This window comes from Brevundimonas aveniformis DSM 17977, from assembly GCF_000428765.1.
Lineage (GTDB): Bacteria > Pseudomonadota > Alphaproteobacteria > Caulobacterales > Caulobacteraceae > Brevundimonas > Brevundimonas aveniformis.
This window is the reverse complement of record NZ_KE386797.1, coordinates 47449-101627: the sequence shown is the minus strand read 5'-3', so window position 1 is coordinate 101627 and position 54179 is coordinate 47449. Positions and strand designations below refer to the sequence as shown.

Sequence of the window (54179 nt, the reverse complement as noted above, 5' to 3'; positions counted from 1 at the left end):
GGACGCGGTGTCAAGGGCCAGAAGTCCCGGACCGGCGTGTCTCTGCTGGGCTTTGAAGGCGGTCAGATGCCGCTACACATGCGCATGCCCAAGCGCGGCTTCAACAATCCTGGTGCCCTGAAGCTGGCCGAGGTGAACCTGTGGCGCCTGGCCAAGGCCATCGAAGGCAAGAAGCTCGACGCCAAGAAGGTCATCGACGCCGATGCCCTGATTGCCGCTGGTGTGATCCGTCGCGCCAAGGATGGCGTGCGCCTGCTGGGTCACGGCGAGATCAAGGGCAAGCTGAACCTCAAGGTCTGGTCGGCCTCCGCCTCGGCCGTGAAGGCCATCGAGGCCGCCGGTGGTTCGGTCGAACAGGCCCGTCCGGCCAAGACCGAAGAAGCCTAAGGCGTCACCCCGGGCGCGCGTGAGCGCGATCCGGGGCCTAAGCCCAGATGGTGTTTAGGTCCCGGCTCTCCGCTCCGCTTCGGCCGGGATGACGAATCCGGTCGGCGGGCCTCGCATCTCGCCGTCCAACCACCTATCTGACGACGACAAGTCGCGGGGTATCGGAATGGCTTCGGCCGCAGAACAGCTAGCTGCAAATCTGAACGTGGGCACTTTCGCCAAGGCGAAGGACCTGCACGCACGCCTTTGGTTCACCCTGGCGGCCATGATCGTCTATCGCCTGGGCACCTACATCCCGATCCCGGGCCTGAACGTCGATGCGTTCGCTCAGGCGTTCCAGAACCAGTCCCAGGGCATCCTGGGCATGGTCAATATGTTCTCCGGCGGCGCCGTGGAACGGATGGCCATCTTCGCGCTGAACGTGATGCCGTACATTTCGGCCTCGATCATCGTGCAGTTGCTCGGGGCGGTTTATCCGCCGTGGGAAAAGCTGCGCAAGGAAGGTGGCGAGGCCGGTCGCAAGCAGCTGAACCAGTACACCCGTTATCTGACGGTGGCCTTGGCCATTGCCCAGTCGTTCGGTATCGCCATGAGCCTGCAGGGCGTGGCCAATGATCCCGGCGTCTTCTTTGTTCTGACGACGGTGACCACCCTGACGGGCGGCACCATGTTCCTGATGTGGCTGGGTGAGCAGGTGACGGCGCGCGGTGTCGGCAACGGCATCTCGCTGATCATCTTCGCCGGTATTGTGGCGGTCCTGCCGCAGTCGCTGGCCCAGCTGTTCGAACTGACCCGTCAGGGCCAGATTTCGGCCTTCCTGCTGTTTGCCATCCTGGCGCTGTCAGTGGTGCTGGTCGTGGCTATCGTTTTCATGGAACGGGCCCAGCGCCGCCTTCTGATCCAGTATCCGAAGCGCCAACAGGGCAACCGCATGGTGGGCGGCGAGAGCTCGTTCCTGCCGCTGAAGGTCAATACCGCCGGGGTCATCCCGCCGATCTTCGCCTCGTCGCTGCTGCTGCTGCCGACGACGGTGTCGACCATGCTGGCCCAGAATCCCGAAGCGGTCCCGTCCTGGCTCCAGTGGCTGAATACCGTCATGCCGCACCTCCAGCACGGCCAACCCGTGTTCATGGCGCTGTACGGCTTCCTGATTGTCTTTTTCTGCTTCTTCTACACCTCGATCGTGTTCAACCCCGAAGACACCGCCGAGAACCTGCGCAAGTACGGTGGCTTCCTGCCGGGCATCCGTCCGGGCAAGCGCACGGCGGAGTATCTGGACTATGTCCTGACGCGTTTGACCACGATCGGGGCGGCCTATATCGCCATCGTCTGTCTGGTGCCGGAGGTCGGGATCTCCCAACTCGGTCGGCTGACGATTGTTACGGCGCTGGGCGGCACGTCCATCCTCATCATGGTGTCTGTGACCATGGATACGGTGGCCCAGATCCAGTCGCATCTGCTGAGCCATCAGTATGAGGGGCTGATCAAGAAAGCCAAGTTGCGCGGACGGGGCGGACGACGCTAAGTCGGGACGAGGGAGGACACCTTGGCCTTGAACCTGATTCTGTTTGGACCGCCCGCCGCCGGCAAAGGCACCCAGGCCAAGCGTCTGGTCGCTGAGCGCGGCATGATCCAGTTGTCGACGGGTGATATGCTGCGGGCCGCCATCGCCGAGGGGGCCGAGATCGGTCAACGCTGCAAGGCGATTATGGACGCCGGGCATCTCGTGCCGGACAATATCGTCATCGCCCTGATCGAGCTGAAGCTGGATGAGGCCGAGGATGCCGGCGGGGCCATCTTCGACGGCTTCCCGCGGACCCTGGCCCAGGCCGAGGCCCTGGACGAGATGCTGGAGCGCCGCGGTGCCCGCATCGATCACGTCATCCGGCTCAAGGTCGATGAGGATCGCCTGATCGAGCGCGTGACCAAGCGGTTCGAAGACCAGGGCCGTCCTGACGACAATCCCGAGACGTTTGTGACGCGCCTGGCGGCCTACAATGCCCAGACCGCGCCCCTGCTGCCGTACTACGGCGACCAGGGCAAGCTGGCCGAAATCGACGGCATGGGCTCTGTCGAAGCCGTGGCTGCGGAAATCGACGCCGTTCTCGGCTAAGGCTGCCTTCGCGCTCCTGACACAACAAACTGCCGGACGTCTTGATCGAAAGGCCGTCGGGTGCGTTCATCCCAAAGCGGGGCCTGTTTGGCTGCCCTGTTCCTGGATGGAGGTGCGCGCTTCGATGTCGGCCCAGGACGTGTTCCACAAGCCCGCTGTTCGCAAGGCCGGTCTGGTGCTGGTCGTTGTCCTGGCCCATGCCCTGCTGTTCGCCGGCCTGATCCTGGTTCAGCCGCGCTATGTACCCAGCATACCCGCCCCCCCGATACTTGTTGAGCTGATCCGGCCCGAACGCGAGCCTCCGCCTGAGCCGCCGCGGCCCGTGTCTCCGCAGGCCGGCGGGGGAGCCCCCGCCACCCCGTCTCGTGTTCGCCCGGCCGAACCGCCGCCGAGACCGGTGGAGCCTGAGATCTACGCCCCGCCGGAGCCGGCTCCCGAGCCCGTTCAGACGATCGGAGCCTCTCCCCTCAACACCGCCGGAGAGGGTCGAGGGCAGGGCGGACAGGGGACCGGGACCGGATCGGGTGTCGGGGCCGGTTCAGGACCAGGCTCGGGGGCCGGGCGTGCGGTCTTGCTGTCTGGCCCGTCTCTGGATCAAATCCGTAGAGCCCAGCCCCGAACCGGCCTGGCGGTCCGGCGTGTGGGGCGTGCCGAGATGAGGTGCCGCATCCGCCTGGACGGACGAATGGAGGGGTGCTCGGTCACGCGTGAGATGCCGCCGGGCAGCCGCCTGGGGCAGGCGGCCCTGTCCCTGGCCCCGCATTATCGTTGGCGCCCCCCCACGGACGGCCAGGGCCGCCCGGTGGACAATTCGGACATCATCATCGGGGTCGACTTCCCACCTTAGGAGCGCCCCCGGCTTGAACTTGACGCGCGCGTCACCATTTAGTCGACCGGGCCGGTGAGAATTCCCTTGAGAGAATCCCTTGCCAACCCGTTGACGCGCACGGAATCCCCTGTATAACGGCGCGCTTCCGCGAAAGACGCGATCAGCGCCAGGCTTGAGATATTGGGCCGGGTCGCCGTTCGCGTCTGTTGTGCGTACTGGAGAATCAATACCTTGGCCCGTATCGCTGGCGTCAACATTCCGACCAACAAGCGCGTCGAAATCGCGCTGCAGTACATTCATGGCATCGGCCCGCAGTCTGCGAAGACGATCATGGAGCAGGTCGGCATCGACTCTGCCCGTCGCGTCAATCAGCTGACCGACGCAGAAGTTCTGCAAATCCGTGAAACGATCGACCGTGAGTTCACCGTTGAAGGCGACCTGCGCCGCGAGACGTCGATGAACATCAAGCGTCTGATGGACCTGGCCTGCTATCGCGGCCTGCGTCACCGTAAGGGCCTGCCGGTCCGCGGCCAGCGCACCCACACCAACGCTCGCACCCGCAAGGGTCCTGCCAAGCCGATCGCCGGCAAGAAGAAGTAAGATCTAGATGGCCAAGGCTCCTGAGCGCCTCAAGAAGCGCGAACGCAAGAACATCACCTCGGGCGTGGCGCACGTGAATGCCTCGTTCAACAACACCATGATCACGATCACGGACGCGCAGGGCAATGCGATTTCGTGGTCGTCGGCCGGTGCCATGGGCTTCAAGGGTTCGCGCAAGTCGACCCCGTATGCCGCCCAGATGGCCGCTGAAGATGCCGGCAAGAAGGCCATGGAGCACGGCGTTCGCACGCTGGAAGTCAACGTCGCGGGCCCCGGTTCGGGTCGCGAGTCGGCTCTGCGCGCCCTTCAGGCCGTCGGTATGACCATCACCACCATTCGCGACGTCACGCCCATGCCGCACAACGGCTGCCGGCCGCCCAAGCGTCGCCGCGTCTAAGACGCAACTTTTATTCCTGACACGCCGACCGGCGGAACCTGACCCCTGGTTCTGACGGTCGGCGAAACCCGTTCGAGGGACGATAATGATCGAAAGAAACTGGCTAGAGCTCACCCGTCCCGACAAGCCCCAGATCGAAACCGGCAAGGACGCCTCGACCAAGGCGAAACTGACGGTTGAGCCGCTGGAGCGGGGCTTCGGCGTGACGCTCGGCAATGCCCTGCGCCGCGTGCTGCTCTCCTCGCTTCAGGGCGCTGCGGTGACCTCGGTTCACATTGACGGCGTCGTCCACGAGTTTTCCTCGATGGAAGGCGTGCGCGAAGACGTTGTCGACATTGTGCTCAACATCAAGCAGCTGGCCCTGCGTATGCACGCCGAAGGCCCCAAGCGCATGATGCTGCGGGCCGAAGGCCCGGGTCCGGTGACGGCTTCGCAGATCGACGCTCCGGCGGACATCGAAATCCTGAACGGCGACCATGTCATCTGCACCCTCGATGAAGGTGCCAAGATCCGCATGGAGTTCACGGTCCAGAACGGCAAGGGCTATGTCCCCGCCGAGTTCAACCGTCCCGAAGACGCGCCGATCGGCCTGATCGCCGTCGACGCCCTGTACTCGCCGGTCAAGAAGGTGGCCTACAAGGTCGAGCCGACCCGTCAGGGCCAGTCGCTGGACTATGACAAGCTGACCCTCGAAGTCGAAACCAATGGGGCCGTGACCCCGGTGGACGCCGTGGCCTATGCCGCGCGTATCCTCCAGGACCAGCTGCAGCTGTTCATCACCTTCGAAGAGCCCAAGGCCCCCGTCGAGGCGACCGATACGGGCCCGGACCTGGGCTTCAACCCGGCCCTGCTCAAGAAGGTCGACGAGCTGGAACTGTCGGTCCGTTCGGCCAACTGCCTGAAGAACGACAACATCGTCTACATCGGCGACCTGATCCAGAAGACCGAGGGCGAAATGCTTCGTACCCCGAACTTCGGCCGCAAGTCGCTGAACGAGATCAAGGAAGTGCTCGCTTCGATGGGCCTGTCGTTGGGCATGGATGTCCCGGCCTGGCCGCCGGAGAATATCGAAGAGCTGGCCAAGAAGATGGACGACCAGATCTAGGTCGGCCAAAGAACTTTCGGCGAGGGCCGGACCTGAAAGGGTCCGGCCTTTTCCAAATTATGAGAGCCGGTTTTCCGGTGATCATTCGCCGGGAAGGCTCCCAAAGCCCTGTCCTGGTGATTTCGGCTCCCGTCAGGAGGCCGACCTCGGAACGGGCCGCCGCCATTCGGGCGACGCGCTTTTGTTTCCGGGTTGTTTTGGGGGGACGGCAAGGCTGCGTGCCGCCGTTCCTTGAAGGAGTTTGACCATGCGTCACGGCAACGCCCACCGTAAACTGGGCCGCACCTCGGCTCACCGCACCGCCATGTTCGCCAACATGGCCGCCTCGCTGATCAAGCACGAGCAGATCACCACCACCCTGCCCAAGGCCAAGGAACTGCGCCCCTTCGTCGAGAAGATGGTGACCCTGGCCAAGAAGGGTGGGCTGGCGAACCGCCGCCTGGCCATCAGCCGCGTGCGTGACGTCGAGCAGGTCGGCAAGCTGTTTGAAGTGCTCGGCCCGCGCTACGCCGACCGCAACGGCGGCTATATCCGCATCATGAAGGCCGGCTTCCGTCATGGCGACAATGCGCCGATGGCCGTCATCGAATTTGTTGACCGCGACACCGCCGAAAAGGGCAAGGACTCCGGTCCGGTCCAGGCTGCGATGTTCGCCGGCGACGAAGACTAACCTCTCACTGAGGTCCGGGTTGAGAAGGGGCGGTTCGCGCAAGCGGGCCGCCCTTTTCTTTTGGGCCTATTCCTTCGACAGATCCTGCCGCTTGAAGACGAGCAGGGCACCGCCAAAGCCCAGGGCGAGCCACAGGACGATGCCGGCCATGCCGCTCAGGCCTCCGGCAGCATCCAGGGTCTGACCCGGCAGCGTGTCCATTCCGGCCAGATAGAGGCGCGCATGCTCGAAGGCGTGTCCGGGGATCAGCAGGATTTTCCACCAGTCGGCGGCGGCATCCATCACCGGATAGCGGTTCTGGGCAATGACCAGGCCGATCATGGCGCCGATCGGGATCATGATGGCCGCAATCATCGAGCGGGTCGCGGTCGCCGCCAGGGCCGCCAGTCCACCGGCGAACAGGAGCTGGATCCACGAGACAAAGGTGACGGCCAGCATCTGGCGCACGAACGCGCCAGCTCCCAGACCGAAGGTCATCGTATTGCCGTCCATCAAGGCCCCGATCCAGGCGACGGCGGCATCGAGAAGGCCCACGAGAATCACCGTGACCAGCGCCCAGCCCGCAAAGGTCACGGCCTTCGCCAGAAACAGGTTGATCCGTGATGCCCGCGGGGTCAGCAGCCGCCAGGTTTCCCAGCGATAATCTCCCGCAAACAGCACAGCAGCGCCGATCAGCGACAGGAAGATGGTCATCACGCCGCCGGCCTCGGCGAAGGCACTGACCAACTGGTTGGACATATCGACCGGCATGGCGCGAAGCTCGGGCGGCAACTGATTGTGCATGAACACCCGACCGATGATCTCGGCGCACAGCGCCAGGATCGGCACGAACAGGAAGCCCCAGAAGAAGGTGGCCCGGTTGCGGGTCAGCCGCAGGTTCTCGGCTGCGATGGCGTCAGCGAGCATCCTGACCTCCGGTTTCCTGCATGAACACGGCCTCAAGGTCGGCACCGACCCAGCGGGCTTCGAAAATGTCTACACCTTCGCCGGCCAGGCGGCGGATCAGGGCGGGGGCCTCCGAGCGGGTCAGGGTCACCAGGATGGCGTCGGCCTGGGCCTCGGCGGCTGCTCCGATCAGGGCGGCGATCCGAGCTGGATCGGTGACGTGCAATCTTAGACGCTCGCCACCGGCCCCGCCGATCAGGTCGGACACACTGCCTTCAGCCGCGAGGGTGCCCCGATTGAGAATGGCGACGCGGTCACAGATTTTCTGAACCTCCGCCAGCTGGTGACTGGCCAGCACGACACTGACGCCGTCATTGTCGGCCAAGGATCGGATCAGGGCGCGCATCTCGTTGATGCCGTTCGGATCCATGCCGCTGGTCGGTTCATCTAGAATGACCATCGACGGGCGACCCAACAGGGCGGCGGCAACGCCGAGCCTCTGGTGCATCCCGACCGAGAAACCCCGGACCTTGCGACCTGCGGCCTCGGTCAGGCCGACCCGCGCGAGCAGACCGTCGATCTCCGCCGCATCCCCCTTCAGGCCGGAGGCGAGGCTCAGCCATTCCAGAACGCCCCGCGCCGTCAGAAACGGCGGGAAGCGCGGCGTCTCGATCATCGAGCCGATCCGGCGTGGGACACCGGGCGGTTCGTTCATCACCGTGGCCCCGCCGTCGGTCGGTCGGATCAGACCCAGCCAGATGCGGAACAGGGTCGACTTGCCCGCCCCATTGGGGCCGAGGACGCCGTAGACACCGCCTTCGGGCACCTCGAGCGTCAAGCCATCAAGGGCCTTTACCGACCCATAGGCCTTGGTCAGGTTCGCAGCTGTCAGGATTGCGTTCATCGGGCGAGGTTGGACCGGAGCGGGGCCGTCGGCAAGCGGGTGACGGATTAATCCTTGGACAGGTCATGCGCGTCGGGTGGCTACGATCTGTCATAGCCGTGCGCTAGGGTAGGGAATGCGGTTTCTGTTGCTGATCCTTGTCGCGCTCGCCGGCCTAGCCACGCCGGCCCTGGCCCGTCCGGTCATCCTGATTGGCATCGACGGCTTTCGCGCGGACTTTCTGGATCGCGGGCTGACACCGACGCTGAGTCGGCTAGCGGCGGAGGGCACCGTGGCCGAGGGTGGGATGCGGCCCTCGTTTCCCAGCGTCACCTATCCGAACTTCTACACCCTGGCGACGGGCCGACACCCCGACCATCACGGCCTCGTCTACAACCGGATGCGCGACCCGGACCTGCCGGGTCGGACCTTTTCCCTGGGTGACCGGCATGAGGTGATGGACCCGGTCTGGTGGAACGACGCCGAACCCATCTGGGTCAGCGCCGAGCGCCAGGGCCTGAGCACGGCGGTGCTGTTCTGGCCGGGGTCTGAGGCAGCCATCCATGGGGTGCGACCGCGCGACTGGCTGCCGTTCGAACAATCGGTGTCGAGCCGGGCGCGGGTGAATATCGCGTTGGGCTGGTTCACGACGCCGCAAGCCGATTGGCCGGATTTCGCCGCCGTCTATTTCGACATCGTCGATACTCAGGGCCATCTGTTCGGGCCGAACTCGCCCGAGCTCGACGCGGCGCTCGTCGAGGTCGATCAGGCGGTCGGGGTGCTCGTCGCTGGGCTGGCTGCGCGCGGCATCGAGGCCGATCTGGTCATCGTCGCCGATCACGGCATGGCCGCGACCTCGGGCGAGCGGGTGGTCTGGCTCGATGACTGGATCGCCGCCGAGGCGGTCGACAGCTACACCTATGGGCCGCTGGCTTTCGTCGATCCGCTGCCGGGGCATGAGGCTGAGCTGGAGGCGGCGCTGGCGCATGATCCAGAGCATCTGGACTGCTGGCGGCGCGAGGACCTTCCGGCTCATTTCGCTTATGGGACCCACCGACGTATCAGCCGGGTGGTCTGCCTGGCCGAGCTGGGCTGGACGCTCGGGGTGCGCGGCCAGCTTGATCCTGCGCGGGTTCGGCCCGGCACGCACGGCTTTGACCCGGATGCGCCTGAGATGCAGGCCGTCTTCATCGCCCATGGCCCGTCGATCCGGCCCGGCGTTCGTCTGACAGAGATGGACAGCGTCGATGTTCAGCCGTTGCTGGGCCGGCTGCTCGGTATCGAGGCGCCGCATGGCGATGGGCGGATTGATGACCTGCGACCCGCGCTGGTCCCTGCGGATTGACAGCCGGCACCGCCGGGCGCTTCCTCGGTCACCGATCGGGGGGATCCATGTCCAGACGTCTTTATCCAGCGCTTGCCGCTGTCCTGCTGCTGGCCGGATGCGCCACCACGCCCGGAGGGCCAGACCCACGCACCGCCGCCTGGTGGCGCACGACCGGCGACCTGTCCGGCGACGACATGGAGGGCCGCGACACGGGTTCGCCCGGCTACGACCGCGCGGCCGTGTATGTCGCCGACCGGTTCGCCGCCGCCGGTTTGAGGCCGGCGGGTGATGGCGGTAGCTGGACCCAGCGGATCGCCTTCGAGGACGTCGAGGTGGTCGACGCCGGCACGTCGCTGGCGATGGTCTGGGACGACGGCACCCGCCGGCCCTTGCGGTTTCTGCACGAGGCGTCGGTGACGCCCAGCTGGGGCATGACCGAGCAGCTCGATGCGCCTGTCGTCTTTCGTGGCTATTGCGCGCCATCGGACATGACGGGGGTGCAAGGCGCGGTCGTCGCCTGTTTCGGCACGCGCCGGGCCGGCCAGACGACGGGGGACCAGCGGCTGGAAGCCGCCACGGCTGCGGGGGCGGTCGCCATCATCGCGGTGGACGATCCGGCCTTCGTCGAGCCGGTGCGCTGGCCGCTGGCCTATGCGCGCACCGTGGTGATCGCTGACGGGACGCCGCGCCCGCAGTCCATTCCGATCCTCAGGCTGTCGGCACCGGCTTTCAACGATCTCGCGGCGGCGTCGGGTCAGGACGGTGCGGCCATCCTGGCGCGGGGCGCACGGGGCGAGACGATGACGGCCTTCGACCTGCCTGGGCGGCTTCAGGCGCAGTTCGCCATGCGCCGGCGCAGCTACACCTCCGACAATGTGCTGGCGGTGCTGCCGGGGACCGACCCCGAGCTGGCGGACGAGCCGATCCTGCTGATCGCCCATCTGGATGGCTACGGCTACGGCACGCCGGTGAACGGGGATGGTCTGTATAACGGCGCGCTGGACGACGCCGCCTATGTGGCGACCCTGATCACCCTGGCCGATGCGAGGGCCGGGCAGGGTTATCGGCGGCCGGTGGTCTTCGCCGCCGTGACGGGGGAAGAGAAGGGCCTTTGGGGCTCACGCTGGCTGGCCGAGCATCCGACCGAGGCGATGGGCTGGCCGGTGGCGGTGCTGAACCTGGATCAGCTTCGGCCGCTCTATCCGTTGACGGTGCTGACGACGCTGGCCCTGAACGACACCAGCCTGGGCCAGACCGCGCGCGACATCGCCGGGCCGATGGGGATCGCCGTGCGGCCAGATCTGGAGCCGGAGCGGAATCTGCTGCGCCGGACCGACCACTGGCCGTTCATGCAGAGGGGCGTGCCGTCGATCAGCTTCCTGTTCGGCTTCGATCCCGCGACGCCGGCTGAGGCGACCTACCGCGACTGGTACGCCAACCGTTACCACGCGCCGCAGGACGACATGGACACACCCGTCGATTTCCAGGCACAGGCGGATTTCCACACCTTCTGGTTCGCCCTGGTCCAGGCTGTGGCCGACGCCGATGCGCCGCCCCATTGGAACCCCGATAGTCCCAACCGGCCCGCGCCCTAGAACCGCGCCCTGAGGTTCTGCTGAACGCTGCGGGCGTCATAGACATCGGCGTGGCTGGGCGGACCACCGCGGCCCATAACGATCTCGAGGGTGCTGGACGTATGGGATGGTCCCTGGAAGTTGAAGCCGATGCCGACACCCACGCCTGACGACGAATAACGCCCGTAGGGACCGTCATAGCGACCGCCGCCATAGCCCACATTCAGACTGGGACGAACGCCGCCGCCGGAATCCGGCAGGCCATCGACGTAGCGTTGGGTCACTTCGAACCAGTCGTAACCCTGTTCCACCGTCAGATCGGCGGCGCGCAGCAAGGCCAGGTCCATGACTGGGCCGGGGGCTCCGATGCCGTCATAGGTGACACGCCATCTCTGGCTGTCGATCCGGTATTCCGAATAGCCTTGTGATCCTTGCGGCGTTCGCGGCCCGTAAGGTGCCAAGGTCGTGCACCCGGTCAGCACGACAGCGATGGCGGCAATCAGGGTGGGGGTCTTCATGGCGGCACTCCTCTGGCTGACTATAGCGTATCGGGGCGGGTGTGTGTTCCGCTGCCTCCTCCCCGTGAAATGGCGAGGAGACAGACTACAGGTTCAATCGCTTGCGCACCGTTGCCATGTCTTCCGGCAATGAGGCCTCCACGACGTTCCGCCCACCCTCAGGGTGCGGGAAATCCAGCCGTGCGGCATGCAGCATCAGCCGCGGAACCGCCGCGCCACCGGTGGTCAGGGCGCCGCCGTAGCGGACATCGCCCAGGATAGGGCGGCCGATGGCGGCCAGGTGGACGCGCAACTGGTGCATACGTCCGGTTTCGGGGGACAGCTCGACCAGGGCCGCCTCGTCATTGGCCGCCAGGGTGCGATAGCGGCTGTGGGAGGCTTGCGCGTCCCGGTGGTCTTCGTCGCAGACGCGCATATAGGCCTCGCGCCCAATGTCCTCGCGGCGCAGGGCCAGGCGGATGTCACCGCCGGCTGGCTCGGGCGCACCGCCACCGACCAGGGCGAGATAGGTCTTCTTGATCCGTCGCCCCTGGATCGCCTTTCCGAGGAACCCCAGCGCCGGCTTGGTCTGGCCCGCCAGGATGACGCCCGAGGTGTCGCGGTCGAGCCGATGCACCAGTTCCGGCCGCTTGCCGTTCGAGCGGGCAAACGCCCACAGCAGATCATCCAGCGTATGCGCCTGGATCCGTCCGCCCTGGCTGGACAGGCCCGCTGGCTTGTCGAGCGCCAGGACATGGCCGTCCTCAAACAGCACGCGCGATCGCACGAAGGCGATTTCGTCGTCGCTCAAATGAACAGGGGCGCGGGTCTTCACCCGCGCCCCTTTAGCGGTGTTTGGCTGGATCGTCAGCCGTTCAGCGCAGCACGCCGCGCGCCGCCATGCGGCCGGCGTACCACCAAAGGAAGGCGGCGATGGCGACGATGACCCAGGGCATATATTTCATCATCTCCATCCCTTCGGCCATCGGCATGGGATTGAGCAGTCCATAGACCAGGCTGACGGCCGCCCCGACCAGCGAAACGGCGAACAGATAGACCGCCCAACGCTTGCGTAGCAGCAGAGCCAGAGATCCCAGCACCGCACCCCAGACGCCCGCGATCCATGGGGCGTACATCCACATCGGCATGGCGTTGAAATAAGCGATCATCGCGTCATCCATGCCCGCGGAGCGCATGTACGCCTCGCCCTGGGTGTTGGTCATGATGAAGTCGTAGGCGCCGAAGCTGTTCCACAGCAGGCTGAGTATGCCCACTACCCACAGGTGCCAGGGCGTGCCGCCGCCTGACGCGGCGGGCGTTGTGTCGTCGGTCATTGTCCCCTCCCAAGGATCAAGCTGGGCGGAGGGTAACCACGGTTTTCAGGCTACGACAACGCTTGGGCGTTCGAAGGCCGCGCCGGCCCTCCCCGCTGACAAAGCCAGCGGGGAGGGGTGGGCATGGATTCTTCCTACTCAGCCGCTTCCGAGGCCGGTTTTCTGGCCTTTGGCTCGGCGGCGTCGATGTCGAAGACGATCTTGCCGTCCTTGAGCGCGACCTGAACGTGGCCGCCGCGGGTCAGGCGTCCGAACAGGATGTCATCGGCCAGCGGCTGCTTGATGTGCTCCTGGATCACCCGCGCCAGCGGCCGGGCCCCGTAGAGCTCGTCAAAGCCGTTCTCCGCCAGCCAGTCGGTCGCCTCGTCCGTAAGGGTCAGGGTGACGTTGCGGTCGGCCAACTGGAGTTCCAGCTGTTTGATGAACTTCTTGACCACCAGGCGGATGACATCCGGCGTCAGGGCCTTGAAGGCGACAACAGCATCGAGGCGGTTGCGGAATTCCGGCGTGAACAGGCGCTGGATGGCCTTTTCGTCCTCGCCCTCGACCTTGGACCGGCCAAATCCGATGGAGGCGCGCGCATTGTCCGCGGCCCCGGCGTTTGTGGTCATGATCAGGATGACGTTCCTGAAGTCGACCGTCTTGCCCACGGCGTCGGTCAGGGTGCCGTTGTCCATCACCTGAAGCAGGATGTTGTAGACATCCGGGTGGGCCTTCTCGATTTCGTCCAGCAGCACCACGGCATGCGGGTGCTGATCGACCGCGTCGGTCAGCAGACCACCCTGGTCGTGGCCGACATAGCCCGGAGGCGCGCCGATCAGGCGGCTGACGGTGTGGCGCTCCATGTACTCGGACATGTCGAAGCGCAGCATCTCGATGCCGAGCGTGGCCGCTAGTTGCTTGGCCGCTTCGGTCTTGCCGACGCCGGTCGGGCCGCTGAACAGATAGGAGCCGATCGGCTTGTTCGGATCGCGCAGGCCGGCGCGGGCCAGCTTGACCGCCGAAGCGAGCTGGTCGATCGCCTCCGGCTGGCCGAAGACGGCGGCCTGCAGGTCGTCTTGCAGGTTCTTGAGCGCCTCGACGTCGGTCTTGGAGACGGACTTGGGCGGAATGCGCGCCATCTTGGCGATGACGGCCTCGATTTCCTTCTGCCCGATGACTTTCTTGCGCTTGGACGGTGCCAGCAGCATCTGGCTGGCCCCGGCCTCGTCGATGACGTCGATGGCCTTGTCCGGCAGCTTGCGGTCGGTGATGTAGCGTGCCGACAGCTCGACCGCCGACTTGATCGCCGCATCGGTGTAGCGCAGCCGGTGGAACGTCTCGTAATAGGTCTTCAGACCCTTGAGGATCTTGATGGTGTCGTCCACCGACGGCTCATTGACGTCGATCTTCTGGAAGCGCCGGACGAGGGCCCGGTCCTTCTCGAAGTGCTGGCGGTATTCCTTGTAGGTCGTCGACCCCATGCAGCGCAGGGTGCCCGAGGCCAGGGCGGGTTTCAGCAGATTGGACGCATCCATCGCCCCGCCCGAGGTGGCACCGGCACCGATCACCGTGTGGATCTCGTCGATGAACAGGATGGCGTCCTCGTGGGACTCCAGTTCCTTGACCACCTGCTTCAGGCGTTCCTCGAAGTCGCCGCGATAGCGGGTGCCGGCCAGAAGCGCGCCCATGTCGAGCGAATAGATGGTGGCACCGGACAGGACATCCGGCACTTCACCGTCCTCGATCTTGCGGGCCAGGCCCTCGGCGATGGCGGTCTTGCCGACGCCCGGGTCGCCGACCAGGAGCGGATTGTTCTTGGTACGGCGGCACAGCACCTGGATCGAACGCTCGACCTCGGCGGCGCGCCCGATCAGGGGATCGACCTTGCCCTCGCGGGCCTTGATGTTGAGGTTGACGCAGTAGGCGTCGAGGGCTTCTTCGCCCTTCTTGGCGGCGGCCTTGTCGTCGGTGTCCTCGGACGGTGACGATGTCTGGGTGCCGCGCGTCGGCCGGCTTTCACCTTGGCCGGCCTTCTTGGCGATGCCGTGCGCGATGTAGTTGACCGCGTCATAGCGGCTCATGTCCTGCTCCTGCAGGAAATAGGCGGCGTGGCTCTCGCGCTCGGAGAAGATCGCGACCAGGACATTGGCCCCGGTCACTTCCTCGCGGCCGGAGGATTGAACGTGAATGACCGCGCGCTGGATCACGCGCTGGAAACCGGCGGTCGGCTTGGCGTCTTCGCCGTTCGACACGGCCAGGGCCGCCAGATCGTGATCGATATAGGTGGTCAGGGAAGCCGCCAGAGCCTCAAGGTTGACGCCACAGGCGCTCATCACCGTGGAGGCGTCCGGGTCTTCGACCAGGGCCAGCAGGAGGTGTTCGAGCGTCGCGTACTCATGGCTGCGCGCATTGGCCAGAGCGACGGCGCGGTGCAGGGTGTCTTCGAGTGGACGCGAAAATGAGGGCAAGACCTAGTCCTTCTCCATTGTGCATTGCAGCGGATGTTGGTGGTGACGGGCGGTTTCCAGAACCTGCGCCACCTTTGTTTCGGCGACCTCGTACGTGAAGACGCCGCAAACCCCGACGCCGTGCTGATGGACATGCAACATGATCCGAGTCGCATCTTCGCGCGATTTCGCAAAGAAACGCTCAAGAACGTAAACCACGAATTCCATTGGGGTATAGTCGTCGTTCAGGATCAGCACCCGGTACAACGAGGGCTTCTGGAGCTTGGGTTTCGTCTCGGTGACGGTGGCGGCTCCGAGGCCGCCACCCGGTTCACCTGGCCGCTGTTGAGGCATTCGCAGTCCGGTATCGGGGAGAGTCGGTTAGGTATGTAGGGACTGTCAGGCGGAATTGAAGCGGGGGCAAGGGGGCGCATCTGCCAGCTTGTCACCACACAGAGAAAAGGCCCCAGCGCGTTCTACAGCTACTCGGACGGCCTGCGTCCCGAGGTGATCTAGGAACCGACCTGGACCCGGCCCAACAACACCACCCCGACCTGGACGGCGACCGGCGTGCGCACCTATGTGCTGGGTCCGTTACCGGATGAGCGGCTGATCTGGATGCAGGGGCGTGGGGCCGACCGTCAGGTCAGCTATCCCCACACCGACCGCCGGGGCTCGACCATCGCCCTCAGCCGCGGGGGCCAGGCGGTGGAAACCTATGCCTATGACGAGTACGGCCAGGGCCGAGCCCAGGACGGGGTCACCGGCTATCCCTTCCGCTACACCGGACAACGCCTGGACCCCTACACCGGCACCTACCACTACAAGGCCCGCGAATACGCCCCCAACATCGGACGCTTCCTCCAGGCGGACCCGGCCCGGTTCGTCGATGGGCCGAATGTGTATGCGTATGTGGGGAACAATCCGTGGAATGCGACGGATCCGAGCGGGATGTGCGGCACGAGGGATCCTGCAACAAACCGCTGCGTAGTGACAAACAACGTCGCTGAATCCGATCCAGACTATGCGCAAGCCAAGGCAGAGGCATTTCGAATGGAGGGAGAGTTGAACGCCCTAGACGTTCAAGTGTCTGCGCTCGATCCTAACAGTTCAATCACTTACGCTGATGGAGATGGAAATAGCCGGACAGTCACTGGTGCCCAGTTCCAGGCTGTCTGGAACAGCACTGATTGGAGCGTAAATGCTCAAGGTGCGACGCCCTCTAACGGAGGCATTGGCGCGATTACGCCCCAAATCGGTGGTGGTTTCGCCGCACAACTGATCGTGGGGACTGTAAGTCGCTATGAGGGTATGGGCGCGGGAGGGCGGACCTTCCTTGCGCTTCACGAAATAGGCCACGCTACGTCTGCAGGCCAGGCTGCGGTAAATTCGAACTGGTTGAGTTTTGTCGCCGGCTATCCCGCAGGCTTCAGTTCAAGCATTTTGGAAGCAAAATATCCATCTTCTGCCCAATGGCACAGCAACGAGCGATCAGCTAGCTTTGCGGCTTATGCATTCGCGGGGGCGCTTTCCGTGGGTGTAACCTGCAACATGGGGCCGGCGATATGTTGAGACTTTATAGAAGCACCGTAAAGTCATGCGCAATTGCCTTGATTTTCTCCACATCAGGTGGATGTGAAGCTGTATTAAGCTCAACAGTGCAAGATCCGCCAAACAGCCTCCTAGTATATGACGCCACTGCAGATACGCCGCCCAGCGTAGTGGATTTCTCACCCATAGTTCTAGATTTTGACCGCCAATCGGCCTCAGTCCTGTATAGGAGCGTCGGCTTGGCCGATTGCAGCGATGACGACAGATTCTGCATGGAGACCGCAGGGGATTTGGGGATCACGTTACCCAGAGAGTGCAGTCAGCTTATTAACGCTGGTGCCCTTGGAGGAGCTATTGTCTCGATAGATCACGGAATCGAGGGTTATGATTGGATATTTTGGGATGTACGGTTCCCTTATGTGTTGTATCTCTACAGCTTAAATGATGGAATATCGGCGATTTTCTATGACTCATCTCAAGGTAGATTTACAGCTGGCATGTCGCCGCCTCAGATGGTCACCCGCTATCCCGATTACGTGTTAAGGCGGGTTTCTAGAGTCCCGTTCTTTAGATGCAGCTAGCCAGTTTGCCTAAGGCAAGGGGTGCGCTATTTGCATCCGCTCTGGGCGCAAACCGCTCACAAGATGCACACCGGTAAAACAGGGACACGGCGGTCTCAATTGGTCATCGCAACGGCTATGCTTTGCGGTGGAGGTTGGGTGTGGCGGGTTCGGTTGAGCGGCTGATCTATCGGGCCGCCGACGGCCAGGTCTGGTATCCCCACACCGACCGGCGCGGCTCGACCGTGGCGCTCAGCCAGGCCGGGCAGGCGGTGGAAACCTACGCCTATGACGAGTTTGGCAGGTCCGGCACCACCGGCACCTCGGGCTACCCGTACCGTTACACCGGCCAGCGGCTGGACCCCTGGACCGGCACCCATCACTACAAGGCCCGCGAATACTCGCCCCAGCTCGGCCGGTTCCTCCAGCCGGACCCGGCAAGGTTCGTCGATGGGCCGAATGTGTATGCCTATGTGGGGAACAGTCCGTGGAACGCGACGGATCCGACGGGGAGGCGGACGCAAGACGGGGTCGAAATGCGCGACCGCATTGCCCGGCGTCAGCGGCGTACAGAAGCGGAGACACAGGCAGCAGCTGACACAGCGGAGCAGGTGGGAAACTATGTACGGGAGCACCCCGGAGAATCGCTTGAGCTTACAGGCCAGCTGATTGGATTAATTCCAACACCGCAAACGCGAGTGGCTGGAGCTGGCATATCGGGCATTGGGCGCGCCTATCGAGATTACAACGGAACTGCCGTACCGACTACTCCTCCAACATTGGGTGGGCCGGGTGCTTTTCGCAATCAGGGCCTTCTGGAGAGGCATTTCGTTGACCACGGCCAGGATTTCGGCCCCGCTACGATCTCAGATTATCACGCAGCAGCGAATCGATTCCTGACAGGTGAAAGAGGCCTCGGCACATTGGAACGGACCCGATCGAATCAAGATGTAGTGCGATACAATACGATCACAGAACAATTTGGGGTAATTTCTGGCTCGGGGACAATCCGTACTTATTTTCGACCTGATCCGAGAACACATGGCTATCGAGACAACTTGGAGTATTTCAATGCTCAATAGGGACACAATCTGCCCCGTCTGTGGATTTGATTGGCATGAACCTGTCGAGAGGTATGAAATTTGTGAATGCTGTGGAACCCAGTTCGGCTACGACGATGCCAATACTAGCCACTTCGAGCTCCGAAGGAGGTGGATTGAGCGAGGGTGCCCGTGGACAGGACTCAGGCCTGCCCCAAGTGGATGGAATCCACAGAAGCAACTGGAACTCCTCAATGATGACACGGGAATGCTGTGAGCTTCAGCTACCTGTATAACGATACCGCCCTCAAGGGCCACTTGGGCCGTCGCACCCTGGTGACCTTCGGGGACGCCTCCACCCAGGCCTACGCCTGGGAGCTGGGTGGGGATCTGACGTCCATCGCCCATACCTATCCGGGGCGGACGAGCGACCACGTCACCTACAGCTATGACCACGACCGCCTGGGCCGGGTGATTGAGGAAACCGTCTCCAACAGCGCCTATGCCTATGACCCGCCGGCCCAGACCCAGACGGTGGCCTATGGGGCGGCGACGGCGATCAACACCTATCCCAGCGTGGGGGGTCAGGCGATCGCCTACATCGACGTTTACAGCCAGGCGCGGGGCCTGCACTCGACCGGCAATCTGCACAGCGACGGTCAGGGCTGCTACCGGTACTACACCACCCAGGGTCAGCTGATCCATGCGACCAGCAATGGTCAGGGCTCGCAGACGCATCTGTATGACGCGCTGGGGGAACGCTACTGGTCCCAGCACTGGGACAATGCGACCACCGCCACCAGCTTCGTGCCGTCGTCGGATGGCTTACGGCCTGAGACGGTGCGGGAGCTGGACTATGTGTGGGTCCAGGCCCAGGGCAGCTGGAGCCGCACGACGGCGACGGACCGGACCTATGTGCTGGGCCCGCTGCCGGACGAGCGGCTGATCTGGATGCAGGGGCGTGGGGGCAGGCCTGGATTGCCCGGTCGCGCGGCGCGCGCCGGAGGATGACAAAAAGGGGGGGCGTCCACGGTGGAAGGATCCTCGTACACTTTCGCCGTGTAATCTCGCCCTTGTCGATACAGATCCGACCGGGCGGACCGGCATGTCATCCCCGCGTGTTTGACCCCGGCTATGATGGCCCCCGGGGTCGCGCTGAACCTTGGGTGCGGCCTTGTGGTCTTTGACACATTGCAGCCTCGCGCATGCCGCGCTCCAGTGGCCCGCAACAGACCCGCCGACGCGGCCTCGGCGCCCAGATCACCGAAGCCGGACAGACCCTTTTATCGTCCACCGTCTACTTTCGCCCCTGTCCGGGATGTCAAACAGAGAAAAGGCCCGGCGCGTTTCCGCACCGGGCCTTCTTCAGTCGTACCGCTCTTGGGAGGAGGGTTAGCGGGCCGACTGGATGCGTTCGACGATCGCGGTGGTGCGCTCGTTGATCGGCTTGAAGCTGTCCTTGACCGAGGCCGACAGGGTGTCGGTCGCCTTGGTGACTTCGGCCAGATAGGCTTCCATCGCCGTCTTGGCGTAGGCGGTCTGCAGCTCGATCACTTCCTGGACCGACTTGGCCGAGGCCAGGGCCTGAGCGGCGTTCACGCCGTCTTCCCAGGACTTCTTGGAGAAGGCCAGGGCCTGAGCCGACAGGGCTTCGGCACCGCGGGTCGCGGCGGTCACCGATTCAACGGCGGCTTCGATGTTCTTCTTGCCCAGGGTGTTGGCTTCGGTCAGGGCGTTCAGCGACTTGTCGACGCCTTCCTTGAAAGCCTGGTTGCCGGCGGCGGTGGCTTGTTCGACGGACTTCTTGACGGTGTCAGCGGCGGCCATGATGGTCTCCTCAGAATGGGTTTCGGGCGGGCTGTCCTGCCCGTGTGACGGCTATATGCTGCACCTGCGAACACATGTCAAGCGTATTTTGTGCAGCGCACAATCGCCTGTCAGGGGTGCGACCAATTCGCTCATCAAGAAGCTGTTAACGTCAGGGCAACTGAAGTTGAGGCATGATATGCTGCTTGAAGGTTCGGTGCCGTGGGGGCGTCGACCTTGTGCAATTGCTTACCAGACGGACCGATAGCCATGATTGCTTCCGCCCGCCGCGTTTCTGTCGTCCTGGCCTGCCTGATCAGCTTGGTCGCGTTCAGTTTCGCCGGTTCCCATGGTGCGGTCGCCCAGGATGGCGATGTTCGCTACGCCGGCATCGTCATGGACGCCAACTCCGGCCAGGTTCTGTTTGAACGCTATGCGGACAGCCCGCGCTTTCCGGCCTCCATCACCAAGGTGATGACGCTCTATCTGGTGTTCGAGGCGCTGGCCGAAGGGCGCATCAGCGGCGATGACTATATCACGATCTCGCCGCGGGCGGCCTCGCAGCCGCCATCCAAGCTGGGTCTTCCGGCCGGTGCCAGGATTACGGTCGACAATGCCATCCGTGCCCTGGCGGTGCGGTCCTGCAATGACATTGCCGTGGCCCTGGCCGAACATGTCGGCGGCTCGGAAGCCGCGTTCGCCGAAACCATGACCCGTCGCGCCCAACAGTTGGGCATGCGCCAGACCCGCTACGTCAATCCACATGGTTTGCCTGACAGCCGCCAGCTGTCGTCGGCCCGTGACATCGCCATTCTCAGCCGGGCGGTCATGCGCGACTTCCCGCAGTTCTATCACTACTTCGGACAGCGCCACTGGGAGTTCGAAGGGCGTCAGTACAACAACACCAACGGCCTCTTGCATTCCATGCCGGGCGTCGACGGCATAAAGACCGGCTTTACCAATGCCTCAGGCTACAACCTCGCCGCCTCTGCGGTTCGGGATGGTCGCCGCCTGATCACGGTGGTGCTCGGCGGTCGCACCACGGCGTCGCGCAACGCCCATGTGGCGGACCTGATCAATATCGGCTTTGACGTCGAGCGCCGGATGTCGCGTGGTGAAAGCCTGGCTCAGGCGCAGGTTCAATTTGCCTCGCTCCCGGCCGGCATGGGGGAGCACTACGGCGATGGAAGCGGGTCTTCCGCCACCTTCCAGACGGCTCAGGCCGAAGTGCCGGTATCGCCGGCCGTCCTGGCGGCTTCTGCGTTGCTGGATGCGGAGGAGGAGGCTGAAGAGGCCGCCGCTGCGGCGGTACTGGCTTCGGCGCGTCCCCAGCCGACCACGCCGGTTCGCGCCCAGGGCGACGCCGCGACCGGCTGGATCGTCCAGGTCGGGGCTTTCCGTGAACAGAACGTCGCCCAGCAGTGGCTGAGTGAGGTGGGACGGCGTTTCCGCCAGCAGATCGGCAACGCTGAGGCTGCGGTGACGCCATCGGAGAACGGCTGGTTCCGCGCCCGCTATGTTGGCTTTACCCGTACGGCAGCCGATTCCGCCTGTGAGGCCCTGACGGCGCGCAACGTGCCGTGCATGGTCATCCGCGCGCAGTAGGCCTCTTAGCTCTTCAGCAGGCGGTCCCGGGCGGCGTTGAGGCGCTCAGCCAGGCCTTGGCTGCCACCCTTGTCCGGGTGCGCACGCGCCATGAGGCGGCGATAGGCGGCCTGGATCGCCTGACGATCATCGGTTTCAGACACGCCCAGGGTCCGGCGTGCCTCGGCCACGCTCATCGCTTCAGCGGCAGCGTTACGCGGGCGAGGTTCGCGTTGGCGCGAGGACAGGGCCAGCCAGACGCCGGCAGCGGCCAGGGCCACCGCGAACAACCAGGCCCCGCGCAGGGCCGCCAGGGCGGCCCCACCCCAGCAAGCGGCGGCAAAGATGGTGGCCGTCACCCGCCACTGGACCTTGCTGGTGTGATCGGCCTGCCGGCCCAGACGGATCAAGGCCCAAAGACCAACCGCCCCCAGAATGATCCAGGCCAGGCTCACGCGGCCTGCTGAGCGTCCAGATCGTCAGCGATCACGTCGGCCCCCGCCTCAAGGCCGAGCGCCTGCATCAGCGAGCGCAGTTCCTGACGGGCTGCGACATGGGCCAGGGAAATCTCGACCGGGCGGATCTGCTCGGACAGGTCGGCCACCGTCAGGCCAAATGGATAAAGCTCACGGTAGATGACCCGATCGCGCAGACCCGGCCCGATGCGAAAACCCACCCGCTTGGCCAGGATATCGAGCCGTTCGTCGACCCGCCGCCGGTTGCGCGCGTCGAAGACCGCCAGCCGGTTCATAACGACCAGCCAGTCAATCTGGCCCAGGCCGGCCTGCGGGTTGTCGATGGCCTTGTCCTTGCGCGCATTCCAGATCGTCTCGGCATAGATCGACGGGCGCTTGAGGTTCAACGTCACTGGATCGATTTCACCCAGCAGCCCGAAGTCGACGAAGCTGTCGTTCATCGGGGTCACCACCTGATCAGCCCGCCCGTGCGCAGCGCGTGACAGGGCCGTGTCGCCGCCCGGCGTGTCGATAATCAGATAGTCCGCCTGTTGCGATGCGGCAAAGGCGGCCTCGAAACGCGCCAGTTGTTCTTCTTCGGAGGCCCGCGCGAGCTTGGCCCCGTCGGTGAAGGCGTCTGGCTCAAGCGGCAAGGGGGCTGTGGCGCTATTGGCGTTCAGCCAGGCACGGCGGTTGGCCAGAAATCCCGCCAGCGACCGCTGGCGCAGATCCAGATCCATCACGGCGACCGACTGTCCGGTCTGCATCAGGCCGGCCAACAGATGGATGGCCAGGGTCGACTTGCCCGCCCCGCCCTTTTCGTTACCTACAACGATGACACGCGCCATCGGCTACTCCCACGCAAGGCTCGCGACTCACTTTGCACGAGCAGTTTGGATGGGACTCTATCGCCTAACCGCGGCAGGGCGAGAGGGGATCAGGACGCGCCTGTGGATGTACAGTACTGACCCGCGCCGGCGGCCTGACAGGCGGCGTTGGCCCGGCTGGCCTCCACAGCCGCGCGCAGACGCACCAGGGTACGGCCATCGCGTTGAATTTCTTCATATCGGGGCGTGGCCCCAGCCAGGGACGCGTGCGCGGATAGCTGCATCCACGCCGCCTCGGCGGCGGAACGGCTTGAAAATGCTCCGAGCTGAATCGTGCGGGTGACCACGCGAACGACCTCTTCGGCGACCCCTGGTGCCTGCTGGACGGCCTGTTCTACCGCCTGCTGGACGACCGCTTCGGCAATCGCCTGGCTATTCGACTGGGAGGTGCCGTGCCGCCCATCAGCCCGGGCTTCCCACAGGACCTCGGGTTCGACAACCTCGATACGCATCGGGCTGCGTGGGCCGAGTTCAACAGGCCCTCTCAGGCCGAGAGCTTCGGCCGACGCGATCGGGCCACGCAGGCCGGCTTCCTCGTAGGTCACCGGAATGGCGGCGACGCCCTCGGCCCATCGCTCGAAGCGGCTCGGGTCAGCTTCCACCAGACCACAGCCGGCCAGGCCGACGAGGAGGGGGGGGAAAACAATCATTCTGATCGACGGCATGGGCAAAGATTACCCACGGGAAGAAAAAACTCAGTTTCCATATACACTTAACAGAAGAGGTTAACGGGTTAACCGCGTCTGTTCGGCTCGCTACCAGGCACCGGCTTCGCGCAGGCGTTTGACCAGATCATCCGGCAGGTCGGTAGTCTCGGCCCGGGACAGGTCCAGCGGGGCATTCTTCGGCTCAAGATAGCGCCAGCCCTGGAAAGGCCGATGCCCCAGTGGGGCGGTTCGGATGACCTCGGGCTTGAGCCGGATGACGCACCGCGACGCCTTGCCCTCGCCCTGGGTGGTGATGTCAGCGATCGGCATCCGGCAAATGACGGATCCCTTGATCACCCAGTAGAGTGAGCCGTCGTCCTCCAGCTCCGCCGCGCGCTTGGGCGTATTGCGCGTGTGGACGTTCAACCAGTCGCCCTTGGCGACGCGGCGTTCTAGCGTCTCGACCTTGGCGACCCCGACGCAGAGTTTGATCAGGTGAATAGACATTGGGGCGGATGTAGGGGAGCCTTTGTGCAGCTTTCAAGCGTCATGGCCGGGATAGACCGGAGCGTGGCGGTTAGGAGAGAGCATGGATTTGATAAGGCGGCAGGTGATGATCGGGGCGGCGGCACTGGCCGTCGCGCCCGCCGTCGCGCGGGCACAGGGGAACGGGATGTACGGACTGATCGGAAAGATGCTGGCCCAGACCGGCCAGAGGGACGCCCTGGCGGCTATCATGCTGACCAATACACAGGACATGCCCGGCTGCCTGTCCTATATCGTGGCCAGTGATCCGACTGATGAAAATGCCATCTGGATCACGGAGGTCTGGACCGATCAGGCCAGCCATCACGCGTCGCTGCAACTGCCGCAGGTGCAGGAGGCCATTCGCCAGGCCCGTCCGATCATTGCCGGTTTTGGCGAGCGGTTCGAGACACAGCCGCTGGGCGGCGTGGGACTCTAGCTTCGGCCGATCAGGCACAGCCCTCCAGCCAGACGTCACGCAATCCGCGAGGGGCACAGTCGCCGGTTTCCAGACGCTGGATACGCCGGACACGCTCCTCCAACTCGGCATTTGGTTGCATCAGGCTCAGCCGCCCCGGTGCAATCAGGACCGCGACCAGATGGCGAAACTCGTCGTCGGTGAGTTCCGCCGGTGGCCGTCCAAAGACCGTCTGGCTGGTGGCGAACAGACCGGTCATCCAGCCGTCGGGCCCTCTTCCAAACGAGGCATTGTCCAGCACCAGGGCGGCGATCTGCTCCTTGGTCAAACGGACCTCAAGGCCCAGGGCGTAGGTGGTCTGACGAATCTTGCCCAGCCCCGGTTGGAACCGTTCAAACGCCAGGGTCTTGGCCAGGGCCTGGGTGAGGGTGGTCATGCCGGCTCCTGGCGTCGAGAAATCCACGCCGCCGTGCCGGGCGAACGCCGGATCCTCGACCAGAAGCAGTTGCTCAAACCGCCCAGGGCCCAGATCGGCCGGCCCGTGTCCGGCTGCGACAAGTCCATCGGCCCGTTGAGCGAGTTGTGGGGCGTCACGCAGGGCATCCGCGAAGCCCAGGCCCGCATAGATGCACAATCCGACAAGGCACGCAGCCAGACCCAACCCAAGTAAGGTCAGCAGGTTTACCAGGCCTCGTCGGACGGCCCCGGTCATGGCACTCTACTGGCCGCTGCCGGCGACCATCCGAGCCCCGACCGCCGTGAACTCGGTGGCGCAGCGGTTGAACTCGGCTTCATCCAGAACGCGAGTGTAGACCTCTTGTTCGTGGGCACCGAGGTAGGCCAGCCAGTCGACCTGGGGATCACGCCCTTCCAGGCGACCCAGATAGTAGGTGATGCCGCTGCCCACGGCCTGGCGCTCCTCGACCGACAGGTTGCTGTCCGCATTGCCATAAATGGCCGCAAAGACCGCAAAGCAGGTCAGATCGTCCCGCGACTGTGTGCTGATGTCCTGGGCCTGAGCCACCGAACCCAAAGACAGGGCCGCAACGCCGGTCGCCAGCATGATGTTCAACTTCATAATTCCTCCACACGGGCCAGGACGGCACCGTCAACAACCTGATCGCCCACCGAGGCCGAAACCTCCGCCACCGTCCCATCGTAAGGCGCGGTCAGGGCGTGTTCCATCTTCATGGCTTCCACCACGACAATCGACTGACCTTTTGTGACCGTGTCGCCGACTTTCGCCTGCACGGCGACAACCTTGCCGGGCATGGGCGCGCGGAGCGAGCCGTCCGAGGCTCCGCCGGCGGTGGCTCCCGTCCCGGAATAGTTCGGCGTGCCAAAGGAAAAGACATCGCCATCGACAAAGACGATACGGCGATCATCGCGTTCGATCAGGGTGACGGCCTCGTCTCCCACCACCATGCCGCCGGGGAGTTCCGACACGGGCCGACGCACCTCGCCCATCTCCAGAACCAGCCCGGTATCCAGCGGATGATCCGCGGGCCGACCGGGAGCCAGACGTGCAGCATGAACGCCATGCGCGTCTTCCAACCGAACTTCGGCCCGCGGCGCAGCATTCAGCCGAAAACCAAACAAGCCGGTCGGCCGTCCGTCCCAGGGTGAGGTGGGATCCAGGGCGTTGCGGCCTGGCCCATGCGCCCAGGCCTGCTCCAACGCCGCCGAACCCAGCGCGGCCGAGGCCGCCAACCCCTCGTTGTCGGGCTCGACCAGCTCTGCCTCGCGTGTGCCGATAAAGCCCGTATCGACGTCGCCGTCGACGAAATCGGGGTGATCGAGACAGCGCACCAGGAAACCGGCATTGGTCTTCACCGGCCAGACCTGGACCTGGGAACAGGCGTCCGCCAGACCCGCGGCGGCGCTTTCACGATCCTCAGCGTGAACGATTAGCTTGGCGATCATGGGGTCGTAGAACTGGCTGACCTCACCGCCTTCCTCAACGCCGGTTTCGACCCGCACCCCGTCATCCTCGGGCAGGACGAAATGATCCAGCGGCCCGATTGAAGGCAGGAATCCGCCCGCCGGGTCCTCGGCATAGAGGCGCGCCTCCATGGCCCAACCGTCCAAGGCGATTTCGTCCTGTTTGAGCGGCAAGGGCTCACCCGCCGCCACGCGGAACTGCCATTCGACCAGATCCTGGCCGGTGACGGCCTCGGTCACCGGATGTTCGACCTGGAGCCGGGTGTTCATCTCCATGAACCAGATGCGGTCACCCTTCAGCCCTTCCGAGGCGTCAGCGATGAACTCCACCGTACCCGCTCCGACATAGTCGACGGCCTTCGCCGCCTTGACCGCCGCCTCGGTGACGGCGGCGCGGGTCGCCTCGTCCATGCCGGGGGCGGGGGCTTCTTCGATGACCTTCTGATGGCGGCGCTGGAGCGAACAGTCGCGCTCAAACAGATGCACGACGTTGCCGTGGGTGTCGCCGAACACCTGCACCTCGATGTGGCGCGGGCGGGTGACATATTTCTCGATCAGGACGCGGTCGTCGCCGAAGGCGGCCTTCGATTCCCGCTGGGCGCTGGCCAGTGCGGCGGCGAATTCACCGGCGCTCCCGACCTTCTTCATGCCCTTGCCGCCGCCACCGGCGACCGCCTTGATCAGGACAGGATAGCCGGTCTTGTCCGCCGCCTTCTGGAGCGTTTCCAGCGTCTGGTCTTCGCCGAGATAGCCGGGGGTGACGGGCACACCCGCCTTGTCCATCAAGTCCTTGGCGGCGTCCTTCAGGCCCATGGCCCGGATCGACGAGGGTTTGGGTCCGATCCAGATCAGGCCTGCGGCCTCGACGGCTTCGGCGAACTCGGCGTTCTCACTCAGGAAGCCATAGCCGGGGTGGATCGCCTCCGCGCCGGTGTCCTTGGCCGCCTGCAGCACCTTTTCGGCCACCAGATAGCTTTCGCGCGCCGGGGCCGGCCCCAGCAGCACGGCCTTGTCGGCCATCTTGACGTGCGGCGCGTGGGCGTCGGCCTCGGAATAGACGGCGACGGTCTCGATCCCCATCCGCTGAGCGGTGCGGAAAACACGACAGGCGATTTCGCCGCGATTGGCGACCAGGACGGATCTGAACATGGCGTTGGTATAGAGGGAGTGGGTTCTAGGTTCTAGGTTCCAGGGACTCCCTAAAATCTAATCCCTAGCCCCTGGTCCCTACGTTGTGGCCGTAGCTATGCTAGACCGGTTTTCATGCCTCGCCCCCTGCCATCCGATGCCGAAGCCCGCGCCATTCTGGCGGGCAAGCGGACGCGACCGCTTCGACGTTCCCCACCCGCAGCAGGAAAGTCGCTGGCCCCGTTGATCAAGGCGCTGGATGCGCGTTTTGGCCAGGGCACGGGTGCCCTGGAGAGCCGTTGGCCGGAAATCGTCGGAGAGCAACTGGCCCGCGTTAGCGAGCCGATCAAGCTGTCGAGGGGGCGGCCGGGTCAGGGCGGTGCGCTGGAGCTGCGTGTCGTCGGTCCCGCCGCCGCGTTCGTCCAGCATCAAGCGACAGAGATCATTTCACGGGTGAACCTGTTCCTGGGTGAGGGGGCGGTCGAGAAGCTCAGGATTTCCCAAGGCCCAATCAAACCCCGCGCCGCCCGTGTCCAGGCTCAAAAGCGTCCCGTCGAACGCCCATTGGAGGCGGCGCGAGACGAGGCGCTGTCACAGTCCGTCCAGCCCGCCGCCCATGACGACCTGCGCCGGGCCCTGTTGCGGCTGGGACGTGGGGCGCTGAAGTCTGGGGATGGATCAGGCCGCGTGCGTTGACAAACCTTTGCCGCACCTGTTCTGCAAAAGCCTGAAATCCTATGCGCGCGAGGGAATCGCGCCAAAGTCGTCTGCTTGAACCGCCGGGAGGCCTCCATGTTCGATTTCAACCGCCGTAAGGCTCTGATTGTCGGTGCTCTGTCTGCAGCCGCCCTGGCCCTGGTGGCCTGCAACGGCGGGGGCGGTGGATCCGCCCCGGCCGAAGGCGAAATGGCTCTGGGCTCCGAAGACGCGCCGGTTACGGTCGTCGAATATGCCTCGGTCACCTGCGCCCACTGTGCCGCCTGGAATGAAAGCACCTGGCCCGAGTTCAAGCGCCGCTACGTCGATACGGGCCGGGTCCGCTATGTCTTCCGTGAACTGCCGACACCGCCGCAAGAGGTTGCGGTCGCCGGCTTCCTGCTGGCGCGCTGCGCCGGTGAGGATCGCTATTTTGCCGTCGTCGACTCGATCATGCGCAATCAGCGCGCCGTGGTGATGAACCCCCGCCAGGAACTGCTGAACATTGCTCGCACGGCCGGTATGAACGAAGAGCAGTTCAATCAGTGCGTGACCGACCAGGCTGCGGTCGATGCCCTGAACGCAAGGGTCCAGGCCGCATCCCAGGTCGGCGTGACCGGTACGCCCTACTTCCTGATCAATGGTGAGCACCACGAGGACAGCACACTTGAAGGCTTTGAGGCCGCGCTGCGTCCGCTGATCGGCGGCGAGGCTCCGGCAGCCCCGGCGGCTCCGGCGACAGCCGCGCCGGCTGAGGCGACGGCTGCACCCGCTGAGGGCTGATCCATGATCCGGCGCGCCTTGCTTGCTCTCATTGCCCTGGCCTGGTTGCCGATGGCGGCGACCTCGGCGGCCCAGTCGCGTGACGTCCAGCCGGGCGACATGGCGATGGGGCGCGCCGATGCGCCGGTGACGGTGGTGGAATATGCCTCTGTTACCTGCGGACACTGTGCTGCCTGGCAGCACGACGTCTGGCCTGAATTCAAGCGTCGGTTTGTCGACACAGGCCGCGTTCGCTTCGTCTTCCGTGAACTGCCGACGCCGCCGGTTGAATTGGCTTCGGCGGGATTCATTCTGGCCCGCTGCGCCGGGCCGGATCACTATTTCGACGTGGTCCACGACCTGATGCATGAGCAGCGGGCGGTCTTCCAGGCCCCGCTGGCGCAGCTTCTGGCGATTGGCGCACGCCACGGCGTGACCGAGGCTGAATTCCGGGCCTGCCTGTCCGACCCGGCTCAGTCCAACGCCCTGAACGCGCGTGTCGAGGCGGCATCCGCGCGGGGCGTCACCGGTACGCCGACCTTCTTCGTCAATGGCCGTCAGGTGGCCGTCGGTGAGGCACCTATCGAGACGCTCGAGGCGGCGATCCGTCGGGCGGAGGGCTAGGGTCCACCTTGGAGTTCCAGCGCCTTCGCATTGTCGGGTTCAAGTCGTTTGTCGATCCGGTCGAGTTTCGGATCGAACCCGGCCTGACGGGCGTGGTCGGGCCGAACGGCTGCGGCAAGTCCAATGTGCTGGAGAGCCTGCGCTGGGTCATGGGGGCCAACTCGGCCAAGGCCATGCGGGCCTCGGGCATGGACGAGGTGATCTTTGCCGGCAGCGCGGATCGTCCCGCACGCAACCATGCCGAAGTCCAACTGACCATCGACAATACGGCCCGGCGCGCGCCTCAGCCGTTCACCGATGCGCCTTCGCTGGAGGTGTCGCGTCGCATCGATCGCGGCGCGGGCTCAACCTACAAGGTCAACGGCAAGGAGGTCCGGGCGCGCGACGTCCAGCTCCTGTTCGCCGACGCCTCGACCGGGGCCAATTCTCCCGCGCTGGTCCGGCAGGGGCAGATTTCCGAACTGATCGCCGCCAAGCCACAGAACCGACGTCGCATCCTGGAAGAGGCCGGGGGCGTCTCGGGTCTGCACACGCGGCGCCATGAGGCCGAGTTGCGGTTGCGTGCCGCCGAGACGAACCTGTCCCGTCTGGACGACATCGCCGGCGAGCTGGAAACCCAGCTGAACCGTCTGAAGCGGGAGGCGCGACAGGCTGAAAAGTACAAGAAGGTCGCCGCCGAGATCCGCGCCCTGCAATCGGCCCTTCTGTACGCCCGATGGACCGATGCACGCGCCGCCCTACAGGCCGCCAATGAAGCACTGGCCGAGGCCGATCGCGCCGTCGAGGACAAGGCGCGCGAGGCCGCGCGCGCCCAGACGGCCGCGCTGGCGGCGGCGGACAAGCTGAAGCCGGCACGGGAAGAAGACGCGGTTGCTTCGGCGCTCCTGCATCGGATGACCGTCGAGCGGGATCGGCTGGACATGCTGGATCAGGCGGCGCGCGAAGCGGTTGAACGGCTGACGGACGATATTCGTCGTATCGCTGCTGACCGCGAGCGCGAGACAGAGATGCAGGAGGACGCCGTCGCCCAGGTCGCCCGCCTGACCGAGGACCTGGATGTCCTGAAGGCCGAAGTCGCTTCCGCGCCCGAGCGTGGTCCTGAGCTTCAGGCTGCCGTGGAAGCCGCCGAATTGCGCCGCGCTGAAGCCGATGGCGAGGTCGAACGGCTGGCCGGGGCCGTGGCCTCCATCGAGGCGCGCCTGAACGCCGAAGCCCAGCGCCGCCGCGACGTCACCGACCGCCTGACCCGGGCCGAAAGCGCCGCCGCGAACGCCCGCGCCGAACGCGAGGCCGTCGGCCCGCTGGAAACGCCGGAGATCGCGTCCGCCCGCGCCGCGCTCGACGCCGCCGTCGCCGCCCTGCAAGCCGCCCGAACCGAGGTTGAGGCCGCCGAGGCCGCCCGCGCCGAAGTGCAGACTGCCGAAGGCGAAGCTCGCCAGTCGGCGCGCCAGGTCGAGGACAAGCTCAACCGCCTGACCGCCGAGGCCCGTGGCCTGGCTCAATTGCTGGCCAAGGTGCATCAGGCCCAGGCCGCTGCCCTCGAATCGACCCAGGCCGAAAAGGGTTTCGAGGCTGCGCTGGCGGCAGCGCTGGGTGATGACCTGGATGCCGCGCTCGACCCCGCCGCGCCGTCGCACTGGGCCGGGGCTGAGGCTTCCGCGCCGAGCTGGCCGGCGGGCGTGACCCCCCTGGCGTCGCACATTGAGGCCCCCGAGGCGCTGGCGGCGCGTCTGAACTGGTGCGGACTGGTCGACCGCAAGGATGGCGACCGGCTGGCCAAGTCCCTTCCGGTCGGGGCGCGGCTGGTGTCGGCGCAAGGTGATCTGTGGCGGTGGGACGGGTTCGTGTCTCGGGCAGAAGCGCCCAAACCCGCCGCCATCCGCATGGAACAGCGCAACCGCCTGGTCGAGCTCGAGGACGAGATCGAGGCGCTCAAACCGCAGGTCGAGGTGGCCCAAACCGCTCTGTCGAAGGCCGCAGAGGCGGTCAGGACCGCTGACCAAACGCTCCGCGATGCGCGCCAGAAGCCCAATGAGGCGGAGCGGAGCGTTGTCGCGGCTCGCAATGTCCACGAAGCCTTGTCGCGAGCGCAGGCGCAGCGCGAGGCGCGGGCTCAGGCGCTCGATGAGCAGATCGCGCGCCTGGACGCCGAACTGGTCGCCGCCCGCGAGGCCGAACAGGCGACGCCGGAGAACCAGGGCGGGTCCGGGGCGCTGGAGGACCTCAAGACCGAGCTGGATACAGCCCGCACGCTTGCCGATGACGCCCGCGCCGCTGCCGCTGCCGCCCGCGTTGACCGCGACGCCGAGGCCCGCGAGCGTGACGGACGCAGCCGCCGGCTCGAAGGCCTGGAACGTGACGTCCGGGGCTGGACGGGCCGGGCGGCGTCGGGCCAACAGCGCCTGGCCCAACTCGACAAGGACGAGCTCAAGGTCCGTGCTGACCTGACCCGTGCCGAGGAAGCGCCCGCCGATCTGGCCAAGCGCCGGGAAGCCCTGATCGACCAGTTTGCCCAGGCCGAATCCCGTCGGTCCGCCTCCGCCGATGTCCTGGCCGAGGTCGAAGCCCTGGCCGAGACGGCGGACCGTGAGAGCCGGACTGCCGAGCGCGGCGTCTCCGAAGCCCGCGAGGCGAGGGCAGGGCTGTCGGCCCATGCGGAGGCGGCCCAGACGCGCCTGAACGACACCGACCAACAGGTCCGCGAGGCTGCGCTCATGGGCCCGGAGGAACTGGGCCAGAAGCTCAAGGACGACGCCATCGCCCTGCCCAGCGACGCTGTCGGTGCCGAAACCCTCCTGTTCGGCCTGGAGCGCGAGCGAGAGGCCCTGGGGGCCGTCAATCTGCGCGCCGACGAGGAAGCCACTGAGACGGGCGAACGGCTTCAGGGCATGAAGCTGGAACGTTCCGACCTGACCGGGGCCATCGCCAAGCTGCGCGACGGCATCGACGAACTGAACGCCGAGGGCCGCGAGCGCCTGCTGGCCGCCTTCGATACGATCAACGGCCAGTTCCAGACCCTGTTCACCGCCCTGTTCGGCGGCGGTCAGGCCGAGCTGAAGCTCGTCGAGAGCGACGATCCGCTGGAAGCCGGGCTGGAAATCTTCGCCTGTCCGCCGGGCAAGCGCCTGTCGACCATGAGCCTGATGTCGGGCGGCGAGCAGGCCCTGACGGCGACGGCCCTGATCTTCGCCGTCTTCCTGGCCAATCCGGCCCCCGTCTGCGTGCTCGACGAGGTCGACGCCCCGCTCGACGACGCCAACGTCGACCGCTTCTGCCGCCTGCTGGCAGAAATGCGTGGCCGCACCGACACCCGCTTCATCGTCATCACCCACAACCCGGTGACCATGAGCCGCATGGACCGCCTCTATGGCGTGACGATGCCCGAACGCGGCGTCAGCCAGCTGGTCAGCGTCGACCTGACCCAGGCCGAGAAGCTGGTGGCCTAGAAAATCTCCTCTCCATCGCAAGGCGATGGGGAGGTGGCGCGCTTCACCGCTTCCGTCCGCCCAGCACCACGAGCAAACCCGCCGCCAGCAGGGGCGCGCCGGCGAGCATGCCGAGTCGTCCGCCGTCGCCGCCCTCAAGCTCGAGAAACAGAGCCACCCCCGCAATCCCCATCGACACCAGGGTCAGGACCGCCACGCCGATCAGTCGCTCTCGCTCTGGTCTGCCCATCAGCCCGCCACCCGCCACGGCGGATTGACCCGGTTCTCGCCGCCCCAGTAGAGGCACAGCCGGTTGCCGTCCGGGTCGCTCAGCCGGGCCTCGCGCCAGAGCCAGCGTTGATCGGTCGGGGCGCTGTCGAAGATGACGCCGGCGTCGACCAGCCGGGCATGGCGGGCGTCCAGGTCTTCGCATTCGAAATAGATCAAGGTGCCGGACGGCATAACCCGCTCGGCCAGATGCACCGAAAAGGTCGCGCCGCCCGGACAGACGAAGCGGGCGTAGTGCTCCGACAGTACGATCAGCTTCAGCCCCAGCGTCTGATAGAAATCGCGGGCGCGGGCGATGTCGCTGACCTCGACGGTCACCTGGTTAAGGTTCATTCGCTCGCCCTTTCGTGCCGCAGCTCAGCCCATCGCTCCAGTCGCTCCTTGACCCGCGCCTCATGGCCTTGGTCGGTCGGCTGGTAGAAGACCCGCCGCTCCATGCCCTCGGGCCAGTAGTTGGCACCGGAGAAGCCGCCTTCGGCCTCCGGGTCGTACTGATAGCCGCGTCCGTAGCCGAGCTCCTTCATCAGCTTCGTCGGGGCGTTTCGGATGTTCTCCGGCGGCATCAGTGAGCCGGTTTCGCGCGCGGCATTCACCGCCGCCTTATAGCCCTTGTAGACCGACACCGACTTGGGCGCGCAGGCCAGATGCACCACCGCCTGGGCCAGGGCCAGCTCGCCCTCCGGGCTGCCGAGGAAGTCGTAGGTGTCCTTGGCGGCGTTGCAGATGACCAGGCTCATTGGGTCCGCCGCGCCGATGTCCTCGACCGCCATCCGCACGATCCGGCGCGCCAGAAACAGCGGGTCCTCGCCGCCGTCCAGCATCCGCGCCAGCCAGTAGAGGGCCGCATCCGGGTCTGATCCGCGCACAGATTTATGCAGCGCAGATATAAGGTTATAGTGCTCTTCTCTGTTCTTGTCATAAGCGGGCGCGCGCTTCTGCAAGACTTGACCCAGGTCCGCGACCGACAGCACCTCGTCCCCGTCCGTCAGGTTGAACAGCGCCTCCGCCAGCGTCAGCAGATACCGTCCGTCGCCATCGGCCATGGCGATCAGCGCCTCGCGCGCTGCCGGCTCCAGCGGCAAGGTCCGGTCGGCGTCCGCTTCGGCCCTGATCAACAGTTGATCGAGCGCCGCCTCGTCCAGCCGCCGGAGCACAAACACCTGGCACCGCGACAAGAGGGCACCGTTCAGTTCAAAGCTCGGATTCTCCGTCGTTGCCCCGACGAGCGTAACCACGCCTTCCTCGACGAACGGCAAGAAGCCGTCCTGTTGCGCCCGATTGAAGCGATGGATTTCGTCGACGAACAGCAGGGTGGATTGCCCCGCCGCGCGACGCACCCGCGCCTGTTCGAAGGCCTTCTTCAGATCGGCCACGCCGGAGAAGACCGCCGAAATCTGCTGATACTCGTAGCCCGCCGCCTTGGCCAACAGGCGCGCGATCGTCGTCTTGCCGGTACCGGGCGGACCCCACAGGATCATCGAGGCCAAACGTCCGCCCTCGACCATCCGCCGGATCGGCCCGCCCGCTCCCAGCAGGTGGTCCTGCCCAACCACATCCTCGAGCGTTCTCGGACGCAGCCGGTCGGCCAGCGGCGCGTCGGGTGGGTGAATCCCGGAGGCTTCGAACAGGTCGGTCATGGGAGATAGGTAGTCGTTCTCCCGCAGCGGGTGAAGGGAGCCCTAGAACCGCCCGCGCACTTCCTGGCCGTTTCGCAGGATGACGATGTCCCAGCCGCGCTCCGTGCTCGAGAGAAGCTGCTCCAGTTCACGGGTCGAGCCGACACTCTGGCCGTTCAGGCTGCGCACGATGTCTCCGGGGCGGAAGCCGGCCGCCGCCGCGTAGGAGCGCCCCGACACCCCGGTCAGGATGACGCCATCGGCCATGGGGTCGGCACCGATCTGATCGGCCAGTGCCGGGGTCAGATTGGCGACCACGGCCCCGGTGAAGGGATTGCGCCCCCCGATGGTCACGGTCGCGGGTGTCGCGTCACCGGGAGGCGCTTCGACGCGGGCGCGTAGCGTCCGTTCGGCTCCATCGCGCACGACGGTCAGCTCGACCTGTTCGCCGGGGCGCACCACGCCGATGCGAAAGTTGAGGGCGGCGGCATCATCGACGGTCTGCCCCCCAACGGCGGTGATCACGTCTCCTTGGCGGACACCGGCATTGGCCGCCGGCCCACCCCGATAGACGCTGTTGACCAGAACGCCTCGTGGGTGCCCCAGACCCAGACGGCTGGCGTCGCTGGCCGTGACAGGCGCGGCAGACACGCCCAGCCAGGCGCGCGTCACCGCCGTCTCACCACCTGCGGCGCTTTCGACCACGCGCCGGACCATGGCCGAGGGCACCGCAAAGCCGACCCCGGCGGATGTCCCCGACGGGCTGAGGATCATGGTGTTGATGCCGATCAGGTCGCCATCCATATCGACCAGGGCTCCGCCCGAATTGCCCTGATTGATGGCGGCGTCGGTCTGGATATAGGCGGTTGCGCCCTGGCCGTCGGAGCGGTCCAGCGCGGAAATGATGCCGCTGGTCACGGTCTGACCGATGCCGAACGGATTGCCGATGGCCAAAACCAGGTCGCCGACGTGCAGCTCGCTCGAATCGTCAATCGGCATGACCGGCAGGCGCTCACCGCCGGTATCCAGCCTCAGCACCGCCAAATCTGATCGCGGATCGGCCAGGATGACCTCGGCCGGGAATTCACGCCGGTCATTGAGGGTGACCATGATCTGACGCGCACCGTCGATGACGTGGTTGTTGGTCACCACAATGCCGTCTGAGCGCACGATGACGCCCGAACCGACCGACTGGCCGACGCGCTCGCGCGTGCGCCCGCGCCCGAACATCTCAAAGAAGGGGTCGCGTTCACGAACAACCGTCTGGGCGGCAATATTGACGACGGCGGGGGCCGAAACCTGAACCACAGGCGCGAAGGACGCCTGCAGGTCGCCCTGGGTTTCGGGCGCACGGCGTGTCGGCTGGCCGAGCTGGCCGTCCTGGGCCTGGGTCGTATTGGCATTGCCGCACGCCGTCAGCAGCAGCATGGCGGCGAGGGCGACTTGAGAAGGCTTCATCACAGGGTCCGGTCCGGTTCGCTCTGGGAAGGGAAAGACACCTTCAATCTGGGGCGGCTTTGCGGCGGTGGCCAGACCTCCGTGAGACAACAGGTGTCAAACCGGCAAGAATGCGCTGGCGAACCAACGATCGCCCCGGTTTGGAGGAGACTACCGCCCGCCGCGCGTCAGCGCCCGGTATTCGACCAGACGCTCCTTGTCGCGTCGCACCTGGTCGGCCACCGCATTGTCCAGGTCCAGCGAGGCATAACGGACCCAGCCATCGACACCCAGCTTGTCCTGGATCAACTGGATCGGCGTCTGCCAGCGGAAATAGGAGAACCAGGACACCGCCGCGCCGAGGAGGGCAGCCACACCCTGCAACCCACGAAAGGCCGCTTCGCCGCCCGCCGGAGCTGGCTCGAGCGCCAGGACCCCAAGGAAGACGACATAGACGAGCGGTGCGGCAAACCGTCCGAGCCAGCGCACCCAGTAGCGTTCGCGGCGGACCCGCCACAGCTCCATCTGGATGAATTTCTCCAGGTACTCGAGACGCGCCCCAAGCCACATGACCAGCCGGGTCAGATACAACGACCGCTGGCCCCAGCCGCGCCCGTCCTGCTGATAGTGCGTTTCGGCCTGGTCGGCCATGGCGCGTCCCTGTGTGAACAAGGCCTGCAGCTCGCGGGTCTGTTCGACGATCCGCCGCGATAGCTCATAGGTGTCGTTCTCAAGCCGGAACCGGTACTGGACAAACAGAATGGCCTGGATGGCCCACCACAGGCCAAACACCACCGCCATGGCGACTACAGCCAGGACCAGGCCGAGCGGCTGCGAGCCCGTCAGGCTGGCGAACCAGGTCGGTCCCATCATCACCAGGGCCGCCAGCGCGATCAGGGCGCCTCCCTGGAACAGACGCTTGGTACCGAAATGGGTCATCAGCCGACGAAAGACACTACGTCCATAGCCGGCGATGTGACTGCGAATTCCCGCCTCGGCCGGAAAGCGTTCGGCGATTTGACGGTCGTACAGGACGTGGAAGCGATCGGGTTTCCCATCGCTTTCCCAGAAGGGAAAGATATCGAGGGGCTGGTTGAAATATTCGTCGATGTGGGCCGAAACCTGCGCGTTCTCGGCCGGGTCCATTGAGAAATAGGCGCTGTCCTGAATGGGGCGCAGCGTGCCGTCCGCACGCCGCATCTCAGCCTGCGGGTCGGGGCGCGCTCGCTCCGGGGCCACACGATCATGGCTGTCCTCGGCGCCGGGCGGCGGCGGCGCGCTGGGCCCCAGGCCCGTCCCGGACGGCGCAGCCGCAGGCTCCGGCGCATGATGCTGATCGTCTTGAGACATGCTGGTCCCAACTCCCCGTACACGCGTGACCGGACAGTATGACCAGCCGGATCGTTCGCGCCGATGACCTTCGCCTCTGGCGCGAGCCGATGTTGCCAGCATCACCCGCATTTCGGCGACACGGCAAGTGACGTTTTCTGTTCGAGCGCCCCCTTGTGCCGCCGGGCACAAGCTGCATAGGCGCGACCTTGCCCGGACCGACCGGCTCATGCAGACATGTATGAGCCAATGTCTGAAAGGCGCTTCCCATGTGGCGTGTCGCTTTACCTGCCGGACTGCTGGCACAGGGGCTGTTGTTGGGGGCTTGCGCCAGTCTGGGTGGGGCGTCGGCCAGGGAAGACCCGGCTCTCCCTTGCGAGCAAAGGACACCCGAGGTCTTCGTGCTCCAGGGCGAGACAAATGAAGCCTTGGCGGCCTGTGTCGCATCGGCGTTTCGTCCGACGACCCGTGAGCTCCTCCTCGACAGCCCGGGTGGCAATGTCGACCGCGCGCTCGACATCGCTGCCCATTTCGAGGGGCGTGGCCTGACCATGCGCGTCGTCGACGAATGCAATTCGTCGTGCGCCAACTATTTCCTGCCGCTAGCGGGCCGGATCATCGTCGAGCCCGAGGCCATCGTCATGCTGCACGGCAGTCTCGACCCGGCGCTGCGCGGACACCTCATGGACCAAAGAGAGGCCTTCATTCGCGATCAGATCAGTGCCGGCGCGACGCGTGAGGAAGCCCAGGTTCGCCACGAGGGGCTTCTGACCACTCTCGATGAAATATCGGCACGACAGGCCGGGTTTGCCGCTAGGAACGGCGTGCCGTCGGGATGGCTGCTCTATCGGCGGCCTGGATCAGATGAAATTGAGGGGGTTTCCGGCGCGGCCGACGGGCCGGTCCGACAAGCCCTGATCGTCGAGGAAGCGTTCATGCGGTCTTGTCTAAGGCGCGCACAGATTGAGCCCTACGATGCGCGTCTGGGGCGTGGTCCAATCGGACTGACCGTGCGGACGATCAGCCGTCTGCGAGGCTTTGCCTGGTCCGGAGAGATGCGCTGTACCTCCTGAGGCGTTCGCTTTCGTCGTCGGGCGGTGTAAGTCGCCCGCATGATCCGTCTTCTCCTCGTGGCCCTTGGCGGCGCGATCGGTGCCTCTGCCCGCTACGGGCTGGGGCTGGCGGCCTTGCGGCTTGCACCCCATGCCGTCTGGCCGTGGGCGACCTTCGCGGCCAATGTTGCCGGCGGTTTTCTGATGGGACTGCTTGTCGGCTGGCTGGCGCTGCGGGCCGGAGCAGAACAGGAGGCGATCCGCCTGTTTGCCGCCGTCGGACTGTTGGGCGGCTTCACCACCTTTTCGGCTTTTTCACTGGAGGCGGTTCAGATGATCGAGCGACGCCAGTGGGCCCTGGCGGGGGCCTATGTGGCCGCCTCGACGGTCGTGGCCATCGTCGCTCTGTTCGCGGGTCTGACGATCGCCCGGAGGGCCTTCGCATGAGCCGCGAAGTCAAGATGATCACGGTCGATCCCGGCGAGGATGGTTCGCGCCTGGACCGCTGGTTCAAACGGCGCTGGCCGCATGTGTCGAACATCCAGATCAACAAGCTGGCCCGGTCGGGGCAAATCCGTGTCGATGGCGGGCGGGTCAAGGGCGACAGCCGCCTGTCGGCGGGCTCTCAAGTCCGCGTCCCGCCGTTGCCGGAACCCGGCGAGCGCCCCGAAGGCCCGCCGCCTTTGTCGGATCAGGATGTTCGCTTCGTCAAAGGCCTGGTCCTTTATGAGGACGACGACGTTATCGCCCTGAACAAGCCTGCCGGCCTGGCCGTGCAGGGGGGCACCAAGACGACCAAGCACATTGACCGTCTACTCAGTGCCTGGGGCGAGGGGCTGGAACGGCCGCGGCTGGTCCACCGGCTGGACCGCGACACCTCCGGCGTCCTGTTGCTCGGCCGGTCGCCGGGCGCGGCTGCCAAGCTGGCTGGGGCGTTCGCTCGCCGTCGCGCCAAAAAAACCTACTGGGCCATCGTCTATGGCGCGCCCAAGCCGGGGCAGGGGACGCTGGACCTGCCGCTGATCAAGACGGGCGTGGGTGATCGGGAGATGATCCGGCCCGCCGATCCCGCCAACCGCGAGGCCGACCCGGCGGTCACCGACTATGTCACCATCTCGCGCGCCGGCCACCGCGCCGCCTGGATGGCGCTACGGCCCCAGACCGGCCGCACGCACCAGCTGCGCGCTCACATGCGCGCCCTCGGCCACCCGATCATCGGCGACCCCAAGTACGGCGAGACCTTCAGCGCCGACCTGTCCGAGGGGCTGATGCTGCAACTGCATCACCGCCGCATCGAGCTGGACCATCCGACCGGCGGCAAGCTGATCGTCGAGGCCCCCATCAGCCGCGAGCTGAAAGCCGGCTTCGACCGCTTCGGCTTCTCCGAGGATGAGGCCGATCCTGACCCGTTTGCGAACCTGAGGTCACGCCGTTGATCCTCCCCCTGAGCATAGCAAAAGGGGGAGGGGGACCGCGAAGCGGTGGAGGGGGAGAGCCTCCCACACCGTGCTGGCCGTCGCCCCCTCCACCATCCTTCGGATGGTCCGCCTCCCCCGCAAAGGGGCGGGGGAGGAGCCAAACGCCATGACCCGCATTCCCCCGCTCGACCCGCACGTCGCGGCCCGCAAGGGGTTTCGCGAGGCAGCCGATCGCACCAGACGCTTCTGGACGTCCGTATCGGTCGAGCCGGGCGAAGGCGGCTGGCGCGTGCTTCTGGACGGGCGTGCGCCCAAGACGCCCGCAGGCGCCGCCTTGATCCTGCCGACCGAGGCGGCGGCACAGCTGGTCGCCGGCGAATGGGCCGCCCAGGGCGAATACCTCGATCCCGCGACCATGCCCGCCACGCGTCTGGCCGCCACCGCCATCGACCGCGTCTCCCAGGCCCGGGCCGAGACCGCCGAGGAGATCGCCCGCTACGCCGGCTCGGACCTGCTCTGTTATTTCGCCGATGCGCCGGCCAGCCTCGTTGCTCGTCAGACGGGGGCATGGCTACCCTGGCTGGACTGGGCCGAGCGCGCGCTGGGCGTGCGCCTGAACCGCGCCGAAGGCATCGCCCACCTCGCTCAGCCGCCCGAGAGCCTGGCCCGCGTTCGCGATCTGGCGCTGGACCTGGACGACTTCGCCCTGACCGGCCTGGCCACCGCCGTCGGCCTGTTCGGCTCGGCGATCCTGGCCCTCGCGGTCCAGCGCGGGGCCCTGTCCGGCACCGAGGCCCACGACCTCGCCCGGATTGATGAGGCTTTCCAGGAAGCCCAGTGGGGCATCGACGCCGAGGCCGCCGCCCGCACCGCCGCCCGCCTGGCCGAGGCGGCGCTGCTGGACCGGTGGTTTCGAGCCCTCGCAGTATAACTTTCCGATCTGGAAAATTATCACTTGCCAAGACGGAAAGTGACCCATATCTTTCCAACATGGAAAGTGAGGTCGCCATGACGAACGAACCCAACCCGCAAGAGGCGCTGGACGCCATCCAGTCGGCCCGCGCCGAAGTCGGCAAATCGCTCAACTATCCCTTCGCCTGGGATCTCGGCTACGGCGCGGTCATCGCCGTCATGGTCGGCGGGGCCAGCCTGCCGCAGCCGTGGAGTATCGTGACGCTCGCGCTGTCGATGGTTGCTCTGGCGCTCATGGTCCGTTGGTGGCGCGCCCGCGTCGGCTGGTGGGTCGGCGGCTTCAACCCGCCCAGGGCGCGCTGGGTCGCCATCGGTCTGATGGTCGTCGTTCTGGGATGCCTGTTCCTGTCGCTGACCACGCGCTTTGGGGGCGGGGCCTGGTGGCCGCCGATCGTCGGTGCCGTCGTCGCAGGCCTGTCCGGCATGATCGGCGGGCGCCTGTGGATGCATGTCTACCGGCGGGAACTGCAGGAGCGGGCGCAATGACGCCCGTCTTCGATCCGGTCATCCACGCGCCGGGGCGGCTGCAGATCTGCGCCATTCTCTCCAGCGTCGACGACGCCGAGTTCGCCATGATCCGCGACGCCATCAAGGTGTCGGATTCGGTCCTGTCCAAACACCTGAAACAGCTGGAAGAGGCCGGCTACGTTAAGCTGACCAAACAGGCCGAGAACGGTCGCCAGCGCACCTGGATCGCCCTGACCGCCAAGGGTCGCAAGGCCTTCGCCGCCCATGTGGCCGAACTGAACCGGCTGGCTGCCCTGACCGCGCCGGTGCCCATGGGACAGGGCTTCTCCGGCTAGGCGGCTTGCCAGCCCGCCCGCCGCTCCGTAAGCCAACCTCCGGGTTTACGGAGCGTCCCCATGCAGAACATCCTCGACGAGCTTGAACGTCGTCGTCAGGCCGCCAAGCTGGGCGGCGGCGAAAAGCGCATCGAGAGCCAGCACGCCAAGGGCAAGCTGACCGCCCGCGAGCGCATCGCCGTCCTGCTCGATGAAGGCTCTTTCGAAGAGACCGACATGTTCGTGGAGCACCGCTCCTACGAGTTCGGCATGGAGAACCAGCGCATCCCCGGCGACGGCGTGGTCACCGGTAGGGGTCTGATCGACGGCCGGCTGGTCTATGTCTTCTCCAAGGACTTCACCGTCTTCGGCGGCTCGCTGTCGGGCGCCCACGCGGCCAAGATCGTCAAGCTCCAGAAGATGGCCCTGACCAACGGCGCGCCGATCATCGGCCTGTTCGACGCCGGCGGCGCCCGCATCCAGGAGGGCGTCGAGAGCCTGGCCGGCTATGCCGACATCTTCCTCCAGAACACACTGGCCAGTGGGGTCATCCCCCAGATCAGCGTCATCATGGGCCCGTGCGCGGGCGGCGACGTCTATTCGCCGGCCCTGACCGACTTCATCTTCATGGTGAAGGACACCAGCTACATGTACGTCACCGGCCCTGACGTGGTGAAAACCGTCACCAACGAGGTCGTCACCCATGAGGAACTGGGCGGGGCGTCGGTCCACACCAAGAAGTCCGGCGTCGCCGACGGCGCCTTCGACAACGATCTGGAATGCCTGGCCGAGGTCCGCCGCCTGATCGGCTTTTTGCCGCTGTCCAACCGCGAAAAGCCGCCGGTGCGAGAGCCGTTCGACGAGCCGGACCGCGACGAGGCCTCGCTCGACAGCCTGGTCCCGGCCAATCCGAACAAGCCCTATGACATCAAGGAGTTGATCCTGAAGGTCGCCGACGAGGCCGACTTCTTCGAGCTCAGCCCTGACTACGCCAAGAATATCGTCGTCGGCTTCGGCCGACTGGATGGCCAGCCGGTCGGCTTCGTCGCCAACCAGCCGATGGCCCTGGCCGGGGTGCTGGACATCGACAGTTCGCAAAAGGCCGCCCGCTTCGTGCGCTTCTGCGACTGTTTCGACATTCCCATCGTCACCTTCGTGGACGTGCCGGGCTTCATGCCGGGCACCAAGCAGGAGTACGGCGGCCTCATCAAGAACGGAGCCAAGCTCTTGTTCGCCTATGCCGAGGCGACCGTGCCCAAGCTCACCGTCATCACCCGCAAGGCCTATGGCGGCGCCTATGACGTCATGAGCTCCAAACACCTGCGCGGCGACGTCAACTACGCCTGGCCCTCCGCCGAAATCGCCGTCATGGGCGCCAAGGGCGCCGTCGAGATCATCTTCCGCAAGGAAGCCGGCGACCCCGAGGCGCTGGCCGCCCGCGAAGCCGAATACAAGGACAGGTTCGCGAACCCGTTCGTGGCGGCCAAGCTCGGCTACATCGACGACGTGATCATGCCGCACGGCACCCGGCGGCGGTTGATCCGGGCCCTAGCCAGCCTGAAGAACAAACAGGCCGAGAACCCGTGGAAGAAGCACGATAATATTCCGCTATGACCATTGGAGAAGGACACGGGCGCTCTCTGGAGCTCTATTATGTTGATGGGCGACCGGACGGTGTTCTGACGGCGCAGATGTTCAATTGGAACGGGCATGTTCTGAAGTTCCCGCGTACGCAGATTTCCGCTGCGTTGAAGCGCGCTGAAGCGGGTCAGGTAGGTGTCTATGTGCTCATCGGCTACCAAGACGACGTTGAGACGGCTTACATTGGTGAAAGCGACGACGTTGCCGCTCGCATTCGCAATCATGACCTAAATAAGGGTAACTATATACATGCGTGACCCCGCGACGGGTCTCACCGCTCCCGCACGGTCCCGCGGCCCGTGTTCGGATTCATCTCGATTTCGTAGGACGCGAACTGGCTCCCGCCGTCATCGCAGACAAGCACGAAGCTGCGGCGGTTCGGCGTCTGGTTCCACATTCCTTCGCGCAGCTGCGTAGGCGGGTCGCACCAGTAGCCGGACGCCCTGACCACGTCGGCTGCCATGTTGCGCATCCTGGGCGTATCGACCGCTGAATAGGGGCGCCGCGCTGGCTCCCGATAACGCTCCCGGTCTCCATCGCAGCCGACGAACTGCCACGCGATGTAGCCAAAGAGGCCGAGCATCGCCAGGCATCCGAGCGCACCTGGCCCCTTATCGTTCGCAGACGGCGTTCTCATCCCCGCGTGCCCTCACACAGCCCGACGGCTGGCGCCGGGACGGTTGGTCACGCGCGAACACGGGGAAGGCGCGTCCTGCCTATTCCCCGAAGGTTTTGTATTCAGCAGGCCGCCCGACAGAGCGGACCCGCGTTCACGCGCAACATGCGCACCGCCTCCGGTGACCAAACCTCGGGCGATGGCGAGACTATGCGACGGATTGCGCGCCTAGTCGATAGCCCGGACTTTCACAAAAAATGCGTAAGTAAACAGTCACTTGACCTGAAAGGCAGTCCTGTGAATTAGTGTAAGCTGTTGATTGGAATTAGTTTTCCGATCCGTTCTGCGGTGCAGGAGGTGTCCATGAAGGATTGATGCCAGCCGAAAACGAAAAAGCCCCCGCCGAAGCGGGGGCCTTCGTCGCGGCTCACCGGAAAGGAGAACCAGCCTCAACACCTGAATTTTCCCCGGTAAGCCGCCGTACGTCAACCCCCATCATGGAGATTCCATCATGGACCCGACGCTACACGTCGCGGTGCAAGCGCACCGTCGCGTCTCGAAGCGCGGCAAGATCGAGCGGATCAGGGCGCATCTTCGCCTGAAGCCGCGCCCGCATCAGCGCCGCTAATCGTCTGAAGGGGGCGGCTTGGGTTTCGACTCAGACCGCCCTTTCTTCTCGGGCGAACCACGGCCGGCGACGGCTTCTGCTTGGCGAACTGGCCGCGCGGGTTTCGCACGTTGACCTGGGGCGGGCTGGACCTCATCCGGCTTAGTCTGGGCGTAGCGTCGCAACGCTTCACCGAAGTCCATTGCCAGGTGCAGGGGACGTTCCAGTTTCGGGCCGTTCATGCGGTCAACACCTTGTAGGGCAGCGGGCCAGCGCGCTGCGCCAGCAGATCGTTGACGATCATGCCGACCGTCATCTCCCGCCGATTGAAACGGAAGGTCATCTCGCCGACGTAGCGGTCTAGGTGCTTCGGCGAGACCCAGTGATGCACGCCGATGATCTGGCGCTTGAGCAAGGCCCAGACGCCTTCGATCGTGTTTGTGTGCGCGAAGAACTGCCGGACGTATTCGCCCTTCTGATGGTTCACGGTGTGGTGGTTATAGTCGCCCTGCAAGCCGATGTAGGACTTGGACTCGTCGGTGTAGACGTTAGATCCCGGCGTCACATGCTGGCGCACGATCCCCTGTAGCGTGGTCTTCTTCACGTCGGTCACCACGCCCGCGCGGAACTCGCCGTCGCGCTGGATCATGCCCAGCACCACGGCCTTGCCGAGACCGCCGCGGCCGAGACGCAGTTTCTTGTTCGCGTGCTTGTTGGACTCGCGGCCACCGACGAAGGTCTCATCGACTTCCACGTCACCTGACAGGGGTGCGTTGAAGCTGTCGGTGCGGGCGGCATGGCGAAGCCGATGCAGCACGAACCAGGCGGTCTTCTGGGTGATGCCGAGATCCTTGGCGAGCGTGGTCGATGCGATGCCCTTGGGGTGGTTCGTTATCATCCAGATCGCCGCGAACCAGGTGCGCAGCGGCAGCTTGGTGTCCTGAAAGATCGTCCCGACCTTGATCGAGAAGCGCTTGCGACAGGCGTAGCACTTATGGGTGTTCGTGCCAGTCAGCGTCCCGATGCGCTTCTCATCGGCGTTGCCGCACAGCGGGCAGTATTTCCCGCCCGCCCAACGGATCGCCGTCAGATGGTCGATCGCAGCCTGCTCATCGGGGAAGGCCCGGAAAAGCTGCATGAGGTTGTCGAACTGCTGAATCATCGGCCTGTCTCCTATTACGGAGATTGACCCAAATGTCAGTGTGGGTCAAGCAGGTATATAGTTGCCTAAATAAGGATTGGTGGACCGACGCAGTGGTAATAACCACCCAGTCAAACACCCTGCACAAAGCCCACGTGCGATACCTTGAAGGTCGGTTGATTGGCCAAGCGGCAAAGGCTGGCGTAGTCACGCTCGCAAATGGGACCTCGGGATCGTCAACTCCGCTGCCTGAAGCCGCGCGCGCAAGCATGGAGGCGTTCTTAGACTACGTATTTGCTATCCTGCCTGCAGTTCGCATCGATTGCTTCTTGGAGAACACAAGGCCGTCAAAGAGCGCGACCACGATGGTTGTGGAGCAAGGCGAAGCAGAAGTGCTGTTCGAGCTCAAAACGCCCAAACATAATATCGACGGGCGCGCGCGATTTGAGAACGGTGAACTTGTGGTTCTTGCAGGATCTCGAGGTCGTAGAGCTTGGGAAGGAACCGCGACCCACTCCTACGCCGACCTCTTTGCCGATCTCGTGAAAGCGGGAGTCTTGGTTGAAGCTGGCGACATGAGGGTTTTCTCGCAAGACTATGCGTTCAAGAGCGCAAGCGCTGCCGGAGCGGTTTTGAATGGCCGCGCTACGAACGGTCAGGAGGCTTGGAAGGTCGCGGGTAAGGGCACTTCCTACCGGCAGTGGGAAGCGGACCGTCTGAGGTCAGGCACAGCCGAATAGGAGCGCTTTGCACCTCACTCCCACCGCTCCACATCCCCCGTCACCTCCACCCATGGGCACTTGCGCTCGCGGTAGACCTCCACCCCCGGCGCCGGGAAATCGACCTCGGCGAAGGTGCCGACCGGGATGGCCACCAGCCCCTCGATCTCGGGATGGCCGCCGTTCACATAGGCGACCGTGACGCCGCAGGAAGGGCAGAAGGAGAAGGTCGCGGTTCCGCCGCTGTCGCCGGTCAGCTGGAAGGTCCGGGCCTCGCCCGCCATCGCCACCTGATCCGCCGGAAACCGCGCCTGCACCGCGAACGCAGAGCCTGACCGCCGCTTGCAGTTCAGACAGTGGCACACCGACACCCGCACCGGCTCCCCCATCACGGTCGCGGTCAATTGTCCGCAGATGCAGGAGGCTATGCGCTGGGTCATGCCCAACCCTAGTCCTTCCCCCCTTGCGGGAGAAGGTGGGCCGCGCAGCGGCTCGGATGAGGGGTCGCGCTGCCCCGTCCGCCTCGTCTCCTCCCTGCCACGCAGCGACGGGGAGGAGACGCACACTCCCCTCAGTCCCCCAATCCCTCCAGCCCTTCCTCGGCAATGGCCCGTCGCACCCCGTCGGCGTCGCGCAGGATCGCCTCCAGCGCCAGCCGGTGCGCGACGTCCAGCGCCTGGTCGGCCGGCGCCTCGACGTCGGGCCGCACGCCGACGCCCTCCCAGTTGGTTCCGGTGATCGTGTTGGTAACGACGGCCATCGGGATGAAGGCGACGAAGCCTTCCGCCAGCGGGCGATAGCCGCCCGGCGTGGCCCCGCCCCAGGTGGTCTGACCGACCAGGGTGGCGCGGCCCATGGCCTGAAGGTCGTAGGCGAACTCCTCGGCGCCCGACCCGGTCTCGCTGTCGATCAGCACGAACACCGGGCGTCCCGTAAAGGCGGGCGTCCGCGGCTGGGCATGGACGGTGCGCGCGCCTTCGGGGTCGCCGGGATCGGCGACGTGAACGGTCGGCGTCGGCTGGTCGACCAGATGGCCGATGACGTTGGCCACCCCGGCCGGCTCTCCGCCCGGCGCGCCCCGCACATCGATGATCAGGGCGCCGGTGTCGGCCAACATCCCCATGGCGGCGGCCAGTTTCTCGGTGAAGGGCGGGGCGTCCAGAAACCGGTTGATCCGCAGATAGCCGACATTGCCGTCCAGCCAGCGCACCTCCGGGATCTCCGATCCGCGCAGCCGCATCTCCTCATGATAGGCGGCCAGATCCTCGGCTGACGGCGGCCCCTCCTGGAAGCCGGCCACCATTTCCGGGCCAAAATAGCGCACGCGGAAATGCCGGTCATTGACCACCGGCGCGACCCGGCTTTCGATCAGCGCCATCAGCTCGGCGGCGGTGCGCGCGTCGCGAAATTCGCCCCGGCGTTCCATGGCCTCGATCTCGTCGGCGATGGCGGCGCTGCGATCGCGAAAGGCGAACCGCTGGCGCAGCACCTCGGCCAGCGCCAGGACGACCGCCCGGTTCTGGTCCGGCGTCAGGCTGACGCTCGCCGCATCCGGCGGCGGCCCCGGCTGGGCGGTGGCCGCCGGGCTGATGGCGAGGGTGATGGCGACCGCGCAAACGGCGGCACAATGTCGGATCATGAGGAGCTCTCGTTCTGCTTTCACAGGTGAGAGGCCCGCTGGCGGACCGTTGGATGCAGGCGAGGGCGGATTTAAGGGATCGGGATCCGTCGCGCTCAGGTGAAAAGGGGCACGATGCCCGTCTCCTTACTCACCTCTCATGCCACCCGCGTTGCCCGACTCCGCATCAGCCGCTAGACGGTTCCATCCTCCCAGAACGACGACAAGACCATGCACGACATCAAGGCCATCCGCGAAAACCCCGACGCCTATATCGCCGGCTGGACCTCGCGCGGCGTTGAGAACGCCGACGCCGTGGTCGCCGAAATCCTGTCACTCGACCGCGACCTGCGCGCGGCCCAGACCGTCGGTCAGGACGCCCTGGCCCAGCGCAACGCCGCCTCCAAAGCCATCGGCGCCGCCATGGGCAAGAAGGACATGGCCGAGGCCGACCGCCTGAAGGCCGAGGTCGAAACGCTCAAGGGCTCAATCGCCGCCAACGAGGCCATCGAGGCCGCCAAGGGCGCGGCGCTGCGTGACCTGCTGGCCGGCCTGAAGAACCTCGCCGCCGACGATGTGCCCGATGGCGACGACGAGCACGACAACGTCCAGGTCGGCGACGCGGTCGGCACGCCCCGCCGCGATGGCCCGGCCAAGGACCATGCTGATCTGGGCGAGGCGCTGGGCCTGCTCGACTTCGAAGCCGCAGCCCGCATGTCGGGCGCGCGCTTCGCCGTTCTGAAAGGCGGCCTGGCCCGGCTCGAACGCGCCATCGGCCAGTTCATGCTCGACATGCAGACGGGCCAGCACGGCTATCTGGAGGTCAATCCGCCCTACCTCGTTCGCGACGACGCCATGTTCGGGACGGGGCAGTTGCCGAAGTTCGAGCTAGACCTCTTTCAGACGGTGAGCCTCGCGGAAGAGCCACTGATCAAGCATTTCTCGCAGCGCGCTCACCTCGTGGCTGAGGGTTTTGACTCTTCTGACGTGCTCGATTTTTTCCGAGAGCGTTTCGAAAATGGCGGCTACGACGAGGCAGACTGGTTGGCGGATGGTGATTTCTTCATCGACCTCGTGGACCAGATCAAAGCTCGGTCGGTTCAATCGAAACACTGGCTCATCCCCACCGCCGAAGTCTCCCTCACTAACCTCGTCCGCGAACAGATCCTCTCCGAGGACGACCTCGCCACCCCCATGCGCCTGACCGCGCTGACGCCCTGTTTCCGGGCTGAGGCCGGGTCGGCGGGGCGTGATACGCGCGGGCTGATCCGTCAGCATCAGTTCTCCAAGGTCGAGTTGGTCTCCATCACCCGCCCTGAGGATTCCAACGCCGAGCACGAGCGCATGACCGAATGCGCCGAGGCGGTCTTGAAGGCGCTCGACCTGCCGTTCCAGCGGGTGCTGCTGTGCAAGGGCGACATGGGCTTTTCGGCCCGCAAGACCTACGACCTCGAAGTCTGGCTTCCCAGCCAGGGGACGTATCGCGAGATCAGCTCCTGCTCCAACTGCGGCGACTTCCAGGCCCGCCGCATGGACGCCCGTTTCAAGCGCGCCGGCGAAAAGAAGACCGAGTTCGTTCACACCCTCAACGGCTCGGGCCTCGCCGTCGGCCGCACCCTCGTCGCCGTCATGGAAAACTACCAGCAGGACGATGGCCGCATCGCCGTCCCGGCGGCGCTCCAGGCCTACATGGGAGGCGCGGACTATGTGGGCTGACGCATCGTTTCCTTCTCCCCTTGCGGGAGAAGGTGGCCCGGAGGGCCGGATGAGGGGTCGCGCCGTCCTGTCCGCTCCAGGCCTATCCGCCGCACCCTGCTTAAAGGTCAGCGCGACCCCTCATCCGACCTCGCTCCGCTCGGTCACCTTCTCCCGCAAGGGGAGAAGGATCACTGAGGCCCGCTAGATGCGCATCCTCCTCACCAACGACGACGGCATCGAAGCAGACGGCCTAGCCTGTCTCGAACGCATCGCCCGCACCCTGTCGGACGATGTCTGGGTCTGCGCGCCCGCGGTCGAACAGTCGGGCAAGGGGCGAGGCATCACCCTGACCGAGCCGATGCGCGTGCACCGGTTCAGCGACAAGCGGTTTGCCGTCACCGGCACCCCGACCGACTGCGTCGTCCTGGCGGTCAATGACCTGATGCCCAAGCGGCCCGACCTGATCCTGTCGGGGGTCAATCGCGGGGCCAATGTCGGGGAGGACGTCTCCTATTCCGGCACGGTCGCCGGCGCCCTTCAGGGCATGGCCATGGGCATTCGCTCCATCGCCCTGTCCCAGTCGCTCGAACGGTTCCACGACGAGGTCATCGCCCACTATGAAACGGCGGAGGCCTTCGCGCCCGGCATCATCCAGCGCCTGATGGAGGCCGGCTGGTCCGACAGTGTGGTGATGAACCTCAACTTCCCCAATCTCCCGCCGGATCTGGTCAAGACGGTCGAGGTGACGAGCCAGGGCTTCCGCGACCTGGCCGAGATGCACGCGATCCGCCGCACTGACCTGCGGGGCCGCGATTACTACTGGATGGGTTTTCGTGCCGGCGAACAGAGCCCGGCCGAGGGCACGGACCTGCGCGCCATCGCCGAGGGCAAGATCTCGGTCACGCCGTTACACATCGACCTGACCCACCACCAGACCGTCCACGACCTCAAGTCCGTCCTCGGCGGCGCCCCGCCCAGGCTGAGGGGGAAATGAGGGCGACGCACATATTCCCTTTCCCGGCGGGAGAGGGTCGATGAGCGCCCGGCAAGCGGAGCGGCCGGCTGCGCGAAGGGTGAGGGGTAGATCTCTGCGGCAAGGATCTGCCTTCAATCCCCTCCGCCGTTTTCTTGGACACAATAGCGCCAGTCTGCTCGCCGTCTTGGCGGCGGTGGGACTGACGGTGGCGGCCTGCGCCGCTCGTCCCGGCGCTCGCGATCCATTTGACCGACCTTGGGTGGACTCCGGCTGCGCCACTTCTGGCGAATGCCGTGTCAGGGGGCGGCTGGAGGTTTTTAGCACAGACAGTCTGGTCAATGGCGAACTGGTGACGCCTGACGGACAACGGTTGCCCCTTATCATTCAGCAACGCGACTTGGCCCAGCGGGATCGCTGGCACGGCGCCGAGGTGTCGATACGGGGGCAATTGTATGAAACGCTCGAAGGTAATGACGCCATTCGCGTTCGCCGCTTGACCATGAGGCGCCGACGGCCATGACCGACGAACGCGCCGCCCGCCTGATCCTCGGCCTGCGCCGTCAGGGCGTGACGGACGCGCGCGTGCTCGAGGCGATGGAGAGGGTCGACCGCGCCGCCTTCGTCCATCCGCAATTCCTCGATCAGGCCTGGGAGGATTCCGCGCTTCCCATCGACTGCGCCCAGACCATCAGCCAGCCCTTCGTCGTCGGCCTGATGACCCAGGCGTTGGAAGTCGGGCCGCGCCACCGGGTGCTCGAGATCGGGACCGGCTCGGGCTATCAGGCGGCGGTCCTGTCGAGGCTGGCTCGCTTCGTCTATTCGGTCGAAAGGTATCGACCGTTGCTCGCGGAGGCGGAGGCGCGGTTCAAGCACCTGGGCCTGGACAATGTCATCACCCGGCATGGCGATGGATCGAAAGGCTGGCCGGAGCAGGCCCCGTTTGATCGCATCATGGTGACCGCTGCGGCACCGCATGAGCCTCACGATCTGATCGCCCAGCTCAAGCCCGGGGGTATCATGGTGGCACCGGTCGGCAAGGCCGGCTCGCAGTTCCTGCACCGCTATGTGGCCGAGGAGGGCGGCACCTTTCGCCGTGAGAGTCTGATCGAGGTGCGCTTTGTGCCTCTGGTCGACGGGGTGGCCCGCGAGGGTTAATCCGCCGCTAACCATAAATCGCCAGACAGGACACGGGGGATTAACCACCCATCGCTACGGATGGGGCTCGTGGAGGGCTGAATGCCGCTCAAATTGTCGCTGAAACCGGGGGAGCGTTTCGTCCTCAACGGCGCTGTCGTCCAGAATGGCGACAAGCGTGGCGTGCTCATTCTTCAGAACAAGGCTTCGGTCCTGCGCGAAAAGGACATCCTTCAGCCTGAAGACGCCACGACGCCGGCGCGCCGCATCTATTTCCCGGTGATGATGATGTACCTGGACGAAGGGTCGGCCGAGAAATTCTACGACGACTTCGCCCAGCGCCTGACCGAGTTCATGGGCGTGATCAAGAACCCCGAGGTTCTGGCCCTGTGCGTTGCCGCCTCACGTCACGTCATGGCGCGTGAATACTACAAGGGGCTGCTCGCGGCCCGCAAACTCATCGAATACGAAGACGAGAGATTGGGGCATGGGGCTTCAGGCCTATCAGCAGACAGCCCAGCGGACTGAAAGCCCGCGCGCGCTGGAGTACCGGCTGTTCGGTCAGGTCACCCGTGCCCTGATTGCAGCCTCGCTGGCGGATCCCAAGGATTTCGCCACGCGCATAGATGCGCTCGGCTGGAACCGCCAGGTGTGGTCGACCCTGGCCGGGTCGTGCGCGGATGAATCCAATGGTCTGCCCGTCCAGATGCGTGCCAGCATCATATCTCTCAGCCTGTTCGTTTCGCGCCATACGTCCGAGATCATGAAGGGCGATGAGGACTTCGAGACGCTCATCGACATCAACAAGATGATCATGCAGGGGCTGGGCGGTCCCGGCACAGAGGCCGTCCCGGCCTGATCTGGCATTTACGACTCGGCAATCTCTGCCCGGCCTGGAAATTTCTTCCTTGTTAAGACTTGCCCGCCGCTGGGGCGGATGATCGACAATCCCTTGTAAATAAACGGATCGCGCGCGCGGCCTGGACTGGCCCGGTCGTTGCTCCTTGTCGTTCCGAGCAAAACGCTCCCGTCGCCAAAAGGGCGTCGGACATGTCGAAGACAGCAAGGACGCCAAAATGGCCTCGATCAATACGAACTACGGCGCGATGATCGCCGCTCAGAGCTTTGCCGCCACGGGACGCGAGCTCGACAAGGTCCAGAACCGGATCACCACCGGTCTGAAAATTGCCAACGCCAAGGACAACGGCGCGGTTTGGGCCGTCGCCTTGACTCAGCGTGCGAATTCCAAGGCGCTCGACGCCACCATGAACAACCTGTCCCGCCAGCAGGCGATCGCCGATGTCGGCCTGGCCGCGGGTGACACCATCATGGCCGCGCTGACCGAAATGAAGGCTCTGGCCGCCGCCATCGAGGCGGGTGGCAATACGACCGCCTACGAGAATGATTACACCGCTCTGAGCAGCGAGATCACGGCGTCGGTGACGGCGGCCGTCTTCGACGGCACCAACGCCCTGACGACCCCAACCTACACGCTCAACGCCGCCAGCGCCGCGACCGCCGCCAACGTTCAGACGGCCATCGACGCCTGGGCCGGCGCCCTTCAGACGATCGGTACCAACGCGAAATCCTACGAGCGCCAGCAGGCCTTCACCCAGAAGCTCCAGGACGCTCTGGAAGCCGGGGCCGGCAATCTGGTCGATGCGGACATGGCCAAGGAATCCGCCCGACTGACGGCCCTGCAGACCAAGCAGCAGCTCGGCGTCCAGGCGCTGTCCATCGCCAACCAGGCCGGTTCGGCCCTGCTCGGCCTGTTCCGCTAGGCCTGATCCAAACCCCTCATCTCCATCGGGCGATGCGCCGGGCGAAAGCCCGGCGCACTCGTGCGTGGATCGCAGTCTGTTTCAAGAAATCTATGAATAATAAGCATTTAACCTAAACTTCTGGCCCGGTACTTGCATGGACGTGGGCGAGCAAAACGCTCCTGGTCGTCAAAACGACGGCCGGACATGTCGAAGACAAGGAGAGCGCCAAAATGGCCTCGATCAACACCAACTACGGCGCCATGGTCGCCGCCCAGAGCTTCGCCGCCACCAGC

The 54179-nt window shown here is 65.3% G+C and carries 58 protein-coding genes (1 of these 58 running past the window's edge); 34 read left to right on the top strand and 24 right to left on the bottom strand.

The genetic code is table 11. From position 1 onward, the window contains the following. The 8 genes from rplO to rplQ form a co-directional block, all read left to right on the top strand. Window positions 1-387, top strand: the 3' portion of a protein-coding gene (gene rplO, locus G391_RS0112580; RefSeq protein WP_029087825.1) for a 50S ribosomal protein L15. It extends 93 nt beyond the left edge of the window; 387 of the gene's 480 nt are visible here — the last part of the coding sequence; the start codon falls outside the window, past its left edge; it ends in the stop codon at window positions 385-387. A gap of 166 nt (window positions 388-553) precedes the next feature. After that, window positions 554-1912, top strand: a complete 1359-nt coding sequence (gene secY / locus G391_RS0112575) for a preprotein translocase subunit SecY (protein ID WP_029087824.1) — start codon at window positions 554-556, stop codon at window positions 1910-1912. Window positions 1913-1939: 27 nt separating this feature from the next. Continuing rightward, window positions 1940-2500 (top strand): adenylate kinase, encoded by a 561-nt coding sequence (locus tag G391_RS0112570; RefSeq protein ID WP_029087823.1) that lies wholly within the window; start codon window positions 1940-1942, stop codon window positions 2498-2500. Between the two features lie 124 nt (window positions 2501-2624). Beyond that, a complete protein-coding gene (locus G391_RS0112565) occupies window positions 2625-3347 on the top strand; it encodes an energy transducer TonB (protein WP_051257382.1) in 723 nt (240 codons plus the stop codon). 213 nt (window positions 3348-3560) lie between these two features. Continuing rightward, entirely contained in the window at window positions 3561-3929 is a 369-nt protein-coding gene (rpsM, locus tag G391_RS0112560; protein WP_029087821.1) for a 30S ribosomal protein S13, read from the top strand. 7 nt (window positions 3930-3936) lie between these two features. Then, complete coding sequence (rpsK, locus tag G391_RS0112555; RefSeq protein WP_029087820.1) at window positions 3937-4326, top strand: 30S ribosomal protein S11; 390 nt, start codon at window positions 3937-3939, stop codon at window positions 4324-4326. 85 nt (window positions 4327-4411) lie between these two features. Then, window positions 4412-5431, top strand: a complete 1020-nt coding sequence (locus tag G391_RS0112550) for a DNA-directed RNA polymerase subunit alpha (protein ID WP_029087819.1) — start codon at window positions 4412-4414, stop codon at window positions 5429-5431. A gap of 247 nt (window positions 5432-5678) precedes the next feature. Continuing rightward, on the top strand, window positions 5679-6101 hold the full coding sequence (gene rplQ, locus G391_RS0112545) for a 50S ribosomal protein L17 (protein WP_029087818.1): 423 nt from the start codon (window positions 5679-5681) through the stop codon (window positions 6099-6101). A 66-nt stretch (window positions 6102-6167) separates the two neighbouring features. Here the strand turns inward: rplQ and G391_RS0112540 are convergent, their stop codons facing one another. After that, window positions 6168-7007 carry a hypothetical protein gene (locus G391_RS0112540; protein WP_029087817.1) on the bottom strand — a complete coding sequence of 280 codons (840 nt, stop codon included), beginning with the start codon at window positions 7005-7007 and terminating at the stop codon, window positions 6168-6170. Next, window positions 6997-7890 carry an ABC transporter ATP-binding protein gene (locus G391_RS0112535; RefSeq protein WP_029087816.1) on the bottom strand — a complete coding sequence of 298 codons (894 nt, stop codon included), beginning with the start codon at window positions 7888-7890 and terminating at the stop codon, window positions 6997-6999. The genes G391_RS0112540 and G391_RS0112535 overlap by 11 nt, the downstream gene beginning before the upstream one ends. Window positions 7891-8005: 115 nt before the next feature. Between G391_RS0112535 and G391_RS0112530 the strand changes: the two genes are divergently transcribed. Beyond that, on the top strand, window positions 8006-9214 hold the full coding sequence (locus tag G391_RS0112530) for an alkaline phosphatase family protein (RefSeq protein ID WP_029087815.1): 1209 nt from the start codon (window positions 8006-8008) through the stop codon (window positions 9212-9214). A gap of 47 nt (window positions 9215-9261) precedes the next feature. Next, window positions 9262-10791 carry a M28 family peptidase gene (locus tag G391_RS0112525; protein ID WP_029087814.1) on the top strand — a complete coding sequence of 510 codons (1530 nt, stop codon included), beginning with the start codon at window positions 9262-9264 and terminating at the stop codon, window positions 10789-10791. On the opposite strand, the gene G391_RS0112520 is transcribed toward G391_RS0112525, so the two are convergent. The 5 genes from G391_RS0112520 to clpS all read right to left on the bottom strand — a co-directional run bounded on the left by G391_RS0112520 (window position 10788) and on the right by clpS (window position 15384). After that, window positions 10788-11288, bottom strand: a complete 501-nt coding sequence (locus G391_RS0112520; RefSeq protein WP_029087813.1) for a CC0125/CC1285 family lipoprotein — start codon at window positions 11286-11288, stop codon at window positions 10788-10790. The two genes, G391_RS0112525 and G391_RS0112520, sit on opposite strands and share 4 nt — an antisense overlap. An 85-nt stretch (window positions 11289-11373) precedes the next feature. After that, window positions 11374-12102: an RluA family pseudouridine synthase gene (locus tag G391_RS0112515; RefSeq protein ID WP_029087812.1), complete on the bottom strand. Its 729-nt coding sequence runs from the start codon at window positions 12100-12102 to the stop codon at window positions 11374-11376. Between the two features lie 40 nt (window positions 12103-12142). Next, window positions 12143-12601, bottom strand: a complete 459-nt coding sequence (locus G391_RS0112510; RefSeq protein WP_029087811.1) for a hypothetical protein — start codon at window positions 12599-12601, stop codon at window positions 12143-12145. A 134-nt stretch (window positions 12602-12735) separates the two neighbouring features. Beyond that, the gene (gene clpA / locus G391_RS0112505; RefSeq protein ID WP_029087810.1) at window positions 12736-15051 is read right to left on the bottom strand and encodes an ATP-dependent Clp protease ATP-binding subunit ClpA; all 2316 of its coding nucleotides are present in this window, start codon (window positions 15049-15051) and stop codon (window positions 12736-12738) included. A 3-nt stretch (window positions 15052-15054) separates the two neighbouring features. Further along, window positions 15055-15384 (bottom strand): ATP-dependent Clp protease adapter ClpS, encoded by a 330-nt coding sequence (gene clpS, locus G391_RS0112500; protein WP_029087809.1) that lies wholly within the window; start codon window positions 15382-15384, stop codon window positions 15055-15057. 216 nt (window positions 15385-15600) lie between these two features. Between clpS and G391_RS0112495 the strand changes: the two genes are divergently transcribed. The 3 genes from G391_RS0112495 (at window position 15601) to G391_RS0112490 (ending at window position 19192) form a co-directional block, all read left to right on the top strand. Beyond that, entirely contained in the window at window positions 15601-16602 is a 1002-nt protein-coding gene (locus tag G391_RS0112495) for an RHS repeat-associated core domain-containing protein (RefSeq protein WP_156893955.1), read from the top strand. Window positions 16603-17302: 700 nt separating this feature from the next. After that, on the top strand, window positions 17303-18223 hold the full coding sequence (locus G391_RS15485; protein WP_169719113.1) for an RHS repeat-associated core domain-containing protein: 921 nt from the start codon (window positions 17303-17305) through the stop codon (window positions 18221-18223). A 231-nt stretch (window positions 18224-18454) separates the two neighbouring features. Next, entirely contained in the window at window positions 18455-19192 is a 738-nt protein-coding gene (locus G391_RS0112490) for a hypothetical protein (RefSeq protein ID WP_029087807.1), read from the top strand. Window positions 19193-19573: 381 nt separating this feature from the next. Here the strand turns inward: G391_RS0112490 and G391_RS0112485 are convergent, their stop codons facing one another. Beyond that, the gene (locus tag G391_RS0112485; RefSeq protein WP_029087806.1) at window positions 19574-20008 is read right to left on the bottom strand and encodes a phasin family protein; all 435 of its coding nucleotides are present in this window, start codon (window positions 20006-20008) and stop codon (window positions 19574-19576) included. A 249-nt stretch (window positions 20009-20257) separates the two neighbouring features. On the opposite strand from G391_RS0112485, the gene G391_RS0112480 reads away from it, so the two are divergent. Further along, window positions 20258-21592, top strand: coding sequence for a D-alanyl-D-alanine carboxypeptidase (locus G391_RS0112480; RefSeq protein ID WP_029087805.1), 1335 nt, complete (start codon window positions 20258-20260; stop codon window positions 21590-21592). A gap of 5 nt (window positions 21593-21597) precedes the next feature. On the opposite strand, the gene G391_RS0112475 is transcribed toward G391_RS0112480, so the two are convergent. The 4 genes from G391_RS0112475 to G391_RS0112460 form a co-directional block, all read right to left on the bottom strand. Then, window positions 21598-22026, bottom strand: a complete 429-nt coding sequence (locus tag G391_RS0112475) for a J domain-containing protein (protein WP_029087804.1) — start codon at window positions 22024-22026, stop codon at window positions 21598-21600. Then, window positions 22023-22874, bottom strand: coding sequence for a division plane positioning ATPase MipZ (locus tag G391_RS0112470; protein ID WP_029087803.1), 852 nt, complete (start codon window positions 22872-22874; stop codon window positions 22023-22025). The genes G391_RS0112475 and G391_RS0112470 overlap by 4 nt, the downstream gene beginning before the upstream one ends. An 89-nt stretch (window positions 22875-22963) precedes the next feature. After that, window positions 22964-23563: an SPOR domain-containing protein gene (locus G391_RS0112465; RefSeq protein ID WP_169719112.1), complete on the bottom strand. Its 600-nt coding sequence runs from the start codon at window positions 23561-23563 to the stop codon at window positions 22964-22966. 105 nt (window positions 23564-23668) lie between these two features. Continuing rightward, a complete protein-coding gene (locus tag G391_RS0112460; RefSeq protein WP_029087801.1) occupies window positions 23669-24067 on the bottom strand; it encodes a DUF1489 family protein in 399 nt (132 codons plus the stop codon). Between the two features lie 82 nt (window positions 24068-24149). Between G391_RS0112460 and G391_RS0112455 the strand changes: the two genes are divergently transcribed. Further along, complete coding sequence (locus G391_RS0112455) at window positions 24150-24524, top strand: putative quinol monooxygenase (RefSeq protein ID WP_245572107.1); 375 nt, start codon at window positions 24150-24152, stop codon at window positions 24522-24524. A 10-nt stretch (window positions 24525-24534) separates the two neighbouring features. On the opposite strand, the gene G391_RS14875 is transcribed toward G391_RS0112455, so the two are convergent. The 3 genes from G391_RS14875 to G391_RS0112440 are packed head-to-tail and all read right to left on the bottom strand — an operon-like array spanning window position 24535 to window position 27593. Further along, entirely contained in the window at window positions 24535-25215 is a 681-nt protein-coding gene (locus tag G391_RS14875; protein WP_051257381.1) for a transglycosylase domain-containing protein, read from the bottom strand. Window positions 25216-25221: 6 nt separating this feature from the next. After that, entirely contained in the window at window positions 25222-25581 is a 360-nt protein-coding gene (locus tag G391_RS0112445) for a hypothetical protein (protein ID WP_029087799.1), read from the bottom strand. Then, window positions 25578-27593 carry an acetyl/propionyl/methylcrotonyl-CoA carboxylase subunit alpha gene (locus G391_RS0112440; protein ID WP_029087798.1) on the bottom strand — a complete coding sequence of 672 codons (2016 nt, stop codon included), beginning with the start codon at window positions 27591-27593 and terminating at the stop codon, window positions 25578-25580. Before G391_RS0112440 ends, G391_RS0112445 begins: the two co-directional genes overlap by 4 nt. 114 nt (window positions 27594-27707) lie before the next feature. Here G391_RS0112440 and G391_RS0112435 point away from each other — a divergent pair, with 114 nt between their 5' ends. The 4 genes from G391_RS0112435 (at window position 27708) to G391_RS0112420 (ending at window position 33100) form a co-directional block, all read left to right on the top strand. Continuing rightward, a complete protein-coding gene (locus G391_RS0112435; RefSeq protein ID WP_029087797.1) occupies window positions 27708-28268 on the top strand; it encodes a DUF721 domain-containing protein in 561 nt (186 codons plus the stop codon). Between the two features lie 96 nt (window positions 28269-28364). Further along, entirely contained in the window at window positions 28365-29051 is a 687-nt protein-coding gene (locus tag G391_RS0112430; protein WP_029087796.1) for a DsbA family protein, read from the top strand. 3 nt (window positions 29052-29054) lie between these two features. Further along, window positions 29055-29654: a DsbA family protein gene (locus G391_RS0112425; protein WP_029087795.1), complete on the top strand. Its 600-nt coding sequence runs from the start codon at window positions 29055-29057 to the stop codon at window positions 29652-29654. 8 nt (window positions 29655-29662) lie between these two features. Next, a complete protein-coding gene (locus tag G391_RS0112420; RefSeq protein WP_029087794.1) occupies window positions 29663-33100 on the top strand; it encodes an AAA family ATPase in 3438 nt (1145 codons plus the stop codon). 43 nt (window positions 33101-33143) lie between these two features. Here G391_RS0112420 and G391_RS0112415 read toward each other — a convergent pair whose 3' ends face one another. From G391_RS0112415 to G391_RS0112395, 5 genes are all read right to left on the bottom strand, one after another. Further along, the gene (locus G391_RS0112415; RefSeq protein ID WP_156893954.1) at window positions 33144-33329 is read right to left on the bottom strand and encodes a hypothetical protein; all 186 of its coding nucleotides are present in this window, start codon (window positions 33327-33329) and stop codon (window positions 33144-33146) included. Next, entirely contained in the window at window positions 33329-33700 is a 372-nt protein-coding gene (locus tag G391_RS0112410; RefSeq protein WP_029087792.1) for a VOC family protein, read from the bottom strand. The genes G391_RS0112415 and G391_RS0112410 overlap by 1 nt, the downstream gene beginning before the upstream one ends. Continuing rightward, window positions 33697-35004, bottom strand: a complete 1308-nt coding sequence (locus G391_RS0112405) for a replication-associated recombination protein A (RefSeq protein ID WP_029087791.1) — start codon at window positions 35002-35004, stop codon at window positions 33697-33699. Before G391_RS0112405 ends, G391_RS0112410 begins: the two co-directional genes overlap by 4 nt. Before the next feature lie 42 nt (window positions 35005-35046). Next, entirely contained in the window at window positions 35047-36441 is a 1395-nt protein-coding gene (locus tag G391_RS0112400; RefSeq protein WP_029087790.1) for a Do family serine endopeptidase, read from the bottom strand. 150 nt (window positions 36442-36591) lie between these two features. Next, window positions 36592-37770 (bottom strand): hypothetical protein, encoded by a 1179-nt coding sequence (locus G391_RS0112395; RefSeq protein ID WP_029087789.1) that lies wholly within the window; start codon window positions 37768-37770, stop codon window positions 36592-36594. A gap of 248 nt (window positions 37771-38018) precedes the next feature. On the opposite strand from G391_RS0112395, the gene G391_RS14870 reads away from it, so the two are divergent. From G391_RS14870 to G391_RS0112355, 8 genes are all read left to right on the top strand, one after another. Beyond that, window positions 38019-38822, top strand: a complete 804-nt coding sequence (locus G391_RS14870; RefSeq protein ID WP_156893953.1) for a hypothetical protein — start codon at window positions 38019-38021, stop codon at window positions 38820-38822. A gap of 39 nt (window positions 38823-38861) precedes the next feature. After that, complete coding sequence (gene crcB / locus G391_RS0112385; RefSeq protein ID WP_029087788.1) at window positions 38862-39248, top strand: fluoride efflux transporter CrcB; 387 nt, start codon at window positions 38862-38864, stop codon at window positions 39246-39248. Next, window positions 39245-40237, top strand: a complete 993-nt coding sequence (locus G391_RS0112380) for an RluA family pseudouridine synthase (RefSeq protein WP_029087787.1) — start codon at window positions 39245-39247, stop codon at window positions 40235-40237. The genes crcB and G391_RS0112380 overlap by 4 nt, the downstream gene beginning before the upstream one ends. Before the next feature lie 148 nt (window positions 40238-40385). Next, a complete protein-coding gene (locus G391_RS0112375) occupies window positions 40386-41150 on the top strand; it encodes an ATP12 family chaperone protein (RefSeq protein WP_029087786.1) in 765 nt (254 codons plus the stop codon). 77 nt (window positions 41151-41227) lie between these two features. Then, window positions 41228-41677, top strand: coding sequence for a hypothetical protein (locus G391_RS0112370; protein WP_156893952.1), 450 nt, complete (start codon window positions 41228-41230; stop codon window positions 41675-41677). Next, complete coding sequence (locus G391_RS0112365; RefSeq protein WP_029087784.1) at window positions 41674-41994, top strand: winged helix-turn-helix domain-containing protein; 321 nt, start codon at window positions 41674-41676, stop codon at window positions 41992-41994. Before G391_RS0112370 ends, G391_RS0112365 begins: the two co-directional genes overlap by 4 nt. A 60-nt stretch (window positions 41995-42054) precedes the next feature. Further along, entirely contained in the window at window positions 42055-43587 is a 1533-nt protein-coding gene (locus G391_RS0112360; RefSeq protein ID WP_029087783.1) for an acyl-CoA carboxylase subunit beta, read from the top strand. Continuing rightward, window positions 43584-43871, top strand: a complete 288-nt coding sequence (locus G391_RS0112355; protein WP_029087782.1) for a GIY-YIG nuclease family protein — start codon at window positions 43584-43586, stop codon at window positions 43869-43871. Before G391_RS0112360 ends, G391_RS0112355 begins: the two co-directional genes overlap by 4 nt. A gap of 14 nt (window positions 43872-43885) precedes the next feature. On the opposite strand, the gene G391_RS0112350 is transcribed toward G391_RS0112355, so the two are convergent. Next, a complete protein-coding gene (locus G391_RS0112350; RefSeq protein WP_029087781.1) occupies window positions 43886-44197 on the bottom strand; it encodes a hypothetical protein in 312 nt (103 codons plus the stop codon). Between the two features lie 878 nt (window positions 44198-45075). Continuing rightward, window positions 45076-45999: an IS1595 family transposase gene (locus G391_RS0112340; protein WP_029087780.1), complete on the bottom strand. Its 924-nt coding sequence runs from the start codon at window positions 45997-45999 to the stop codon at window positions 45076-45078. A 32-nt stretch (window positions 46000-46031) separates the two neighbouring features. On the opposite strand from G391_RS0112340, the gene G391_RS14865 reads away from it, so the two are divergent. After that, window positions 46032-46718, top strand: coding sequence for a DUF4357 domain-containing protein (locus G391_RS14865; protein ID WP_084169246.1), 687 nt, complete (start codon window positions 46032-46034; stop codon window positions 46716-46718). Window positions 46719-46732: 14 nt separating this feature from the next. Here G391_RS14865 and G391_RS0112330 read toward each other — a convergent pair whose 3' ends face one another. Continuing rightward, complete coding sequence (locus G391_RS0112330) at window positions 46733-47137, bottom strand: GFA family protein (RefSeq protein WP_029087779.1); 405 nt, start codon at window positions 47135-47137, stop codon at window positions 46733-46735. Between the two features lie 131 nt (window positions 47138-47268). Then, the gene (locus G391_RS15320) at window positions 47269-48336 is read right to left on the bottom strand and encodes a S41 family peptidase (RefSeq protein WP_051257378.1); all 1068 of its coding nucleotides are present in this window, start codon (window positions 48334-48336) and stop codon (window positions 47269-47271) included. A 210-nt stretch (window positions 48337-48546) separates the two neighbouring features. On the opposite strand from G391_RS15320, the gene serS reads away from it, so the two are divergent. The 6 genes from serS to G391_RS0112295 all read left to right on the top strand — a co-directional run bounded on the left by serS (window position 48547) and on the right by G391_RS0112295 (window position 53904). Then, the gene (gene serS / locus G391_RS0112320) at window positions 48547-50031 is read left to right on the top strand and encodes a serine--tRNA ligase (RefSeq protein WP_029087778.1); all 1485 of its coding nucleotides are present in this window, start codon (window positions 48547-48549) and stop codon (window positions 50029-50031) included. Window positions 50032-50218: 187 nt separating this feature from the next. Next, window positions 50219-51007 (top strand): 5'/3'-nucleotidase SurE, encoded by a 789-nt coding sequence (gene surE / locus G391_RS0112315; protein WP_029087777.1) that lies wholly within the window; start codon window positions 50219-50221, stop codon window positions 51005-51007. Between the two features lie 498 nt (window positions 51008-51505). Continuing rightward, entirely contained in the window at window positions 51506-52144 is a 639-nt protein-coding gene (locus tag G391_RS0112310; RefSeq protein ID WP_029087776.1) for a protein-L-isoaspartate(D-aspartate) O-methyltransferase, read from the top strand. An 81-nt stretch (window positions 52145-52225) separates the two neighbouring features. Beyond that, window positions 52226-52651 carry a flagellar biosynthesis repressor FlbT gene (gene flbT, locus G391_RS0112305; RefSeq protein ID WP_029087775.1) on the top strand — a complete coding sequence of 142 codons (426 nt, stop codon included), beginning with the start codon at window positions 52226-52228 and terminating at the stop codon, window positions 52649-52651. Beyond that, window positions 52611-52982, top strand: a complete 372-nt coding sequence (gene flaF, locus G391_RS0112300) for a flagellar biosynthesis regulator FlaF (protein ID WP_029087774.1) — start codon at window positions 52611-52613, stop codon at window positions 52980-52982. Before flbT ends, flaF begins: the two co-directional genes overlap by 41 nt. Before the next feature lie 217 nt (window positions 52983-53199). Continuing rightward, window positions 53200-53904 carry a flagellin gene (locus tag G391_RS0112295; protein ID WP_029087773.1) on the top strand — a complete coding sequence of 235 codons (705 nt, stop codon included), beginning with the start codon at window positions 53200-53202 and terminating at the stop codon, window positions 53902-53904. Window positions 53905-54179 lie beyond the last annotated feature (275 nt).

What these genes read in the sequence shown, in the direction of transcription:
- secY (WP_029087824.1), top strand. Translation starts at nt 554, where the DNA reads ATGGCTTCGGCCGCAGAACAGCTAGCTGCAAATCTGAACGTGGGCACT.
- G391_RS0112565 (WP_051257382.1), top strand. Translation starts at nt 2,625, where the DNA reads ATGTCGGCCCAGGACGTGTTCCACAAGCCCGCTGTTCGCAAGGCCGGT.
- rpsK (WP_029087820.1), top strand. Translation starts at nt 3,937, where the DNA reads ATGGCCAAGGCTCCTGAGCGCCTCAAGAAGCGCGAACGCAAGAACATC.
- G391_RS0112550 (WP_029087819.1), top strand. Translation starts at nt 4,412, where the DNA reads ATGATCGAAAGAAACTGGCTAGAGCTCACCCGTCCCGACAAGCCCCAG.
- rplQ (WP_029087818.1), top strand. Translation starts at nt 5,679, where the DNA reads ATGCGTCACGGCAACGCCCACCGTAAACTGGGCCGCACCTCGGCTCAC.
- G391_RS0112540 (WP_029087817.1), bottom strand. Translation starts at nt 7,007, where the DNA reads ATGCTCGCTGACGCCATCGCAGCCGAGAACCTGCGGCTGACCCGCAAC.
- G391_RS0112535 (WP_029087816.1), bottom strand. Translation starts at nt 7,890, where the DNA reads ATGAACGCAATCCTGACAGCTGCGAACCTGACCAAGGCCTATGGGTCG.
- G391_RS0112530 (WP_029087815.1), top strand. Translation starts at nt 8,006, where the DNA reads ATGCGGTTTCTGTTGCTGATCCTTGTCGCGCTCGCCGGCCTAGCCACG.
- G391_RS0112525 (WP_029087814.1), top strand. Translation starts at nt 9,262, where the DNA reads ATGTCCAGACGTCTTTATCCAGCGCTTGCCGCTGTCCTGCTGCTGGCC.
- G391_RS0112520 (WP_029087813.1), bottom strand. Translation starts at nt 11,288, where the DNA reads ATGAAGACCCCCACCCTGATTGCCGCCATCGCTGTCGTGCTGACCGGG.
- G391_RS0112510 (WP_029087811.1), bottom strand. Translation starts at nt 12,601, where the DNA reads ATGACCGACGACACAACGCCCGCCGCGTCAGGCGGCGGCACGCCCTGG.
- clpS (WP_029087809.1), bottom strand. Translation starts at nt 15,384, where the DNA reads ATGCCTCAACAGCGGCCAGGTGAACCGGGTGGCGGCCTCGGAGCCGCC.
- G391_RS0112485 (WP_029087806.1), bottom strand. Translation starts at nt 20,008, where the DNA reads ATGGCCGCCGCTGACACCGTCAAGAAGTCCGTCGAACAAGCCACCGCC.
- G391_RS0112480 (WP_029087805.1), top strand. Translation starts at nt 20,258, where the DNA reads ATGATTGCTTCCGCCCGCCGCGTTTCTGTCGTCCTGGCCTGCCTGATC.
- G391_RS0112470 (WP_029087803.1), bottom strand. Translation starts at nt 22,874, where the DNA reads ATGGCGCGTGTCATCGTTGTAGGTAACGAAAAGGGCGGGGCGGGCAAG.
- G391_RS0112465 (WP_169719112.1), bottom strand. Translation starts at nt 23,563, where the DNA reads ATGATTGTTTTCCCCCCCCTCCTCGTCGGCCTGGCCGGCTGTGGTCTG.
- G391_RS0112460 (WP_029087801.1), bottom strand. Translation starts at nt 24,067, where the DNA reads ATGTCTATTCACCTGATCAAACTCTGCGTCGGGGTCGCCAAGGTCGAG.
- G391_RS0112455 (WP_245572107.1), top strand. Translation starts at nt 24,150, where the DNA reads ATGGATTTGATAAGGCGGCAGGTGATGATCGGGGCGGCGGCACTGGCC.
- G391_RS14875 (WP_051257381.1), bottom strand. Translation starts at nt 25,215, where the DNA reads ATGACCGGGGCCGTCCGACGAGGCCTGGTAAACCTGCTGACCTTACTT.
- G391_RS0112445 (WP_029087799.1), bottom strand. Translation starts at nt 25,581, where the DNA reads ATGAAGTTGAACATCATGCTGGCGACCGGCGTTGCGGCCCTGTCTTTG.
- G391_RS0112440 (WP_029087798.1), bottom strand. Translation starts at nt 27,593, where the DNA reads ATGTTCAGATCCGTCCTGGTCGCCAATCGCGGCGAAATCGCCTGTCGT.
- G391_RS0112435 (WP_029087797.1), top strand. Translation starts at nt 27,708, where the DNA reads ATGCCTCGCCCCCTGCCATCCGATGCCGAAGCCCGCGCCATTCTGGCG.
- G391_RS0112430 (WP_029087796.1), top strand. Translation starts at nt 28,365, where the DNA reads ATGTTCGATTTCAACCGCCGTAAGGCTCTGATTGTCGGTGCTCTGTCT.
- G391_RS0112425 (WP_029087795.1), top strand. Translation starts at nt 29,055, where the DNA reads ATGATCCGGCGCGCCTTGCTTGCTCTCATTGCCCTGGCCTGGTTGCCG.
- G391_RS0112415 (WP_156893954.1), bottom strand. Translation starts at nt 33,329, where the DNA reads ATGGGCAGACCAGAGCGAGAGCGACTGATCGGCGTGGCGGTCCTGACC.
- G391_RS0112410 (WP_029087792.1), bottom strand. Translation starts at nt 33,700, where the DNA reads ATGAACCTTAACCAGGTGACCGTCGAGGTCAGCGACATCGCCCGCGCC.
- G391_RS0112405 (WP_029087791.1), bottom strand. Translation starts at nt 35,004, where the DNA reads ATGACCGACCTGTTCGAAGCCTCCGGGATTCACCCACCCGACGCGCCG.
- G391_RS0112400 (WP_029087790.1), bottom strand. Translation starts at nt 36,441, where the DNA reads ATGAAGCCTTCTCAAGTCGCCCTCGCCGCCATGCTGCTGCTGACGGCG.
- G391_RS0112395 (WP_029087789.1), bottom strand. Translation starts at nt 37,770, where the DNA reads ATGTCTCAAGACGATCAGCATCATGCGCCGGAGCCTGCGGCTGCGCCG.
- G391_RS14870 (WP_156893953.1), top strand. Translation starts at nt 38,019, where the DNA reads ATGTGGCGTGTCGCTTTACCTGCCGGACTGCTGGCACAGGGGCTGTTG.
- crcB (WP_029087788.1), top strand. Translation starts at nt 38,862, where the DNA reads ATGATCCGTCTTCTCCTCGTGGCCCTTGGCGGCGCGATCGGTGCCTCT.
- G391_RS0112380 (WP_029087787.1), top strand. Translation starts at nt 39,245, where the DNA reads ATGAGCCGCGAAGTCAAGATGATCACGGTCGATCCCGGCGAGGATGGT.
- G391_RS0112375 (WP_029087786.1), top strand. Translation starts at nt 40,386, where the DNA reads ATGACCCGCATTCCCCCGCTCGACCCGCACGTCGCGGCCCGCAAGGGG.
- G391_RS0112370 (WP_156893952.1), top strand. Translation starts at nt 41,228, where the DNA reads ATGACGAACGAACCCAACCCGCAAGAGGCGCTGGACGCCATCCAGTCG.
- G391_RS0112365 (WP_029087784.1), top strand. Translation starts at nt 41,674, where the DNA reads ATGACGCCCGTCTTCGATCCGGTCATCCACGCGCCGGGGCGGCTGCAG.
- G391_RS0112360 (WP_029087783.1), top strand. Translation starts at nt 42,055, where the DNA reads ATGCAGAACATCCTCGACGAGCTTGAACGTCGTCGTCAGGCCGCCAAG.
- G391_RS0112355 (WP_029087782.1), top strand. Translation starts at nt 43,584, where the DNA reads ATGACCATTGGAGAAGGACACGGGCGCTCTCTGGAGCTCTATTATGTT.
- G391_RS0112350 (WP_029087781.1), bottom strand. Translation starts at nt 44,197, where the DNA reads ATGCTCGGCCTCTTTGGCTACATCGCGTGGCAGTTCGTCGGCTGCGAT.
- G391_RS0112340 (WP_029087780.1), bottom strand. Translation starts at nt 45,999, where the DNA reads ATGATTCAGCAGTTCGACAACCTCATGCAGCTTTTCCGGGCCTTCCCC.
- G391_RS14865 (WP_084169246.1), top strand. Translation starts at nt 46,032, where the DNA reads ATGTCAGTGTGGGTCAAGCAGGTATATAGTTGCCTAAATAAGGATTGG.
- G391_RS0112330 (WP_029087779.1), bottom strand. Translation starts at nt 47,137, where the DNA reads ATGACCCAGCGCATAGCCTCCTGCATCTGCGGACAATTGACCGCGACC.
- G391_RS15320 (WP_051257378.1), bottom strand. Translation starts at nt 48,336, where the DNA reads ATGATCCGACATTGTGCCGCCGTTTGCGCGGTCGCCATCACCCTCGCC.
- serS (WP_029087778.1), top strand. Translation starts at nt 48,547, where the DNA reads ATGCACGACATCAAGGCCATCCGCGAAAACCCCGACGCCTATATCGCC.
- surE (WP_029087777.1), top strand. Translation starts at nt 50,219, where the DNA reads ATGCGCATCCTCCTCACCAACGACGACGGCATCGAAGCAGACGGCCTA.
- G391_RS0112310 (WP_029087776.1), top strand. Translation starts at nt 51,506, where the DNA reads ATGACCGACGAACGCGCCGCCCGCCTGATCCTCGGCCTGCGCCGTCAG.
- flbT (WP_029087775.1), top strand. Translation starts at nt 52,226, where the DNA reads ATGCCGCTCAAATTGTCGCTGAAACCGGGGGAGCGTTTCGTCCTCAAC.
- flaF (WP_029087774.1), top strand. Translation starts at nt 52,611, where the DNA reads ATGGGGCTTCAGGCCTATCAGCAGACAGCCCAGCGGACTGAAAGCCCG.
- G391_RS0112295 (WP_029087773.1), top strand. Translation starts at nt 53,200, where the DNA reads ATGGCCTCGATCAATACGAACTACGGCGCGATGATCGCCGCTCAGAGC.